Source organism: Nonomuraea recticatena (assembly GCF_039533245.1).
Classification (GTDB): domain Bacteria; phylum Actinomycetota; class Actinomycetes; order Streptosporangiales; family Streptosporangiaceae; genus Nonomuraea; species Nonomuraea roseola.
Genome location: NZ_BAAATE010000010.1, coordinates 55,037 through 111,140 on the forward strand (window position 1 = coordinate 55,037; position 56,104 = coordinate 111,140).

Here is a 56,104-nt window from a genome sequence, read left to right on the forward strand (position 1 = left end):
AGCTGCGCGGCGTGCGCCCGCTCCAGGCCCAGCAGCGAGCCCTTGAGCACGACGAGCGCCGCCTCGGGGCCCGTCGTGCCGTTCTCGCGCAGTAGCGCGCGCAGGGAGACGCCGTTGACGAGCTCCATGACGATCGCGGCGCCCTCTGGCTCCTGGACGTACTCCCACATCCTGGCGATGTGCGGGTCCACCAGGGTGGTCAGGAGCTCCGCCTCGGCCCTGAAGGCGGCCAGCGCCCCTGGCTCCCGCCGTACGCGCTCGGACAGGTACTTGATCGCGACGTCGGCGCCCGTGTCGTCGTGCACGGCGAGGACGACCCTGCCGCTGCCGCCCGAGCCGAGCTGACGCACCTCGGTGTAGCCGGGGACGCTCCATTCCATGGCGCTCTCCCATCAGGAGTGTGGCCCACCTGATGAGACGACTGAACTGGCGTCCTGGTTTGCTGTCAACGGTCCCTAATGTGGGCGGGTGTCGCTGTGTCCCCTACGAGCACGGGATCGGGCACCGGCGCGCCCCACGACGAGACCACCGGCAGGACCCCCGCCCAGACAGGAAGCGCGTAGTCCTCCTCCTCGTCCTCCGGCGCACCCGAGCGCACCTTCACCGACGCCTCCTCCAGCGACAGGGCCAGCACCGCGGTGGCCGCCAGCTCCTTACGGGTGGGCCGCCTGGCGTAGTCCCACTGTCCCGGCGCCAGCTGCTCGGTCAGCGCGCGCAGCCCGTCCATGCGCTCCTGCTCGTCGGTGACCAGTCTGGCCTCGCCGTAGACGATGGCCGAGCGGTAGTTGACGGAGTGGTTGAAGACCGAGCGCGCCAGCACGATGCCGTCGAGATGGGTGACCGTCACGCAGACCTGCTGACCCTGCCCCGCGCGCAGCGACCGGGCGCCGGTGGAGCCGTGAAGGTACAGCGTGTCGCCGATGCGGCCGTAACCTGTCGGCACCACCATGGGGTGACCGTTGACCACCACGCCCAGATGGCAGATGAGCCCGCTGTCGAGCACCTCGTAGAGATCGTTCCTGTCGGTGCCGCCGCGGTGCTTCTCACGGCCGAGCGTCGTGCGGGGTGTGGTGGAGAGCATGCTGTCACGGTATTGAGATAGTGGACCTGTCGTTAATGTCCACTAATAACCGCTTCTTGGGGACCACTTCCTTGCGCACGCTCATCGACCTGCCCATCTCCCTGTCGAGAGACGCGGCGCTGCCGCTCTCGGTCCAGCTGGGCGACTGGCTGCGGGGGGCCATGCGGGCGGGCGCGCTCACCGCGGGGACCCGCCTGCCGTCCTCGCGCGGGCTCGCCGCGCAGCTCGGCGTCAGCCGGACGGTGGTCACGGAGGCCTACCAGCAGCTCTACGCCGAGGGATGGCTGGAGGGCAGGCACGGCTCGGGCACCTTCGTGGCCGACCTGCCGGCCGACGCCGCGCCGCGCGCCCCGCAGGAGCTCCCCCCGCCCGAGACCAGGCAGGTACGGCAGGCGCCGCTGATCGACCTCACCCCAGGGAAGCCGTGGGTGCGGGACTACGACGCGGCGGCATGGAAGCGGGCCTGGCGGAAGGCCGCCGACCTGCTGCCCGTCGGCGATCCCGACCCGTACGGCCTGCCGTCCCTGCGCGAGCTGCTCGCCGAGCACCTGCGCAGGTCCAGGGCGATCGCGGTGGGCCCGGAGAACATCCTGGTCACCAGGGGCACGGGCAACGGCCTCGACCTGGTCGCCCTGGCCCTGCTCGGCCCCGGCGCGAGGGCGGGGGTCGAGGACCCCGGCTACCGCGTCGCCCGCAACGCCTTCGCGGCCAGGGGCGCCACGATCGTGCCGTGCCCCGTGGACGAGGACGGCGTCATCGTGTCGGGGCTCCCCTCCGACCTGCGCGTCCTCTACACCACCCCCGCCCACCAGTACCCGATGGGCGGCCGCCTGCCCATCCCGCGCAGGGAGCGGCTGCTGGCATGGGCGCGGCGCACGGGGGCCATGGTGGTCGAGGACGACTACGACGCCGAGTTCCGCTACGACGTGGCTCCGCTGCCCGCCCTCTACGGCCTCGACCCTTCGCGCGTCGTGCTCCTCGGCACGCTGTCGAAGTCACTGGCCCCCGACGTCGGCGTGGGCTGGCTGGTGGGCGAGCCCGCGCTGCTGAGCAGGATCGCCGAGATCCGTCAGAACCTGTCCGACCGCACCAGCGGCCCTGTCCAGCAGGCGGTCGCGACCCTGCTGGAGCGCGGTGACCTCGACAGGCACCTGCGCAGGATGCGGCTGGAGTACGCCCGCCGCCGCGCGGCCGTGGTCGAGATCCTCGGCCCTGTCTGCCGCCTGCGCGGCGACACCGCAGGGCTGCACGTCCTGGCCGAGCTGCCGCCGTCCGTGGTGGAGGAGATCGTCGTCGCCGCCGCCTCCCGTGGTGTCCTGCTGGACACCACCGTCCGTCACCACCACGCCGAATCCCACGTGCACGGCCTGGTCATCGGGTACGGCTCGGCCTCGCTGCCCGAGGTGCGGCGCGGCTGCCGGATCCTCGCCGAACTCGTCGCCTGCGCCGGCTAGGCGGGGCCCCGCTGGCTCCACTTGATCTCGTACGCCTTGAACGTGAAGGGCTTGCCGTCGACCGTCGCCGTCAGCTCGGCGTCGGTGGTGTTGACCATCACCATCTGGTTCGGCTGGGCCAGCACCCGCACCTTCGGGTCGCTGGTGGTCACCTGCTCCAGCTTCGCGTTGGTGGGGAACCACTTGACGAACCCGCTGAGCAGCCCCGCCATCGGCATCTCGTCGCCGCGCCCCGGCACCCACACGCAGCCGTGGCACTCGCCGGCGGGCTTCTTCTGGGGGTTCCAGTACAGGGCGGTGGTGACGCCGCTCCTGGCGAACTCCATCATCGCCGTGGCCTGCACCGCGGCGACCTTCTCCTCGCTCCACCCGGTGTTCTCGGGCTCGACGTAGTACTCGGCCCACCACACGGGCAGGTCGCCGCTCTTCTGGCGCAGCCACGTCGTGATCGCGGAGAACTTCGCCGTCGCGCCGAACTCGTCGGGCAGCGGCTGCTCCTGCTCCTTGGTCATCGTGGCGCCGTCGACGACGACGAACTCGGCGCCCTTCTTGTGCTTGATCCAGTACTCGATCGCGTCGAGTACCCGCTGGTCGACCACGCCCCACGGCCCGCTGACCTCCGAGGTGCCGATCCTGGGATCGTGGTGGTCGATCGGCACGTAGGGGCCGCCCACCTTGATCTCGGGGTTCACCTTCTTGAGCGCGTCGTAGACCTTGTTGTAGAGCTCGGTGTAGGCCTCGGCGTCCCACCTGTTGGCGGCCTGGTTCCAGAAGCCCTTGAACTCGTTCCACACCATGAAGTGCTTCACGGTCGGATAGCGCTTGGCGACGGTCGCGGCCAGCTTGGCGTAGTCGTCGAAGTGCTCGCGCTTGGGCGCGGTGGTGTGGTTCTTGGACCAGTCGGTACGGCCGGCGGTGCCGCCCTTCATCCAGTCGGGCGCGCAGCACAGCGTGATGACGGGGATCGAGCGGGAGTCCGACATCATCTTCATGCGGCGGTCGAGATCGCGGAAGTCGTACCTACCGGGGCTCGGCTCGGGGTTGCCCGCGCCCCAGCCCATGATGTGCTGGTTCTGCAGCATCGGCTCACGGGCCAGGATGCCGACGGCGGCCTCCCTGACCTCCGGGGTGTCCTGGTCGGCGCTGTACTGCGTGTGGGTGACCCCCCAGCGCGGCCAGTCCTCGGTCGCGGGCGGGGCGCTCAGGCTGGGCGCGGCCTGCGTGGGCGGGATCGTGGCCTGCTCGCCCGCGGAGCTGTTCGTGGTGCCCGCGTAGATCATGATCCCGGCGACGAGAGCCACCGCGACGATCCCGGCTGCCAGAGCGATCGGCCAGGGGGAACGCCTGTGCGCGTGTCGGCCGTTCGTCGGTATCACCGGGATCCTCCTGCACCGTTCCACATGACGAAGCCGGGTCATAGAGCCCGGCGTCTCTCCAAGGTAACCGCCGGGGTTGCAGGACGCTTGAATCTTCCACTAAGGATTAGCTGGGATTCGGCGGCCGCTGTCCTCCTGCCGGCCCGGGCACGCCAGCATAACGGTAGGGGACAGGTGCCCGACCAGGCTGAACGACCAGCAGCGTGCCCGGCTCCTCGGTGTAGAAGGCGGACTCCACGGCGCCCGCGACGTCCTCGGCGGTCAGCAGAGGGAAGCCCGCGCCGACGAACATGTCGCGCTGCGAGGCGACCAGAGGGGTGTCGGTGAAACCGGGGCAGACGGCGCCGATCCTGATGCCGTCGCGGGCCAGCGGAGCCGCCAGCGCCCTGACCAGTCCGACGACGGCGTGCTTGCTCATCGTGTAGATCGGATCGCCGTCGAAGCCGACCAGGCCCGCGAGGGAGGCCGTGACGACGATCGCGCCACCGCCCGCCCTTTTGAGGAGCGGCACGGTGGCGGCGACGCCGAAGACGACGCCGTCGACGTTCACGCCCATGGCGATGCGGTACTGCTCGAGGTCGAAGTCGGCCAGGTCGACGCCGCTGGAGATGCCCGCGTTGAGGTGGACCAGGTCGAGCCTGCCGTACCTCTCCTCGGCCAGCTCGGCCGCGCGCAGCGAGGTGTCGCGCTCGGTGACGTCGCCGGCCAGCCAGACGCCGCCGACCTCCTTGGCCATGCGCTCGACGCCCGCCTCGTCGCGGTCGAGGAGCACGCAGCGCGCCCCGCCCGCCGCCATCCTGCGAGCGACGGCGGCGCCGATGCCGCTGGCCGCTCCGGTGATGAGAACCACGCTGCTCATCGGGTCACTCCTTGTGGGTCGTCCGCTGCCGCGGAGGAGGGTCAGGCGGGGCCGTCGTCGAGCGCGCGGTGCGCGCGGGCGAGCAGGGTGGGCACGGCGGCTCCGATGCGCTCGAACCCGTCACCCACGGTCTTACCCTGCCTGAACCTGGCGTGGATGCCCTCCACGATGACGGCGAGCTTGAAGTTGCCGAAGGCCACGTAGAAGTCGAGGTCGCCGAGGTCCCTGCCGGAGACCTTGGCGTAGTGGGCGGCGAACTCGGCGGCGTTCAGGAAACCCGGGGCGAGCGTGACGTCGCCTGCCACGGGGATCGACGCGCGCTCCTCGTCTCCGGGGTCGTGCCAGTAGGTCAGCGTGAGGCCGAGATCGGCCAGGGGGTCGCCCAGCGTGGACATCTCCCAGTCGACGACCGCGAGGATCTCGGGAGGATCGGGCCTGACGAGCGTGTTGTCGAGCCGGTAGTCACCGTGCACCAGCGTGGCGGCGGAGGCGGAGGCGGAGGGCAGGCGGGCGCGCAACCTGGCGACCAGCGCGTCGTAGGCGGGCTCATGACGGTCGGCCGACCGTTCCCACTGCTGGCACCAGCGCTCCAGCTGGCGCGTCATGTACCCGTCCGGACGGCCGAAGTCGCCCAGCCCGACCGCGCGGTAGTCCACGGCGTGGATCTCGGCCAGCACCTCGGCCAGGCGCTGCGACAGCCGCCGCGTCTCCTCTGGCCCCGGGGTGGACAGTTCCTGCCTGTTGCGGACGGCGGCGCCTTCGACGTACCCCATGAGGTAGAACGGGGCGCCGATCACCTCCTCCTCGGCGCAGAAGGCCACCGGCTCGGGGACCGGCACGGGGGTGCCGTGCAGGGCGGAGATCACGCGCCACTCGCGGCGCATGTCGTGCGCGGTGGGCAGCACGTGGCCGAGCGGAGGGCGGCGAAGGACCACGCTCCGCCCCGCCGTCTCCACCAGATACGTGAGGTTCGATCTGCCACCGGAGATCAGCGACACCGAGACCGGCTCGCCCGCCGAGGGGACGTGCTCGCCCATCCACGCGACCAGCCGCGGCCAGTCAATGCCAGGTACCGTCATGGGACCCCATTAGAACTCGATTCGGTTCTCGCTGCCAAAGATTAGAGTTCCCTAAATTTGCACCGCATCGTGATCCCCCACCTCCATCCATCCTTTAACGTTGCTGTACATCGCCGTTTCCATGCTGACCGGCGACCGGGGAACCGCACACCCCAGTAGGAGCTCATGCGCATCACACTTGTACAACCCCGTGACCTGGGGCAGCCGGAAGTGACCCGGTGGCGGGCGTTGCAGGAGGCGGACGCCGCGTTCGACAATCCCTTCCTCTCGCCCGAGTTCACGATCACGGTAGGCGAGTTGCGCGAGCAGACCCGCGTGGCCGTCGTCGAGGACGGCGGCGAGCTGGTGGGCTTCTTCCCCTTCGAGCGCCATCCCCTCGGCATCGGCAAGCCGGTGGCCGCGGGGCTGACCGACGCCCAGGGTCTGGTCCACGCCAAGGACGCGGAGATCGACCCGCAGGCCCTGATCAGGGCCTGCGGCCTCAGCGTCTTCGAGTTCGACCACCTGGTGGCGGGGCAGCCCCTGCTGGCCGAGCGGCACACCCTCTACCCCTCGCCGATCATCGACCTGAGCGACGGCTGGGCCGCCTACACCGAGTTCCTCAAGGCCAACTCCGGCAAGACGTACAAGAGCACGCTGGCCAAGTCGCGCAAGCTGCAGCGCGACGTGGGCCCGCTGCGCCACGACTACGCCACCACCGACCCCGAGCCGCTGCGCGCGCTGCTGGGATGGAAGACCGACCAGTACCGCCGCACCGGCCGCACCGACAGGTTCGCCATCAGGTGGATCGTCGAGCTGGTCGAGCGCCTGCTGGCCACCCAGACCGAGAGTTTCGCCGGCGTGCTCGACATGGTCCACGTCGACGGCGCCCCGGTGGCGGGCCACTTCGGCCTGCGCACCCGCACCACGCTGGTCGGCTGGTTCCCCGCCTACGACACCGCCTACGCGAAGTTCTCCCCAGGGCTGATCCACCACCTCGCGATGGCCGAGGCCGCCTCGGCCGCCGGCATCCAGATGATCGACATGGGCAGGGGAGACAAGGAGTACAAGGAGAAGCTCAAGACGGGCGAGCTCCAGGTCGCCGAGGGACGGGTGGCCAGGGCCAGCGCGGGCGCGGGCGTCCACTGGATGCTCAGGGTCCCCGTGCGCAAGGCGCGGGGCGCGGTCATGGCCAACCCGTTGCTGCTCAAGACGGCCGACAGGGCGCTGAAGACCTACGGCCGGCTCCGCACGGCGTTGTCGGCGTGAGCCCAGAACGGGCGTTCGCGGCACGCACCGGCTGTCACTGCCTGCTGCTTCCCTCCAACAGGCTCGGGCTCTACCTCGCGCTGCGCCATTTCTGTTCGCCTGGGCAGCGGCTGCTCATGTCGCCCATCTCGGCCGACGAGATCCTCTTCCTGGTGCTCGCGGCGGGCCTGCGCCCGGTCATCGCGCCGGTGTCGCGCCGTACCGGCAACATCGACCCCTCGCTGGTCGATCTCTCCACCGTCGACGCGGTCCTGACCACCAACCTGTACGGCCTGCCCGACGACGTCGAGGCGTTCGCCGGCAAGGTCCTCATCGAGGACGTCGCCCACGCGATGGAGACCACGGTGGCGGGCCGCCCGCTCGGCACGTTCGGCCAGGCGGGGGTCTTCAGCCTGTCCAAGCACCCTGGCGCGGGCTCGGGCGGCGTGCTCGCCCTCCAGGACGCCACCGCCGCCAAGGCGGTGAAGCAGGACCTCGAGCGGCTGCTGCGGCCCGGCGCGTTGCGCGCCGAGCTGCTGAGCGTGGCCACCTCGATGGCACGTCAGGTGGCGCTGCGCCTCGACCTGGTCCGTCCCGCGCTCGCGCTCGCGCGCCTGCTCGGCATGGAGGAGGAACGCGAGGGCTACCGCATCAAGCTCCGCGCCGCCGAGCTGGCCGCCGCCACGGCCCAGGCGCCCTCGCTGCCGCCCTTCGACCCATGGGTCCGCGCCGACCTGCACTCCTACAGGACCGCCAAGGGCCCCCTCGCCCGCTGGTACCAGTCACGGAGGGTGGCCAAGATCGAGGGTGAAAGGCCCAGGCGGCTGCAGGGCGTGCGAAGCCTCGCCGCGCTGCCCAGCGTGGCGGAGGGCGTGCTCGACCAGCTGGACCAGCCGCTGTTCAGGGTGCCGCTGCTGGTGAAGGAGCGCGACCGGGCCATCGCCGCCCTCGAAAGGCGCGGCGTGGCCACCGGCTATCTCTACGACCCGCCCTACGACGACTACGCGCCCTCCTTCACTCAGCCCTCACCCTCGCCCTCCGCGGCCAGGTGGTGGGCGGGGCACGTGCTGCCCGTCGATCCGGTCTACGCCCACAGGGCGCTGCCGGTCCTGAAGGAGCTCACCCCCGCCTGACGGCCTCCGATGCTCAGATGCCCTTGAGGAACCCGCCGTCGACCGCGAACTCCGAGCCCGTCGTGCTCGCCGAGCGCGGCGAGGCCAGCAGGGCGATCACGTCGGCGACCTCCTGCGGCTCGACCAGCCGTCCGGTGGACAGGTTCATCATCTGCGGTGCCACCGTGTCCATCACGCTGTCCCTGTCGGAGCCCGTGGCCCCCGCGAGGATGTCGGCCGCGCCGCCCTCCTCTGTCCACCAGGCCGTCCTGACGGGGCCGGGGCTGACGGTGTTGACCCTGATGCCCTGCGGCGCGTACTCCTCCGACAGCGCCTTGGAGACGTTCAGCAGGGCCGCCTTCGCCGCCTGGTAGTCCACGTTCATCGGGCCGGGCTGGCGGACCATGCCGGTGGTGACGTTGACGATCGACCCGCCGCCGCGCGCCAACAGGTGCGGGATGGCCGCCCGTACGGCCCGCACGACCGCGAACAGGTTGAACTCGAACATCGTCAGCCAGTCGGCGTCCGTCGGGGTGAGGAAGGCGAAGCGGGGCAGCTTCACGCCGGGCGGAGGGCCACCGGCGTTGTTCACGAGGATGTCGAGCCCGCCGTAGACCTCCACGGCGCGCTCCACCGCCGTCGCCGGGCCCTCGGGGTCCATCAGGTCCACGGCGGCGTGCGTGAGCCTCGGCCCCGCCAGCGCGTCGAGCTCAGGGCTGCTCTTGCGCGAGACGGCCACGACGGCGGCGCCCTCCTCCAGCAGGGTGGCGACGGTGGCGAGACCGATCCCCTTCGAGGCGCCGGTGACGACCGCGACGCGGCCGGAAAGCTGCAGGTCCATGGGAGAGCCTTTCAGTGTGTGCTGTGTGCACCTCTGAAACACCGCTCGCCTCAGATCGGTTGCACCTGTTTCGCCGGAAGCCGCCCATGGGTGAGCGCCCTGAGGAACCACTCGACGGGGCCGTAGCGATGGCGGCGCAGCCACCAGTGGCTGAAGGCGGCCTGCGCGGCGAAGACGGCGAGCGCGACCAGCAGCTCGAGCGGCGGGCTCACCTTGTCCACGAGCGCCAGGCCGTACCCCGTGAAGATCAGCGAGCAGATCAGCGACTGGCCGAGGTAGTTGGTCAGCGCCATGCGCCCAGGGGGCGCGAGCATCCGGCCGAGCGGCGTGATCCTGGGCAGCAGGCGCAGGAGGGTGGCGGCGTAGGCGGCGGCCAGCAGCGGCGCCGTGACCAGGTCGACCGCCTGGCCCAGCAGGCGCAGCACGACGCCCGAGCCGCTCCACGCCGAGTAGGAGTGGAGCGCCTGTCCCGCGATGCCCACCGTGAAGCCCGCCCACTGCAGCGTGCGCAGCATCCGCGGGTCGGGCCGCTTCAGCGTCGCCCACTTGCCGAGGGCCAGCCCCACCAGACAGGCCGCCAGGACGGCGGGCACCTGGAACAGCACCCGCAGCACGACGATGACCGACAGTTCGTGCAGGTGCTCACTGACGATCGTGGCGGGCCCGCCGCGCAGCAGGATGTCCGCGCCGAGAGCCTGTGCCAGGCCGCCCGAGGTGGCGCCGGGCACCCGCAGACCCAGCACAGCGGCCCCCGCGGCGGCGACGAAGGCCAGAGCGAGCGCCGCGGTCAGCGCCACGGCCAGCATCAGGGCCGCCTTCGGGGTGATTCCGCGCAGCACCAGCAGCGCGAGCCCGACCACCGCGTAGGTGGTGAGGATGTCGCCGGGGAAGAGGAACACCGCGTGCGCGAGCCCGAGCAGGAACAGCCCCGCCAGCCGTCGCAGGAACATCGGCACGAACGCCGCGCCGCGTCTGGCGGCCGAGTCGAGCTGGAGGGTGAAGCTGTAGCCGAACAGGAAGGAGAACAGCAGGTAGAACTTGTTCTCCATGAACATGGTCACGAACCAGCGCACGCCCCAGTCGAGCCCGCCGTCGAACCCGGGCTCGGGCAGCCCGCTCATGCGGTAGCCCGAGGCGAGGAAGGCGATGTTGACCATCAGGATGCCGAGGAGGGCGAAGCCCCGCAGCGCGTCCACTGCGGCGATCCTGTCCTCGGGGGCGCGGGATGGTGACCACATCAAGAGGACATCATCCCGCACCCTGAGTGTTTCCTGTGACTTTCGCGACCTACTGGAACATGTTCAGACCGATGTAGAGGAAGCGCTCCACGATCACCCCGACCGCGAGCAGGAAGGCGGGCACCGCCACCATCAGCAGGCGCCTGCGGGCCCTGGGCGCCTTGTCCCTGCCGTGCAGGCGGATCACCTCGTAGGCGAAGAGCGTCAGCCAGGTGACGCCGAGCGCGAGTACGCCGACCAGGTCCCACGGTGAGCCAGGATCACCCGGACCGCCGCTGACGTAGCGAGGGTCGGGGATCTCGGAGCCCTTGACGAACTTCTTCCACGTGTAGAGCGCCGCGTCGTCGTTGGAGTAGACCTTCTTGATCTCCTTGGACCTGTCGAGGGCGGCGACGAACCTGTCGTACCAGTCGGCGGGGAAGCCCTCGTTCAGCTGGAGATAGGCGGCCTGGCCCCGCGTGACGGCGAGGAAGGTGTTGCGCTCGCCGGCCTTGAGCGTCGCGACCGCCTCGGTGATGTTGGCGGGATCCTTGTGGACCAGCGCCTGCTGCGTGAAGTCGACCTTCTCGAAGTCCTTCTCGCCCCACGGCAGGATCGGCGTCGTCTCGGGGCCCACCTTGGGCACCAGGTAGAGCACTCTCGCGCTCGGCTTGTCGTGCGCGTAGACGTAGCGCATCGCGGCGACCTCGCCCGTGGTCACCCGCTCGAACTTCTCGTTGCCGTAGCGGGCGACGAGGAAGGCCATCGACAGCGCGAGCGCGACACACGCGGCCAGGACGATCGAGACGATCTTGGTGACCCGCGGGTTGAACCTGACGTTGCGCTGGCGGAAGGGCACCGTCTCCTCGCTGGCGTCCTCACTGTCGGCCGGCAGGTTGGGGAAGAAGGCGTAGGCGGCCAGCAGGCAGGCGCCGGGCAGCATGAACATGTAGACCCGCAGGCCCATCTCGCCGCCGTAGCTCTGCAGGCCCATGGCCAGCACGGGGACGCACAGCAGCACCAGCGCGGCCCTGTCGAAGACGCCGCGCCGCAGCCGCCTGAGCAGCCCCACGGCGGCCAGCAGCAGGACCGTGGCGCAGATGCCGAGACGCGTCTGCAGCACCAGGGCGTGGATCGGGTCGCTGCCCTGGATACGGTCGCCGGTGCCGCGCTGGAGGTTCTCCAGCAGCCTGCCGATGCCGCCGAAGATGGACTCCATGTTGCCCTGCCAGAACCCCACGGTCTGGTAGCTGATCCACGCCAGCACCACCAGCCCGAAGAAGAACGGCAGCGCCCACGTCAGGGAGGTCCGCTTGACCAGCAGGAAGGCGGTCAGGACGCCCAGCATCATGAAGGGCGTGATCTGGTGCGAGGCCGTCGCGGCGAACAGCAGAGCGATCAGCATCAGCAGCATCAGCAGCTTGTCGGCCCTGAAGGTGCCGGTGATGGCCAGCTCGCCCGGCAGCATCGAGTCGAGCCTGGCCAGCAGTTTGCGGACGCGGCCCTTGTCGGGCATCGGCTTCGTGCGCGGATCGACCTTGCCGAACCAGCGCAGCAGGATCGCCACGAACGCCAGGTAGAGGGCGAAGGTGAAGCCCTGAGGGGAGAAGTAGTCCTGGCCGATCCACTGCACGAGGATGAACAGCAGCGCGGCGAACCACCTGGCCCGCGTGGTCGCCACCACCTGGCGCAGGATGAGCACGAACGGCAGCAGGTAGAGCAGGTTCGACAGCAGCGGCGTCCAGTTGAGGATCGTCGTGAAGTCGGTGATGCCCGCCGCCTTGCCCACGAAGGCGAACAGCGCGAAGAAGCCGGGCCACGCCATGCGGGCGTCGAGCATGGGCGCGGTCTCGCCGGTTCTCGAGATGAAGTCGACGAAGCCCGCGTGCACGTAGGCGGTGGGGAAGCGCGGCACGTCGGCCACGATCGCCCCCGCTCCATGAAGGGCGAAGGTGATCGCGGCGATCTGGAACAGCAGCAGGAACTTGCGGTCGGTGCTCTGGGTGACCGTGACGAAGAACGAGACGATCATGATGACGATCGCGAAGAACGCGCTCAGCGGCATCGCGGAGATCAGCCCGAGGCCGCCGATGTCGGCGGGGTCCACCCCGCGCAGCGGGCCGGGGGAGACCCGCAGCGCCAGGACGTACATGAGCAGGCCCTCGAGGACCAGCACGACGGGTAGCCAGCGCGGCGCCCCTCGCACCAGCGACGCCAGGCGCGTCTGCTTCCCCTCGGGCGCGGCCTGCTGCGGCCTCCTGACGGGTACGGCGGGCGCCTCGGGGGCGTGACCGACCTTCACGGAGGCGGAGGGCAGCCGGAGCGCGACAGTGGTGTCAGCGACTCCCGGCGTCTCCTCGGCCTCGTCCTCGTCGCCTGTGGTGCTGCCGGCCTTCGGCGGCGTGGGAAGGCGTACGGCGGTGGTGATCTCCGTGACGTCCTCACCCGCGGCCGAGAAGTCGGGCAGACGCAGCGCGGGGTTGGTGTCCTCGTCGTCCACCTCGTACGACGCGTCGGCTCCGGGCTCCTCGCCGCTCTCGGACTCTTCCTCGGCGGGCTCGGACTCTTTCTCGGCGGGCCCGGTGTGCTCCCGTGCGGCCGAGTCGGAGGCCGGCTCAGCGGTCAGGGGCTGGCTCGGAGGGAAGGCCAGCTCGGTCGTCTCGGCCTCGGCATAGGTCGTCCCGGCAGCCTGCGGCTCGTCCGTCGTGGAGTCCGCCTCGGGCTGGTCCGGTGAGGAATCAGCCTCGGGCTCCTCCAGTGAGGAGGCTGCCTCGTCCGAGGTGGAAGCCGCCTCAGGCTCACGTGTGGAGGAGGTCGATTCGGGCTCAGCCGATGAGGAGGACGCTTCGGCCGGATCGGGGGCCGCTTCGGCGGCCGTCTCGGGCTCGTTCGCAACCGAGGTCTCCGCGGTCGCCTCGGACCCGGCCGGACTCTCGTCCTGCTCGGCCAGATCCTCGTCCGAGCCGACCGAATCCTCGCCCTGCTCGGCAGAGTCCTCGGTCGGGTCGGCTGAATCCTCGGGCGGCTCTTGCGGGCCCGAGCTCTCGGAGGCGCCGGGGCGGGTCTCGTCGGAGGCCGCCGGCTCAGAGCCCGTCGCCTCGGGACCGGTCTCGTCAGAGCCGGTCTCCGCGGCTTCGGTCTCCGCGGCTTCGGCATCTGCGGCTTCGGTCACCGCGGTGCCGGTCTCCGTAGTGCCGGTCTCCGTAGTGCCGGTCTCCGTAGTGCCGGTCTCCGTGGTGCCGGTCTCCTCGGAGTCCGTCTCGTCGGAGTCCGGCCGCTCGGAACCGGGTGCGTCCTGGTCGGTCGCGGCGGAGCCGGACTCTTCCGCGTCGGCGCTGGTGCTGGGGTCGGCCCCGGTGCCCACGGGCAGTGTGATCTTCGGGATCACTCCGGTGGCTTCGGGGTCGAAGTCGGGGTCCACAGGCTCCTCGACCTCCTCCACATCCGAAGCACTGGAAGCCTCGGACGTGCCCGTCGTCTCCGTTGTCATCTCATCGCCCGCCGGTTGCCTCACGTTGACCATCATGCGGCCTCAGGCGACCGCTGGGTGACACGATGCCGCCCGGTTTCGCCACCTTTGAGAACTTTACGGAGACTTCTGAAGATCAAAAGTGCGACCAAAAGTTCGCTGAAGAGCAGGCCGTACCCCACTGAATTCACGCCCACGAAGGGGAAGAGGGCCATGATCGACGCCAGCACCAGCGCGGCCAGCCCGATCTGCACCACGGCCAGCTTCCTCGCCTCACCCAGCGCACGCAGCGAGCTGAGGTAGACCTCGATCAGCACCCTCGGCAGGACGGCCAGCGCCATCAGCCGCAGCAGCGTCGTGCCCTCGGTGGCGAATTCGGAGCCGAAGACGGCCAGGATGAGGGGGGCGGCGAGGCAGGCCACGCCGATGATCGGCGTGATGATCAGCAGGGCCCGTTTCAGCGCCTGCCTGGCGTTGGCGGCCAGCCGCGAGCGGTCGAAGGAGCCCTCGACGGTGAGCGAGATCGCCATGTTCATGGCCAGCAGCTCGATCATGCAGCCCAGCGTGTGGGCCATGGAGAAGCGTCCGAAGGTGGCCTCGCCCACCCTGGCGGCGATCAGCACGGGCACCAGGTAGACGATCGCCAGCATCGACAGCGTGCCGGGGAAGTCGCCGGCCAGGAACCTGCCCATCTCGCGCAGCCCTGGCGGCCTCGCCTCGCCCGCGGTCTCGCGGACATGCTTGGGCACCTGGAGGCCGAAGATCAGGAAGTTGACGGGGATCAGCGCGATCGCCGTCGGGATCACCCAGGAGACGAAGATGCCGCCCTCGGGGAGCGAGCCCGCCAGCGCCACCAGCAGGCCCATCTTGACCAGGCCGAACACCAGGTTGTTCACCGGAACCCAGACGGCCTGGCGCAGGCCGGTGAGCGCGACGTCCTGCAGCGTGAACACCGACCAGACCAGCACCGCGCCCAGGAAGAACAGGCCGTGGCCGAGCCCGCCGAGCACGGAGTAGATCTCGCCCCACATGGGCAGCGTCAGCAGGAAGCCGATCGCGGCGACGCCGCCGGTCGCGGCGGCCATGCCGTACCCGCGCAGGATGACGTCGGCGGTGCGGCGCCCGGCGATCGGGATGTACCTGGCCAGCGCCCCCACGAAGCCGAGCGCGGTCAGGGAGGCGAACAGGCGCATCGCGGTGATGAGCGCCTGACCGCTGCCGAACTCCTCGGGGGTGTAGAAGCGGGTGGCGAGCAGCCAGTAGCCCATGCCGAGGACGGCGGTGATCCCCGTGTTCGCCATGAGCGCGTAGCCGTTGCGGAAGAGGGGGTTGCGCAGGTCTCGCAGGATCTTCTGCAGGACCGATCGATCAGACATTCCCTCGTACCCGCCGCAATCCGTACCTCGTCCTTCTGACGACCGCGTAGCCCTTGGTGAGCGCGCGTTCCCGCAGGTAGATCAGCGGGATCGCGCTGCCCTCGACCGCGCGTCTGAACATGCTCATGGTGGTGTGGCGGCCGATGGTGAGGCGGGGGATGGCCAGCAGGTCGTGGCGGTCGGCCGCGAGGGTGTTGTTCACCGCGCACGCCGCCCAGTAGCCGGCCTTGCGCACCTCGCGGCGCACCCGCGCGCTGGAGTAGCCGTAGGGGTAGGCCATCGTGGCGACAGGGGCGCCGATCCGCTCCTCCAGAAGGCCCTTGTTCTTGCGCAGCTCCTGGCGGAGCTCGGCGTCGGGCAGCTGGTCGAGCTGGGGGTGGCTGTGACTGTGGCCGCCGATCTCGATGCCGGTCTGCGCGATCTCGCGCGCCTGGCCCCAGCTGAGCATGTCGTCCAGCGGCTTGCCCGCGGCGTCCTTGCCCGCGTCGGAGACCCATCCGCTGGTCAGGAAGACCGTGGCGGGGAAGGTGTACTGCTCGAGCAGGGGCAGCGCGTGGGTGTGGAAGTCGGCGTAGCCGTCGTCGAAGGTCACCACGACGGGCTTGTCGGGCAGTGACCTGCCGTTGTTCTTGTGCACGGAGGCGACCAGGTCGGCCACCGTCAGGGGGGTGAAACCGTTGGTGGACAGGTAGTCGATCTGCTCGGCGAAGTCGCTCGTGCGCACCGCGTGCGGCCTGGTGTCCTGGTTGGGCCTGTCGGTGATCGAGTGGTACATGAGAATCGGCACACGGATCATGAACGCACCAGCTTCAGCCGTACGGAACCCACCACGTAACCCCAGGTCGTCCAGGCGAGCCCGACGACGATCGCGAAGGCTCTGCCGAGCCCCGAGACGTCGCCGCGCACCGCCTCGCCGAGCCCGCGCAGCGCGCCGAGCGGCAGCGCCTTCAGCGCGTGGGCCCGCTCGCTCTTCAGCCCGTCCTGGGTGCCCACGCTCTGCGTGACCAGGGCCTTGGACAGGCCCTCGGCGTAGCAGCGGGAGCGGAAGTAGCCGAAGGTGGCGCGCTGGGCGGGCACCTTGTGCCCGATGAGCGCGGCCGGCTCGAACAGCATGACCGCGCCCGGCTTGCGCTGGGAGAGCCTGATGCAGAACTCGGTCTCCTCACAGCCCAGCGGACGGCTCTTGCGCCCTTGGACGCTGCGGCCGATGCCGCTGTGGAAGCCGCCGACCTCGCCCACCGCCGTACGCCTGAAGGCGGCGTTGCCGCCCATGACGTTGCGGATCGGCGAGCGTACGGCGGGCATGCCGCGGTAGCTGCACCCCACGGTCCAGTCGAACTCGTAGGGGAACCACCGGGGCCGTCGCCCCGTCTGCCACAGCGGCTCTGTTCTGCCTCCGACGCCGACCACGGCGGGATCCTGGAAGCCCTCCTCCAAAGCCTCCAGCCATCCGGGGTCGGCCACGGCGTCGTCGTCGAGGTAGGCGACGATGTCGCCCGTCGCCACGTCGGCACCGGTGTTCTTGCCCCCCGACAGCCCCTTGTCATGGGTGTTCTCGACCACGACGACCCGCGGGTAGGCCTGCTTGAGCCTGAGCATCAGGTCCTGGTTGTAGTCGACGACCAGGATGATCTCGTGTGCGGGACGCCGCTGGAGCTCGACGGACTCGACGGCCTGCCTGATGTCCTCCCAGCGGTCCTCGGTGTAGACGCAGATGACGACCGAACTCTTCATGACCGACCTTTTTACGCCACACCCCGGTCGGCCGCGGGGCGGCTGGCCAGCTCGGGAACGGGCTGCGTGGGACGGCGGCGCCGCTCGCGCAGGATTGTCTTGAGCACGCGGATGCCGTCGCGGACGGCGTGCAGGTTGCTCTCACCGTGGATGCGGCAGCGCTCGTGGCTCGGCACCTCGTGCACGCGCAGGCCTGCCTTGGCGGCGCGCACGTTCATCAGCGTCTCCACCTCGAAACCGTCGCAGTCGAGGTCGAGCACGGGCAGGTGGCGGGCCCAGAAGGCGTTGTAGCCGTAGCAGAGGTCGGTGTACTTCGTCCGGTAGAAGACGTTCACCAGCGTCGTGAGGACCTTGTTGCCGAAGTAGCGGCTGAAGGTCAGGTCGTCGCTGCCGCCACCGGAGATGTAGCGCGAGCCCTTGACGAAGTCGGCGCCGGTGACCAGCGCGCCCACGAAGGAGATGATCTCGTGGCCGTCGGTGGAGCCGTCAGCGTCGATCATGACGATGATGTCGCCCGTGCAGGCGGCGAAGCCGGCGGCCAGCGCGTCGCCCTTGCCCTTGCCGGTCTGCGTTACGATCTTCACGTTGGGCCTGAGCTTGCGCGCCACGGCGACGGTGTCGTCGACGGAGTTTCCGTCGACGAGGATGATCTCGTCGATCCACTGGGGGATGGTGGCGAACACGTGCGGCAGGTTCTCCGCCTCGTTCATGGCCGGGACCACCACGCTGACCGTCGGCGAAATGGCCAGATGAGGTGTGAGGGGGGTGAACCGCTCGATCGGCGGCATAGATCGCAGGCCGGAGCCATTGATCTTGTGACCGTTGGTCTTGGTGATCTCGGGACTCATGGTGTGACAAATCCTTCCGGGACCTGGTGCTGCCGAACGGACCCGGGACCATCCGCGATCCTATGGATCATCAGGGATGGCAGAAGTGACGAACGGTGCATGAAGGGTCCAGTGGGGTGAGGGTGCCAATGGATGGTGCTGTGCTGCCGTGATGCCGGGTGATGCTGCTGGTGCGAGGGGTGGAGCGCGTTACCGCGCTCCTGAGGGTTCCTTGACGACGGTGTCGGGCGGCGAATCGGACTGCAGAGTCGTGCGCACTCGCCCGAAGCCCTTCAGCACGCGATCGGCCACCTTATAGAGAGACGGTCGATCCAGGACGATTGTTCGCGCCTTGTTGACAGGAGTCCTGCCGATCCAGTGGACGGCGGCCGCCGCGGACGGTCGGGAGACACGTCCTTCGGCGACGTAGAGGACGCCGCTCTTCAGCCAGTCCTTGTACTCCTTGCCGCCCTTGCCCATGTCGACGGCGTGCAGCCCGGCCTTCGCCGCGTGCTCGGCCATCTGCAGGTGGTGCACGATGCCGGGCGAGTACCGCGCGAACTCGGTGTCGTAGGCCGGGAACCAGCCGACCAGCGTCGTGGCCGTGCGCAGACCGAAGTGGCCCGCTACCGGAACGTCACCGGCGTAGAGCATGGTGAGGACACCCGCGAAGTCGTCAGAGCGCTCGGCATGCATGAGGTCGATGAGCTCGACGATCCACGGCTGGGCGAACCTGTCGACCCTGCCGGTCCTGCGGTACTGGTCGGACTTCCAGTTCAGCAGGGTGCGCAGCACGGCGGGGTCGGGCGAGGCGTACTCGAAGCGCAGCCGGCCCTGTTCCCTGCCGAGCTTGCGCTCCTTGTAGCGCACGGTCTTCAGGTTCTTGGGAGAGTTCGCCTTCACCTGCTCGATCCAGGAGTCGAAACCCGCGGTCAGGTCCATGATCGGAGCGGGCCTGACATCGGTCTCGAACGCCGCGAACGTCGGCTGGCCCGCGACCATGTGGTCGAAGTCGAAGACGCTGAGCTTCGCGGCCCTGAGCAGGGCCTTCGTGTCGATCTTCAGCTCGGGAGCCGAGATCAGGCCATGACACGTGGTGAGAAAGCCGCCCAGCGGCTTGCCGATGCCGAAGCTGTGGCGCTCGTAGGGGAAGAAGCCCGCGATCGAGTCGCCGTCGTGGACGACGGCCACCCGCACGTAGTCGCGCAGGCGGTCCATGGCCACCGCGAACTCGACAGAGAGAAAGGGGTTGTCCAGCGAGGGATCCGCCTTCTGCAACGCCCGCCATCGAGACCGCTCGGAGTCTCCCAGCTCGCCGGGGCGAACAATCGAGATGTTCACCGTGGCCCCGCCCCCTGTTCGCTCTGCATGCTCTTCCCCCGATACAACACGCGCAGTACGTACATGAACCCAGCGAGCACGGCGACTGTCGCAACGCCGGCCCTGGGGGACCATGCGTCGAACAGAAGCATGGCTTGGGCAAGGAGAACGTTAAGAACGAGACTTGCCGCGGCACCTACTGATAGTGCGGCAAGAGGATCACGATCCCGCAACAGTCCGACTACCGCTGCCCCAGGAACGACCAGAAGGAACAGAGAGATCAGAAGCGGGCGCAACGGCGTCTGGATGTCGGCGAGCGCGATCACCGCCCCCGCGATGCATGCTGCCGCGAGCGCCCATGTGAGCGCCCTCCACTTGCTGCCCATCTCCCTGACTCCTGGCTACTCGCTGGCAAAGGCCGGTTGATCGCCGTATTCATGGGATCAACCCCGCCATGGGCCCGTCAATGCCGACGTCTGGCGACCACTCCAGGTTTACCGGGCATGACGAGATTCCCATGTGTTATTCAACACATAGTCAAGAGCATGCCACGGGGAGCGTCCCCAAGCCATCTAGCTTGCCCTATGGCGGAGGGTCAGCGAGGCCTAAAGTCCGGTTTGTCCAATCTTGTCACCAAAATGAGTTCTTAATCATCTTGCGTCTCGTGCGAGGTTGTGCTGCTCGCCACACCGGGCGCCGGCGTCTCGGACGGGTCCTGCGAGGAAGGCGGGTCGTCGGTGGGCTCGGGCTCGTGACCGCCCTGGCCGTCCCAGGACAGGGCGCACGAACCGCCGCCGGCGTTCGAGCTGATCGTCACCGTTCCCGCGCCCGAGGAGCCGGGGTCGTTGACCGTCACCCAGACCGACGCGGACTGGCCGGCCTTGATCGAACCGGCGGAGGGGAAGACGTCGAGGCCGTCGGAGGCCCCCGCGCTCCAGGAGATCGCGGCGTTGCGGGCGGCCAGCCGTACGGTGCCCGCGCCGGCGACGCCACCGGGGCAGGTGACCGAGAGCCGCGCCGAGGGCGCGGCGGGCCGGGTGCGGCTGGCGGTGGGCGTGGGCCTGGTGGCCGAGGGCTGCGAGGCGGGGCTCTGCACGGGCCTGGCCGCAGGCCGCGTCTGCGGCGCCTGCCCCGTACGGCTCGGCGCGCCCGTCGGCTCGGCGCTCTCCTCGATGTCGTTCTGCAGCTCGGGCTCGGCAGAGGGGTCGGTCAGGGGATCGGTCGAGGGGTCGGGCTGAGCCAGAGCGGGCTCGGAGACGCTGGGCGAGGCGGAGGGGGCCATCCGCAGCGCGGCGGGCTCGGACTCTCCGTTCATCACGATCATCGCGCCGGTGGCGGCGAGCACGCAGGCGCCGACGGTGAGGACCGGCGCGAGGCGTCGCGGGCGCCTGCGCGAGCGGCGCTCGACCATCACGGGGAAGCCGGTTCTGTCGAAACTGTCGCCCCGTTCGGTGATCAGCGTGCGGGTCTGGTCGCGCTCGGGGCTGGTGCAGGTCTCGACGACGCGACGGCGCAGCGAGATCGGAGGGAAGGCGACGGGCACCATGTCGAGCAGCCTGCTCGCGGAGACGTGGCGGTGACGGCCCTCGGTGCAGACCTCGCAGCCGCCGATGTGTCCGGAAAGACGCCTGCGCAGGATCGGGGTGAGCGGGCCCTCCCACGAGTCGACCATCGCCGACAGGTCGGGGCAGTGCGCCCGGCCCGTTCTGGCCAGGATCACCGCGGCGGCGGCGTTCTCCACGTGGTCGCGCGCCCTGCCGAACCTGGTGGTCGCCTGGCGTGAGGTGAGCCCGAGCACCGCGCCGACCTCGGAGGGGGTCAGCCCGTGCCGCAGCGACAGTTCGAGCACCTCCCGCTCGCCCTTGCTCAGCTCGCCGAGCGCCTCGTGCACCAGCTCGGCCAGCTCGGGGTCCTCCGGATCATCGAGGACGGGAGGCGGGACACCCGGCGTCTTGGGCGTCTTGGCGATGCTCTGGAACCTGGTCAGCGCGTACAGCCACGCGCGCAGCCTGGAACTCTCCTTGAGCTGGTCGGTACGGCCCTGCGCGGTCACCAGCGCGTCGTGCACGGCGTCGGCCGCGGCGTCGCGGTCGCCGGTCAGCGAGCAGGCGTAGTCGTGCAGCCGTTCGGCGTAGGCGTCGTAGAGCCTGGCGGGGGCGTCGGTGTCGGCATGGCGCAGCGCCTCCACCAGTTGATGATCGTCGGCGCGGTCGACAGTAGGCCATCCGGGCACGGATCTTCCTCCCCGCAGCGAGCTCGTGTTGTCACAGCCCCACGCGGGTAGGACGCCCCCTTACGAAAAGGGGTTGTCCCGGCATAACGACCGGGTATCGCTCAGGCGCCTCAGGTCAGCAGTTGGGCGCGCACAGGCGCCGCTTCATGCCCTGGACGAAGAACTTGCGCACGTCGAGGATGTTCGCCGCGATGTAGGCCTCTCCGCCGCTGGCCTCGGCCATCGCGTCCATCTGCTTCTTGCCCTTGGGCGCGTCGGGTCCGAACGCGATGATCAGGAGGTTGACCGGCCGCTTGGGGTCGTACTCCTTCTTCAGGAACTCCACCATCTGCGCGTTGGTGACCTTGCCCGTCGGGTCGTCGTTGCCCGCGCCGTCGGTGAGGATCAGGATCGTGTTGATCTTGTCGCGCTCGTAGGTGGACTTCATCTCCGCGTAGGCGGCCATCAACGTGTCGTTGAGCCCGGTGTCGCCGGTGGCCTTGGGCTGGACGGTGGCCAGCTGCTGGCCGAGGATCTGCTTGCGCGGGACGCCGTCGACCATCTCGCTCAGCGGGCCGACCGAGATCAGCTCCTTGTAGTCCTTCTGGCCGTCGAGCAGCGTGGAGAAGCTCCAGACGCCGATCTCGCTGTCGGCCTCGAACAGGGCGAGCCCCTCACCCGCGATCTTGGTGATGGCCTGCATGCGGGTCATGCCGGTGCCGGGCACGGGATAGGCCATCGTGCCGGAGACGTCGAGCAGCGCGAGCATCCTGGTGCCGAGGTTCAGCCTCGACCACATCTGGGCCATGCTCGCGACGTTCTTGACGTCGGGGGAGGGCAGCGCCTGGGGCGCCGCCGCCGCGAAGCCCTTGTCCTCGGCCAGGGCGCTGCCGCCCTTGCCGTCGGGCGTGCGGAAACCGTGTTCGCGCAGCGTCCTCTGGGCGGCCTCGGTGCCGAGCTCCTGCTGGAAGGCGGCGGCCGCCCTCTGCTTGACAGGGTCCTTCGAGGTGATCACGACGGGGTAGTCCAGGCTCAGCGTGCCGTCCTCCGGATAGAGGGGCACGACGGGCGAGGCGGACTTCTTGGCGTTGTGCGCCCAGACGCTCTGCTCGGAGGAGACGCCGACGGGGACCTTGCTGCCCGACCTGACGGTCAGGCTGGCCAGCAGGGCGGCGGGGTCGGTGGCGATCTGCTCGGAGAGCTTCTTCAACGCGCCGACCAGCTGCTCGTCACCGAGGCCCGCCTCCTTGGCGGCGCCGGCGGCGGCCACCAGCGCGCCCAGGCCCGCGGAGTTCTTGGCGGGGTCGAGCGCCAGCACGCGGACCTTCTTGCCCGGGCCGTCGGCGTTGGCCACGTTGGCCACGCTGATCAGACCCTGCCAGCTGGGCTGCAGGCTCTTGGCGAGGTTGGCCGCCGCGCTCTTGGCGGCGACCAGGACGATGGGGGAGGTGGCGATCGAGCCCGACGGCCCGGGCAGCCCCGCTCCCGCCTCGCCCGCGCGCAGCCTGCCGACCATGAGGCTGGAGTCGGCGATCCACATGTCGGCGTCGAGCTTGCCGTTCACCAGGCTGTTGGCCGATTTGGCGGCTGACTCCCTGACGATCGTCACCGCGAGGCAGTGGCCGTCCACGGCCTTGCCCGTCTTGTTGAACGAGCCCGCGACCTTGTTCAGCGCGGGCGACAGGTCGGGGGTGGCGACCACGCGCAGCGCGAGCGGATCGCCCGTGCAGCCGCGTTCCCTGTTGAAGATGACGAAGGCGGCGACACCCAGCAGGATGGCAAGGGCGAGCGCGCCGGCCAACGGGACCAGCACCCTGCCGCGGCCGCTGCTGCTGCGTCGGCGGGGGGCGTGATAGCCGTCATCGAGCTCGTCTGTACGGTGTCGCCCCACGTTGCCCTCTTTGGTGTCGATACGTTCGGGTCACCATACCGGGGAGATACTCCGCGGTGCTCAGGAACGATACTGGGTGCGCTTGGTGTGGCAAAACCATCGATTTGGTGCAGTGATTACCCAGAGTGGCTGTCAATGGCAGCAGCCGTGACCGCGCCACGCCCGGGCGCCCTCACGCACGGCGACCCCCGCGAGCGCCAGCGCCACGGCCGGATCGACCCACCACCATCCGAGGGTGTTGAGCCACAGTCCGGCCAGCACGCCGCCCGCCATCGCCGCGCAGATGAGGTTCTGCGCCCCTTCGCCCCGGGTGGCCGCCGAGCCGAGCCGCGCGCCGATGCGCCGCTTGGCCACGCCCAGCAGCGGCATGCTCGCCAGGCTGATGGCCGTGACCGCGATGCCGAGCGCGGTCGGAGCCGCGCGGTGCCCCGCGTCGAGGTCGTGCAGCACGTGCACGACCAGATAGGGGGCCAGCAGCCAGAAGCTCACCGCCACCGCCCGCTGGGCCTTCTCCTCCGCGTGGGAGGACAGCGTGCGCGCGCCGGTGAAGCGCCAGACCACGATCAGGCTGGCCAGCGCCTCGACGAGGGCGGACAGGCCCCAGCCGATCAGCGCGACCGAGTGCGCGGAGAACCCCGCCGCCAGGCCGAGCGTGCTCTCCAGCCCGAGCCATACCAGGGTGATCAGGGACAGCGCGCGAGCTGTGGCGGCGTCCTTGAGCCAGGTGGCCGACGCGGCCGGATGTGCGTGAACCTGCTGGTCAGACACCATGACCCGAACCACACCTCCCGGCCGACGACAGCGATCCGTATCTTAGTAGTCACAGAGAGTTATCTGTCTGTTTCTGTGCAAAGCTCAGCCAAACAAGACCAAGGGGAGGGTCCATGCCGTTCACGCTCAGCCATGTCGCCGCAGTCGTGCCGCTGCGCAGGCTCACCTGGCTGGACCCGTGGGCGCTCGCGATCGGGGCGATGGTGCCCGATCTGCCGATCTTCCTGCCGTTCCTGCCGGACTACGCGCACTGGCACTCGCCGATCGGGGTGGTCACCATTGATCTCTTCTCGGCGCTCGTCCTGCTGGCCGCCTTCCACCTGGTCTTCAGGCTGCCGCTCGTCGCGCTGCTCCCCGAGCACCTGGCGGGAAGGGCCGCCACGCTGACCCCTTCCCCCAGGATCCTGCCCGTGGTGGCGGGCGCGGCCGTGGGCGCGGCCACCCATGTGCTCTGGGACTCCTTCACCCACTCCTACGCCAGCGGCGTGTGGGGCTGGAGTTGGCTGGATCACGAGGTGCTCGGCGTGATCCCGGTCTTCAGGGTGCTGCAGTACACCTCGTCGGTGCTCGGGCTGGCGTTCGTGGCCTGGTGGGCATGGCGCGGGCTGACGAGGATGGCTGACGCGCCGGCGCCCGAGGGCCTGCCGCTCGCCGACGGCGTACGGCGGGCGGTGCTGTGGACGGTGGCCGTCGGCGCGGTGGTGGGCGCGGCGCTCTGGCCGGTGCTCGACCCGCCGGTGCCGGGCGCCGCCGGGATGATCACCAGGGTCGGGGCGGGCACCGTCGTCGGGCTGGTCGCGGTGCTGGTGGTCTATGCCGGGATCTGGCAGTTCAGGCGGCTCGTGGCAGGATTCGAACGTGCCTGAGTACGTGACCGACGCCGATGACCCCCGCCTCGCCGACTTCACCGGGCTGCGCGACGTGGAACTGCGCAAGAGCCTGGAGAGCGAGCGGGGCCTGTTCGTCGCCGAGGGCGAGAAGGTGATCAGAAGGGCCGTGGGCGCCGGGTATCCGGTGCGCGCGGTGCTCACGACCGAGCGCTGGCTGGCCTCGCTGGCCGACGTGCTGGGCGACGCGCCCGTCTACGTGGTCTCGGAGGAGGTCATGCAGGGCGTCGCGGGCTTCCAGGTGCACAGGGGAGCGCTGGCCTCGATGGAACGCCTGCCGGTGCCCCCGGTGGCGAAGATCCTGGAGGGCGGCTCTCGCATCGTGGTCCTGGAAGATCTGGTCGACCACGGAAACGTCGGCGCGATCTTCCGGTGCGCCGCCGCTCTCGGAGTCGACGGGATCATCCTGTCGCCGCGTTGCGCCGACCCTCTCTACAGGCGGTCGGTCAAGGTGTCGATGGGTGCGGTCTTCGCGATCCCCTGTGCCCGCATGGACAACTGGTACGACGGGCTGGAGGAGATCAGGGCGGCGGGCTTCCAGACGCTGGCGCTGACTCCCGATCAGAGCGTCACCCCGCTGGACACCGTCGAGATGAGTGACCGGGTGGCGCTGCTGCTCGGGTCCGAAGGGGACGGCCTGTCCTCACGCTGGCTGCGGGAGGCCGACGAGCAGGTGTGCATCCCGATGAGCTCCACCGCGATGGAGGCAGGCGTGGACTCCCTCAACGTGGTGGCCGCCGCCGCGATCGCCTGCCACGGGCTCATGCGCGGCGCAGCGGATCCTGTTTCGAAATCTATATCTCAAAACTAGTTTTTGAGAACGCGGTAGACGGTGGCTCTGGAGACGTTGAACCGCTCCGCGATCTCGTCGACCGCGTGGCCCTCGCCGTACAGCCGCCTGACCGTGGCCGACTGCTCGTCGCTCAGTGCGGGCGGTCGCCCGCCCTCCCTGCCCCGGCTCCTGCCCCTCGTCCCCCCTGCCGGCGATCCCGTACGGCCGGCGGCCTCCTCGAGGCCGCCGCCGCTCGGCAAGCCCCCGCCGCGGTCGTCGAGCAGGGCGTGGGCGCCGCCGAGGATGAGCTCGCGGAGCACGGCCACCGGCGCGTCGGGGAAGAGGACGACGGGATCGCCCAGCGAGGCGACGGTCTGGGCCGCGCGGACCCGCTGCTCGAGCCGCCGGTCAGGGCCGCAGACCAGGTCGTTGGCCAGGGCGATGGCGGCCTTGAACCGTTCGCCCACCGGCGCCTGCGCCAGCAGCGTCATGTCGCGCACCAGCAGGAGGAGCGCCTCCCTGTGGCGCAGGCAGACGTCCACGTACCCCTCGATCGCCGACCAGCGCACCCGCTCGGGGTCGTCGTGGCTCTCCGCCCGCTCCAGCGCGCCCTCCAACTCCTCGAGCAGCGGCTCGGTGAGCCTGTGCAGGAGGTCGTCCTTGGCGGAGAAGTGGTAGTAGAGCGCCGCCTTCGTGATGCCCACCTGCTCGGCGATGGCGTTCATCGACGTGGCCCGGTAGCCGCGGGTGGCGAACAGCGCCCCCGCGGCCGCCAGAATCCGCTGAGGAGTCGCTTCCTCGTCGCGCATGACACTCCTGAGGGTTTTACCGTGAGTCAGCTCCAATGCTAGATTACTGACCGACGGTCAGTAATCGTTCGTGAAGGAGTGGCGACCATGGCGGAGCGGCGCAAGATCTCGTTCGAGTCCGGTGGCACCCGGTGCGTGGGCTACCTCCATCTGCCGGAGAAGACCGCATCCTGCTGTGGGGCAACTCGCTCGGCGGAGGACACGTCATCTCCGTGGCGGCCGACGATCCGGGCGTCACCGCCGTGGTCGCGCAAATCCCCTTCAACGGATTCGCGGCGCACCGGGTCAGCTCGCCGTCACCGCCACCGCCGAGGCGGAGCAGCACATCAAGACGCTCAGCGGCGCCGGAGGGCTCTGGCGCAACAGCGTCGCGCCCCGCTCCCTCCTGACCCTGGCGCGCTACCGGCCAGGCGACGCCGCCGCCAGGCTCCGCATGCCGCTGCTCGTCTGCATCGCGGCCGACGACACGGAGACGCCGGCGGAGACGACCGCCAGCCTGGCCGAGCGGGCGCCACGCGGCCAGCTGAAGGTCTATCCGGGCACCCACTTCACCTTCTACAACGATCCTGAGCTGCGCGAGCGCGTGCTCGACGACCAGATCGCCTTCTTCCGCCGCCACCTCCCGCCTGCCTGATCAGCTCACCGCCCTTGACGGAAGAACCGGGCACGTCGGGTGACGTCATGTCCGCAGCGACCGTGACGGTGGCGGCCAACCCGGCCACGAAGACGCTCCAGAGGGAGGGCTGCCACCCGAGGCGGCCTCACGGTGTGGTCGTGGCGATCTGCTCCTCGGCGAAGTCGAGCAGTCGGGTCGCGGTGGTGAAGCGGCGGGCGTCCTGGTCGCCGAGCAGGACGCCGACGACCCGACGCCCGTTCCTCTCCGCCGCGAACGCCAGGCAGAAGCCCGCCTTGGTGGTGAAGCCGGTCTTCACCCCGAGCACGCCGTCCGCCTTGCCGAGCAGCTTGTTGGTGTTGGTCCAGGTGTGCGCTCGGTGGACCGCGCTCTTGGCCACCCGGTACGTCCGCTTGGAGACCACGGTGCCGAACGTCTCGTCCTTGAGAGCGATCCCCACGAGCCTGGCCTGGTCGGCGGCGGTCGAGTAGCCGCCGTTGCGGGGCGAGGGCAGGCCGTCGGCGTTGGTGTAGAGGGTGTCGCGCAGGCCGAGCGAGCGCGCGGCGGCGTTCATCTTGGCGACGAAGGCGCTCTTGCCGGGGCCGTACGTGCGGGCCAGCGCGTTGGCCGCGTCGGCGCCCGAGGGAAGCATCAGCCCGTAGAGCAGGTCACGGGTGGTGACCTGCTCGCCCGCGCGCAGCGCCGCGCTGGTGGCGCCGTTGTCGGCGGCGTGCCGCACATCGGCCTTGGTGACGGTGACGACGTCGCCGAGGTCGCCGTCGCGCAGGACCACGTAGGCGGTCATGACCTTGACCAGGCTGGCCACCGGGACCCTGCGGGTCTCCCTCTTGCCGAAGTGGACCGTCCCCTCCGAGTCGACGACGTACGCCGAGCGCGCGCCGACGTCCGGTGTCGTGTCCCTTTCGGCCTGGACCGACGGCGAGAACCCCACGACGAGGGCGAACGCCGCGATACCGGTAAGTAGCCGAATACCCCCTATACGCATGCCAGACATCGTGACAGGTGATCAACCGTTGATATGCGGAACTTGACCCTATGGCGGGGAAAACGTCCTCTTGGGTCGGGTAAATGATCACTACGACCGTCATATCGGGGGAGATCGCCATGGCAGGCAAGTTCGTCATCACCAAGGACAGGCGCGGAGAGTTCCGCTTCAAGCTGGTCGCGAGCAACGGTCAGACCATCGCGATCAGCGAGGGTTACACCACCAAGGCGGCGTGCGTGAACGGGATCGACTCGGTGCGCAAGAACGCGCCGGGGGCGGCGGTGGAGGACGACACGCTCGCGGCCGTCTGAGCCGGGTAGCCGATCGGCCGGGCCCTCGTCAGGTGACGAGGGCCTTCTCGCTCTTCCTGCGCCTGCGCCACACCACGAAGGCGGCGACGCCGCTGATCAGGATCACCGCGGCGACGGCGGCGGCGAGCGGCGAGTGCGCCGCCAGCTCGAGCCAGCCCCAGAGCACCGAGTAGAGCGCGAACGAGGTCACCGGCACCCAGGTCAGGCAGCCGAGCGCGCTGGCCACGACGTACCAGGGGTAGGAGATGCGCAGCGCTCCCGCCACCCACGGCAGCGTGTGCCGCAGGACGGGCACCCAGAAGCAGGCGTAGACGGCCAGCGCGCCCCACTTCTCCACGACCCGTTCGACGGAGCGGATGCGCTCGCGCGGGAGCTTCCTGCCGACCCTCGACTCGTAGAGGGTGTCGCCGAGCTTGTGGCCGATCCAGTAGTAGGCCTGGAAGGCGCCGAAGAGGGCGACCGCTCCGACCGCCACGATCACCCAGTACGGCAGGCCGAACAGCGAGGCGCGCGTCGGGTCGGGGATGACGATCGCAAGATGCCGCATAGCGGACATCACCCCCCAACCAGAACATTAGGTCAGCCTTACCTTATTTGATGGGCCTCTCTCGCGCCACCGTGCCCCACGCTACCGCCGAGCTCGGCCGGTGGTGTGTGCGGGAGGACGATCCGGGTAGTGGGGCGGACATCTCGGCGATATCGCCCTGAACTGCAAGTAGGCATCAAGTGGACCTCAACCCCTTCCTTCTACAAATGGGGTGAACGAAGAGGGGTACAGATCATGACGAGAAGCGCAGCGGTCATCGGAACCGGTTCGGCCACGGCCGCCAAGCTGCTGGTGGGGGCCCTCGCCTTCACCACCGCCTATGTGGGCGTCTCGGCTTACAGCACCGCCAACTCCGCCCCCTCGGCCGCGGCTGAGGAGCAGGCGGCCGAGAAGCAGGCTGCCACGCAGACCGTCGCCCTGTCGGCGGCCGCCGTCCCGCTCACCGAGCAGACCGAGCCCGAGGCCGGCGCGATCGCCGTGAGCGCGCTGCCGGGCAGGGGCACCTGCGAGCAGACGTTCATGGCCCGTACCGTCGTGCTCAACCCGGAGGCGAGCAGCACCCTGCTCTACAGCTGGCGCCTGGTCAGGTGGAGCTCGGTCAGCAGGTCGTGGAAGACCTACCAGACCGAGTACGCCGGCTTCATGGGAGCGCGCAGGAACGTCAAGTGGGAGCTGAGCGTGCGCGACAACCCCGGGTGGTACCGCATCGAGCTGACCGTCGGCGGAGCCAAGGAGTCGATCAAGTCTGATCGACTCCTGGTGAGTTGCTGACCGCCCGCTGCGCCGCCTCGACCCAGCGCTGCACCCCCACCCGCCGCGCCACTTCGAGCGCCTTGTGGTAGTGGTCGCGGGCGGCCGCGGGCTGGTCGAGCCTGATCGCCAGGTCGCCGAGGGTCAGCGCCACCGGCCACAGCGCGACCACGCCGGTGCCCGCGCCCGCGATGCGGTCGGTGAAGGGCTTGAGCTTGTCGTAGCAGTCGACCATCCGCTCGCGGTCGTCGAGCAGCATGCCCGCCAGCGCCCGCCACGTCATCGCCAGCTCGTAGAGGAAGTCGGGCCGCACCGGCGGCCTGGTGGCGGCCACCGCCTTGGCGTCCTTGAGATGCCCCGCGGAGGCCAACGCCAGGGCGTAGGCGTCGAGGGTCCACTTCGCGCCGCGCTGGTGCGCCTCGGCCAGCACGTCGACCATCTGCGCCGCCCTGCCGTCGACCAGGTGCAGGCAGAACGTCGTGATGAGCGGCAGGTCCTGGCGGCCCTCCAGCATGCCGGCCCTCGCGGTCATCCTGGCCGCGTCGCGGTAGGTGCGCCCGGCTCCCGCGTAGTCGCCGGCGATCATCAGCCGCTGCCCGTCGTACCAGGCGCAGACCGCGGCGGGGGCCGACAGGTCGTACTGCTTGGCCAGTCGTTCGGCCGCCCTCGCGTGCTCGTCGGAGACGGCGAACTCGCCGCGCGCCGCCGCGCACTCCAGCAGCACCAGGTGGGCCAGCGCCTGCACCGCCATCTGCCCCGAGCGCTGGGCCACCTCGAGCAGCTCGCGTCCGATGCTCTCGCGGGTGTCGACGGCGGGGATGTCGTAGGACTGGCGCAGCCTGCCGCTCAGCGCCACCGCCAGCAGCGTGGGGTCGCCGCTCTGCCTGGCCAGCTCCAGCGCCTCCAGCGAGGCCTGCCGTCCGCGCTCGGGCGAGGAGGAGCCCTCGAGCTCGAGCGCCAGCGTGGTGAGCAGGCTCGCGCGCAGCGTCTGCTCGCCCTCGGGCAGCTCGATCAGCGCCCGCTCGGCCACGTCGACGATCTCCCACGCGGTGTGGGTGAAGTCACGGGCGATGCCCTTGTGCGGTACGGCCAGCGCCGCCGCCACCCTCGCGGTCAGCACCGGGTTGTTCAGCGGGAGCGCCAGATCCATCGCCTCGCGCCGCTTCAACCTGGCCGCCGTCATGTCGCCGCACAGCGCCAGCGCCTTGATCTGGGCCAGCATCAGCTTGAGTCGCTCGGCGCTGTCGCCGCCCGTGCGGTCGAAGGCGGCCAGGGCCTGCGCCCACAGCGCCGCCGCCTCGCGGTGGGCGAATCTGCGCTCGGCCTGCTCGGCGGCGAGCCCCGCGTAGTGGACGGCCTTCTCCGCGGCGTCGGCGGCGAAGAAGTGGTGCGCGAGCGCGGCCACCTCGGCGGGCCGCCGCTGCTCGATGACCGCCGCCACCGCCGCGTGCAGCCTCGTACGGCGCAGCCTGGAGGCGTCGGAGTAGATCGTGTCGCGCACGAGGTCGTGGTCGAAGCGGAGCATGCCGGGCCCCGGCTCGGTCACCAGCCCAGCCAGCAGCGCCGCCTCGACGGCGTCGACCACCTCGTCGGTGCTGTCGACGCGTCCGTGACGCGGGTCGCCCGCCTCGCCCTCCCACCTCGAGCTCCTGCGCTCGATGCTGCCCGCCACCTCGACCAGCACGTCGACGTCGACGTCACGGCCGATCACGGCGGCCTGCAGGAGGATCTGCTGGGCCCGCTCGGGCAGGCGGGAGATGCGCCTGCGCAGCACGTCGCGCACCCCCGACGGCACCTGCGAGGCCACCTCGGCCGCGGTGGCGCGGTCGCCGCCGACCGCCTCGGCGTCGAGCAGCCGCACGGTCTCGCGGACGAAGAACGGGTTGCCCCTGGTGCGCTCCACGATCGACTCGACCGCGTCCTCGTCCACCTCGCGCATGCAGGTGGCCCGCACCAGCTCGGCGACCGCCTTCGGGTCGAGGCCCGACAGGCCCACCCGCACGGGGCCGAGCCTGGCCAGCGCGGCGAGCACGTCGGACTGCTTGTCGTCGAGCTCGCTGTCGCGGCAGGTCACCACCAGCAGCACCCTGCTGGTGGCCAGCAGGCTCGGCAGCGCCCTCAGCAGGGCGAGGGTCTGGTCGTCGGCCCAGTGGAGGTCTTCGAGCGTGAGCAGCACGGGGGACCTGCGGGCCACCCCCGCGATGTAGCCGCCGACCGCCCTGTGCAGGCGGAAGCCGCCGGAGACCTCGTCGTCGTCGGGGTCGGGATCGGCGTCGTCGAGCAGCGGGGCGAGCAGCTGGCCGTACTCACCCGCTCCTGTGACGCCCACCAGCGTGCGCAGGATCTCCACCCACGCCCAGCCCGGCGGGGTGGCGCTGGAGTCGGGACAGGCGCCAGAGGAGGCGATCCAGCCGTCGCCTGTCAGCCTGCTCTCCAGCTGGCGCAGCAGCGTGGTCTTGCCGGCGCCGGCGTCGCCGGTGACGATCGCCACCTCGAACCGCGCGGTCCTGGCGGCGGCCGTGGTGAGCCTGGCCAGCTCGGCGTCGCGGCCGACGAAGGGCTCGGGCTCGAGCGGCGGAGGCTCCACCGGGGTGGTCGCCCTCGGCGGCCAGGTGTCGGCGACGGTCTGCTGCGGCCTGGACTGGCGCGGCGCGGCGGCCAGTTCGAGCTCTGGCGACTGGGCCAGGATGTCGGACTCCAGCTTGCGTAGCGCGGGGCCGGGGTCGATGCCGAGCTCGTCGGCCAGGATGCCTCTGGCCCTGCGCAGCGCGGCGAGCGCGTCGCCCTGCCGTCCGCACCGGTAGAGGCCGAGGGCGAGCAGCCGCCAGCCCTCCTCGCGCAGCGGATGCTCGGTGGTCAGCGCCTCGAGGTCGGGGACGGTCTCGGCGGGCATCCCCAGGCGCAGGCCGGTGTCGGCGTGGCGCTCGCGCGCCACCAGCCGCAGCTCGGTGAGCCTGTTGACCTCCGCCTCGGCCCACGGCTGGTCGGCGAAGTCGGAGTACGGCGTGCCGCGCCACAGACCGAGCGCCTTGCCCAGCCTGGCGCGCGCCGACTGCGGGTCGTCGCCTTCGAGATGTTCGCCTGCCGCCCGCACCAACTGCTCGAAGCGGAGCGCGTCGACCTGGTCGGGCGCCACGCGCAGCGCGTAGCCGGAGGCGACGGTCACCAGCAGCCTGTTGGGGCCGCCGCGCGGCCTGCCGGGCTCGAGGACCCTGCGCAGACGGGAGATGTAGACCTGCAGACCCGACTGCGCGCCCTTGGCCGCGTCGTCGTCCCACAGGTCGTAGAGCAGGGTGTCGACGGGAACGACCTGCCCTCGGGCAACGAGAAGCCGGGCGAGGACGGCCCGCTGCCGCAACCCGCCGAGGTCGAGTTCGTCGTCGCTGTCGCTTTCGTACGCCTCGACTGGCCCCAGAACCCGGAACGCCACCATGTCAGCCGCCACGCTATGCGTGCTTCCGAATCACGCACAAGGTCTTTGTTGGGTTCGCGATGGTCACGGCTGGGTTTCCAAGCTCTTACGTCGGGTCCTACGGTTCTTGCTCAGCAGCGCCCACCCGCCGAGAGCCAGGCCCCCGAAAGGGATCTCCACAGTGTAGGTCCAGAAGCCGAACAGCAGGGCCGTGGCCGTGGCGGCGGCGGTGTCGACGCCGAACGCGCTCGTCAGCAGCAGCACCACGCCGCCCTCCATCAGCCCTGCCCCGCTCGGCGTGACCACGACAGCGGTGAGCACCCTCGACAGGGCGAAGACGGCGATCGACTGGGCCAGGCCCGGATAGGCGCCGGTGGCCTGCATGCAGCAGTACATGATCAGCCACTGCAGCCCGAGGAAACCGATCATTCCCGCCGACAGCCCCGCCCACCTGGCCCTGACGATCTCGGCGGTGTCCTCGCGGAGCCTGTCCAGCGCCTCCGAGACGGAGAACTTCAGCCGGACCAGCCTGGCCAGCGCGTCGAGGCCGCGGCCGAGCAGCGCGGCGGCGCGGTCCCAGTAGAGGGCGGCCGCGACGACGGCGACCAGCACCAGGATCGACAGCGCGCCCGCCCAGCCAGCGCTCGCCACGGTGCGGTTGGGCACCTGGCCCGCCATCAGCAGCGCGATGATGCCCACGGCGGGCAGGACGAACCTGAACAGCGTGTTCCACACACCGCTGACCAGCGTCATCACCACGATGGGACGGTTGGCGAAGCCCCAGCTCCTGGCCATCGCGAACGTCAGCGCCACCCCCGCAGCGCCGCCGAAGGGCAGCAGGTTGCTGACCGCGCTGCCCGCCGCGTTGAGCGTGAGCCCCTGCAGGTTGTTCAGGCCAGGCAGCGAGTTGGTCAGCACGAAGGTGTAGGCGAGCAGGCTGGCCAGCCACACCGCGGTCATCAGCGCGATCATCCCCGGGCTCATGGCCGAGAACTCCGCGCCGATCTCCGCCCACGAGACCTTCTTGCCGGTGAGGGCCTGGACGATCTGCGGCAGGTAGACGACCAGCGTCACCGCCAGCGCGAGCGAGAGGACCGACAGGGTGATCTGGAGCCATTTGTTCTTCATCGCCACCAGCCTGCCCCGGCCGGAGCGTGTGGCGCCTCGTTCTGAGGGAGGAAAGCGTTCGTCATCACGGCGCCTCGTCGAAGGGATGTCGGAGGCGGGTGCCCGGCGGCAGGTCGCGCCGGACGTACCACTCGGTGCCGAAGACCAGGCGGTAGAGCGGGCCGGGGATCTTCAGCAGGACGGCCAGCGTCCTGTCGCCCTCGCCGCCGCTGGCCTGGGAGACATGGGCGGACATGCTGGCGCGCTTCTGCCATGCGTACTTCCTGACGTTCACCCTGTGGGTGATCTGGTCGCCCGCGGTGTAGGCGCTCTCGAACGTCCTGAGGTCGAACTCGGGCGGGAACCTGTAGAACCTGCCCGCGATCCGCAACGCCCTGATCAGCGGGTCCCTGTTGACCGTCGCCTCCAGCACGATCGGGGTGCCCGCGATCTGCGCGGCCCGCCTGCCCACCCTGTGCACCTGCACGTGGTCGGGGTGGCCGTAGCCGCCCGCGGGGTCGTAGATCGTCAGCAGGTCGGCCCGCTCCTCGTCGAGCACGGCGGCCAGCGCCTTGGCCGCCTCCTCCGAGTCGGCGTCGATGAAGGCGTTGTCGGGCCGCTCCTCGGCCACCCCTCCCGAAGGGCTCAGCCCGGAGTCGCCGTAGTCGAGGCACACCACGCGCGCGCAGCCGAGCGCCGCCGCCGACTTGTACAGCTCTCTCATCCTGGCTTCGCCGAGCGCCTCGCCCTTCTCCATCTCGGCCAGGCCGCGCTCGCCCGCGGTGGCCACGACCAGCACCACCCTGTGGCCCTCGGCCGCGAGCATCGCCATCGTGCCCGCCGTCAGCAGGGCCTCGTCGTCTGGGTGGGCGTGGAAGAACACAGCGGTACGTGGCACAGGGTCAGATTACTAACGGCGAGCACGGACCTCGGACCGCCGATCACGCAGGCGGGCCGTGAGTAGTCTGGGACGGGTGCGGATCCTTCACGTCAGCGACTGTTACCTTCCGCGGCTCGGGGGCATCGAGGTGCAGGTCGCCGACCTCGTCAGGATGCAGCGGGAGGCAGGCCACACCGTCGAGGTGGCCACGGCGACAGGGGGCGAGGAGTTGCCCCAGGTCCACAGGATGGTCGCCAGGATGCCTTTCGACCTGCCCGTCCACCCCCGGGGTGTGGGAAAACTCACCAGGCTCATGACCTCGAGCAGGCCCGACGTCGTGCACGTCCACGCGGGAGCGGTCTCGCCGTTCGCGTGGATGGGGGTGCGCGCGGCCGTACGGGCGGGGCTGCCCGTGGTGGTGACCGTGCACAGCATGTGGGATCCGGTCACCAGGGCGCTCTACACCGCTCTGCGCCTGGGCTTCGAGTGGCACAGGTGGGGCCTGGTCGCCACGGCCGTCAGCACCGCGGCCGCCGTCCCCATCCGCGCCGTCGCGGGGCGGGGCACCCCTGTGCACGTCGTCTCCAACGGGCTCGACATCTCGGGCTGGTGTCCCTCTCCGAACGAGCCGCCCGCCATGTCGGCCTCGTCACCGGGTGACGAGGTGCACCTGGTCGCCGTCGGCCGGCTGGCCCCGCGCAAGCAGCCCGTCAGGCTGCTGCGCCTGCTCCACGCGGTGCGCTCGCGCGTCCCCTCCTCCGTGCCGCTGCGCGCCACGATCATCGGGGACGGCCCGGCGCGCGGCTCGATGGAGCGCTTCCTCACCGCCAACGGCATGACCTCGTGGGTCTCGCTTCCCGGCCGCCGCACCCGCGAGGAGATCGCGAAGGTCCTCTCCTCGGGTGACGTCTTCATCGCCCCCGCGCCCCGCGAGTCCTTCGGCATCGCCGCCCTCGAGGCCAGGGCCGCGGGCCTGCCCGTCGTCGCCCGCAGCCAGAGCGGCGTCGCCGACTTCGTCAAGCACGGCGAGGAGGGCCTGCTCGGCCGCTCCTTCGACGACCTGGTCGCGGCGGTCGTCCGCCTGGCGACCGACGCGTCGCTGCGCGGGGCCGTCACCGCGCACAACCGCGCCACCCCTCCGGCCGCGGGGTCGTGGCCGCTGGTGCTCGAAGGCTTCGACCGCTGTTACGCCGAGGCGCGTGACCTGGCCGCACGCCGGTGGACGGCCGCGCGCTGAGGCGAGGGATCCATCACAGGGGGTCGGGCGAGGCCGGGTCCGTGCGGCGCAGGACGACGTAGCCGTTGCGCTCGAAGACCTGGACGTAGCCGGAGCCCAGCAGCAGCGCGACACGCTCGGCCTGGGCGGCCGGCGAGCCGAAGGGATACTCCCACCTGGCCACGTCGGCCACGACCCATGGCGCTTGGCGCGGCGTGCCGTCCAGCAGCAGGACGGTGGCGCGGGAGGTGAGCGCGGGGCCGAGGGAGTTGGTGACCTCCACGACCGCTCCCGAGGGGATCTTCGAGACGGCCGCGGCGGCCGCCCTCGTGCGCTCGGGGTCGGCGCGGTAGAAGCCCGGATGGGTGAGCTGGTCCAGGGCGAAGCGGGGCAGCAGGGTGAGGGCGACGGCGCACACGGCGACCGCCCACGCCGTCTTCACCGAGGGGGAGTCGGGCCGTTTGACCCAGCGCAGGAGGCGGGCCAGGCCGTCCACGCCCGCGCAGAAGAGGATGACGACGGTGAAGGCGCTGTACTGGAAGTCGGACTGCCACCACGGCGAGCGGTCGGACAGCATGCGCTCCAGCACGTGCGGCAGCGCGATGAGCGAGACGGGGGAGAGCAGGCACAGCAGCAGCGTGGGCCAGACCAGCAGGAAGAGCGTGTCCACCTTGGCCTCCTCGCTGAACGGCAGGAAGAGCGTGCCGAGCGGGTCGCCGAGCATGTGGAGCAGGGCGCTCGTCGCGTCGGGACCGAGGTGCCCGTAGGCCCAGAAGTCCCCCGCGTCACCACCCGCCAGCGGGATGAGGAAGCCGCGGGTCAGGACCGTCCATGCCAGGCCGAGGGCGACGCACAACAGGCCCTGCAGCCTGTCGCCGAGCAACGCCACGCACAGTCCCGCCCCGATCGCCATCAGGCCCATGTCCTCCTTGACGAGCAGGAGGGCGAGCAGGGCGAAGAGCGCGGGCAAGGGACGGCCCGCGTGATACCGCTCGATCATGACGGCGGTGAGCAGCGGGACGAACATCACCTCGTGCACGTCGAACGCGGCCGCCTGGGCGATCGGCCATGACAGCGCGTAGGCGACGGCCACGAGGTAGGCCGGGGCCGTACCGAGGACGCGGTGGGTGAACTTCCACAGGAAGGGGATGGCGGCCGCGAACAGGACGGCCTGGGCGACGATCAGTGTCGCGGGGCCGTCATGGATCCAGTAGAGCGGCGCGAGCAGCGCGTAGATCGGCGAGAAGTGGTCGGCCAGCTGCGGGTAGTCCATGCCGCGGCCGTGGAAGACGCCGACGGAGGGAATGTACGGCGGGCCGAAGCGGGCATACCCCCGAACCGCCTGATCCACGATGACCAGGTCGAACGTGGTGGCGCGGAAGGTGACCAGCTTGACCAGGCCGAGCAGGGCGTAGGCGAACGCGGCGGCCAGGGAGAGCAGGTAGATCCAGAGACGGGTCATCGGGCGCACGGGCGACAAGAGTAGACATCGGCAGGACATCCTGCCCACGGTCGCCGCGCCGCGCTGCCCCCCGCAGGCGGTGCGGCGACCGGGAAGTCAATCAGGAGCAGGCGCTCTGGATCTTGGTCGAGAAGCTCTGCACCTTCGTCATGGCGTCCGCGCTCGTGGCGTCGCTCTTGAGCGACTCGAACAGACCCGCCGCCTCGTTGAGGGCCTCGGCGAGCTCGCCGTCGTACTTGCCGGCGAGCGTCTTGAGCTTGTCGGAGGCCTCCTGGGCGGACTTCGCCATGGCCTTCTGCATCTCATCGGGGTTGGTGCCGATGTTGGTCATGCCCTTGGAGTACTCGGTCATGATCTTGGTGGCCTCGTTGTTGGCCTCGACGCAGTTGGCGGCGTTGCCGACCCCGCCGCAGGCGGTGAGGCCGGTGAGGGTCAGCGTGGCCGCGGAGATCGTGATGGCCCGCTTGAGGAAACGCATTCTGGTGCCCTTCGTTGGATGTCTAGCAGAAGGGACATTATGGAGCCCTACTTGATGTTCACTTACATCCCGCTTACATCATCGCCCCCACGTCGGGTAGGGGCCGGGTATGACTGTGGGTCAGGGACATCAGCCCGGCTTGAAGCGGGTCATCGGCCGCAAGGTGCTGCTGCTCTTCGTCCTGGGTGACATCCTCGGCGCGGGGATCTACGCGCTGGTCGGCAAGGTGGCGGGCCACGTCGGCGGGGCCCTGTGGCTGCCGTTCCTCGTCGCGTTCGTGCTGGCCGCCCTCACCGCCACCGCCTACGCGGAGCTGGTCGGCAAGTACCCCCAGGCGGCGGGCGCCGCCCTCTACGCCAACAAGGCCTTCCGCATCCCGTTCGTGACCTTCATCGTGGCCTTCGCGGTCATGATGAGCGGCATCACCTCCGCCAGCGCCGCCGCGAGGGCGTTCGGCGGCAGGTACCTGGCCGAGTTCGTCACGCTGCCGGTGATCGTGGGCGCGTTCCTCTTCCTCGGCCTGGTCACGCTGGTGAACTTCGCCGGCATCTCCGAGTCGGTGAAGGTCAACGTCGTCCTGACGATCATCGAGGCGTTCGGCCTGCTGGTGATCATCGCGATCGGGGTCTACGCGCTGCTCACCGGTGACGGCGATCCCGGGAGGGCGCTGGAGTTCCATCCGGCCCACGGGGCGTTCCTCGGCGTGCTGGGCGGCACCGCGCTCGCCTTCTACGCGCTGCTCGGCTTCGAGGACTCAGTCAACCTCGCCGAGGAGGCGAGAGATCCGCAGAAGGACTACCCCCGCGCGCTGTTCGGCGGTCTCGTGGCGGCGGCGCTGATCTACATGGCGGTCGCCTTCACCGCCACCATGCTGGTCGACACCAGGACCCTCGTCGCCTCGACGGGGCCGCTGCTCGAGGTGGTCAAGGTGGCGGGGTTCGCCTTCCCTCCCAAGCTGTTCGCCCTGATCGCCCTGCTCGCCGTCGGCAACACGGCGCTGATCAACATGCTGATGGCCTCAAGGCTGGTCTACGGCATGGCGCGCCAGCGCATCATCCCGTCCTTCTTCGGCGCGGTCCATCCCACCAGGGCCACGCCCTGGGTGGCGATCGTCTTCACGGTGGGCATCGCCGCGGTGCTGGTCGCCACCGGCGACGTCGGGCCGCTGGCCGACACGACCGTGCTCCTGCTGCTGCTGGTGTTCGCGCTGGTCAACGTCTGCGTGCTGCTGCTGCGCAAGGACCGCGTCGAGCACACGCACTTCGTCGCGCCGACCTGGATGCCCGCGCTGGGCGCGGTGGTCTGCCTGTTCCTGGCGCTGCCCGTCACGGGCAGGTCGGGCGACGTCTACCTGCGGGCCGCGGTCCTGGTCGGCATCGGCATGGTGCTCTGGTTCGTCAACAGGTTCTTCGTGGGCAGGATCGACGAGATCGACGTCACCAAGATCAACCCGCCCGACTGAGCCGGCGCCGGGCGGGCATCACGTCTCGCTGCTCCACCACTGGGCCACCGAGCGCCTCGGGTAGCGGATCCTCAGCTCGCCGTACTTGATGTGTCCGGTGACGCGCACGTGCAGCAGACCAGGCCGAGGGCGGGCGGGGACGGACACCTTGACCTCGCCGCCCCATCCCGCCTGGTAGCCGTCCACGTTGGCGGTCGCGCCCTCCGGCAGGATGACCTTCGCGGAGCCGTACTTCAGGTCGAAGTCGAGGTCCACGACGGGATGGGCGACGCTCGCCTGCGAGAGGTCGAGGGCGGCGTTGCCGTACTTGGAGACGATTTTCAGCCGTTGGGGCACCAGCCAGTCGCCCGAGCGGCTCACGTCACCCGTCTTCGACTCCAGCACCACCTCCTCGGCCGGGTGAGCGGGCACGACGACGGGGACGATGGCGCCGGCGCCAGGCAGGTCGGACAGCAGCTCGGTGAGGTCGCCGTAGGTCTTGGACCCGAAGACGAGCTCAAGGCGTTCGTCCAGCTCCACCGGGGTGATACGGCCTTCGGCGAAGGCCTTCTGGAGCTGTTGCGCGGCCCGTTCGCGGTCGGCGTCGGACACGCGCATGCGGTGATCGGTCATGGGGGGCTCAAAGGTCATGGGGACTCAGAAAGGGAGGGGCCTGCCGGAGGGAGTGCGCAGGTCGAGGGGGAGGGGACGGCGGGGCAGCCGCGGACGGGGGACCAGCTGGAGCTTCTTCACCTAGTGGAATCCTTCCAGTGGGACGTACCTATGTAATACCCGATGATCAGGCGTAACTCACGCGGTGGAGGTAACCTGACTTTTATGGCGTTCGTGCATCCGGCGCTCTTCTACGAGAACGAGGCGGAGTATCTGTCGGGCACCGTGCCCTTCATCCGCGACGGACTCGAGGCTGGGGAGCCGGTGGCCGTGTCGGTTCCTGCGCCCAATCTCGAATTGATCAAGCACGAGCTGGGTGAGGCCGCCGAGCTCGTGAAGATGCTGGACATGACCGTCGTCGGCCGCAATCCCGGCAGGATCATCCCCGGCGTGCTGCGCGACTTCGCCGACCGCTTCCCCGACCGGCACGTGCGCATCATCGGCGAGCCGATCTGGGCCGGGCGCAGCGAGACGGAGTACCCGGCCTGCGCCCAGCACGAGGCGCTGATCAACCTGGCCTTCGCCGGGCGCAGGGTCACGATCCTGTGTCCCTACGACACCAAACGCCTCGAGCCCCTCGTGCTCGACGACGCGGCGCTCACCCACCCGGTCATCCAGGACGCCACGGGGGAGCGCCGCAGCCCTGTCTACTCCCCCTCGCGGGTCATCGACGGCTACAACCGGCCGCTTCCTGAGCCGAAGGACGCGGCCGTGCTCCGCTTCGACCACCGCAACCTGGCCCAGGTGCGCCATCTGGCCAACGAGTGGGCGATGACCGCGGGTCTCAGCGGCACCCGCCTCGACGACGTCCAGCTGGCGGTCTCCGAACTCGGCGCCAACAGTCTCGACCACGGAGGGGGCTCGGGCACCCTGCGGCTCTGGCGCGAGGAGGGGCGCCTGGTCTGCGAGGTCAGCGACGCCGGGCACATCACCGACCCGCTCGTGGGCCGCTCACCCGTCGACCCCCGTACGGCGGGCTCGCGCGGCCTGCTGATCGTCAACCTGCTCAGCGACCTGGTGCGCATCCACACCGGCGAGGGCTCGACCGTGGTGCGCGCCTACTTCGACACGCCTGGCTGAGCCGGTCACACCTGCGCGTGAGGCGGTCGCGATGCGGGCACGGGCGAGCCGCGGTGCCGCTGAGCGTGCCGGCCCCTTCGGGGGCGATCCCGCTGGGCGCGCGGTGGTGGTGGCCGGCCGGTGGTGGCCTCGACGCTGATCAGGCGGGAAGTGTCGCCCGCACGATGAAGCCGCCGCCCGGACGGGGACGGGCGTCGAGCCGGCCGTCGAACAGCGCCACCCGCTCGCGCATCCCGATCAGCCCGTGGCCGAGGCCGTGGCGCTCGGGTGTGGCGTGGCCAGGAGTGGGGCCCTCGTCGGCGATCTCCAGGGACAGCTCCCTGTGCCGGTGCGTGACCGTGACCGTCACCCTGGTCGGGCCCGCGTGCTTGAGCGCGTTGGTCAGCGCCTCCTGGATGATCCGGTAGGCCGACAGCTCCAGGCCCGCCGACAGCGGCACGGGCTCGCCCCGCACGTCGAGCTTCACGTCGAGGCCGGCCACGCGCACCTGCTCGACCAGCTCCTCCAGCCGGGCCAGGCCGGGCTGCGGCGCCTTGGCCGCCGCCTCGGGGCCCGACCTCAGCACGCCGAGCATCCTGCGCAGCTCGTGGACGGCTGCGCGGCCCGCCTCCTCGACGACCGTGAGCGCCTCGCGCTCGCGCGCCTGCTCTTCCTCCAGACGGCGGCGGACCGCTCCCGACTGCATGACCATCACACTGACGCTGTGGGCGACGATGTCGTGCAGCTCGCGGGCGATCCTGTTGCGCTCCTCGTTGACCGCCTCCCTGGCCAGCAGGGCCCCGCGCTCCTGCGCCTGGGCGGCCACCACCCTGTAGCGCTGGACGGCGAGGCCCGCCCCGCCCGCGACGGTGGCCATCACCAGGGCGATCGCGATGTCGCCAGGACCCACCGGGCCGGTGTCGGTGAAGACGATGAGGCCGATGAAGCCGAGCGCGAGCGCCAGGCCCGCGAGGGTACGGCGGTCGCGCAGCGGCACCTCGGCCATCAGCGTGAACAGCAGGAGCAGCTCCACGTAGAGCTGCCAGGCGCCGAGCGTCTCCTTCGACAGCGGGATCGCCGGGCCGCCGACCAGGGTGTAGACGGCCAGCGTGGTGAACGGTGCGCGCCGCCTGAACGCGACCAGGACCGCGCTGGCCAGCGCGAGCCCGGCCCACAGCCAGGGGTCGGCGCGCTCGGGCTCGCCGGTGCGTCCGCCGATCTCCTCTGCCAGCGAGAACAGGGCCACGATCGCGGCGATCGCCCAGTCGAGCCTCATGGTTTTCGACTGTAGAGCGTCGTCGCCCGGCGAAGAATCACCCGCTAGATGGACATCACTTCTCCACCGATGACATGTCGGGATAGCGGGCGCCCTGCACCGAGTCGGCCACCGTCGAGAGCGCGGCGAGCTGGTCGGCGGTGAGCGTGATGGAGGCGGCGGCGGCGTTCTCCTCCAGGTACTTCAGCCGCTTGGTGCCGGGAATCGGGATGATGTCCTCGCCCTGCGCCAGGAGCCAGGCCAGCGAGAGCTGGGCGGGCGTGCAGCCGACCTCGGTGGCGACGGCCTTGACCTGCTCGACCAGCTTCGCGTTGTGCTCGCCCGCCTCGCCCGAGGTCCTCGGCAGGTGCTTGCGGAAGTCGTCGTCGGGCAGCTGGTCGGCCGGCGGCAGCGCGCCGCTGAGCAGGCCGCGGCTGATGGGGGAGTAGGCGACCAGCTTCACGCCGAGCTCGCGGGCGGCGGGCAGGATCTCCTGCTCGATGCCCCTGGTGAACAGGGAGTACTCGCTCTGCAGGGCGTGGATCGGGTGCGTGGCGTGCGCCCTGCGCAGGGTGTCGGCGGTCACCTCCGACAGGCCGAGGTGGCGGACCTTGCCCTGCTCGACCAGCTCGGCCATGGCGCCGACCGACTCCTCGACCGGCACGTCGGGGTTGCGGCGGTGCATGTAGTAGAGATCGATGTGGTCGACGCCGAGGCGCTGGAGCGAGGCGTCGCAGGCCTGGCGGATGTAGGCGGGGCTGTTGTCGATGCTGCGGGCGCCACCGTCCCGCCTGATGCCGAACTTGGTGCCGAGGAACACCTCGTCGCGGCGGCCCTTGATGGCGCGGCCGACCAGCTGCTCGTTGTGCCCGGTGCCGTACATGTCGGCTGTGTCGAGAAAAGTCACGTCAAGGTCGAGTGCGCGGTGGATGACGGCGATCGACTCGTTCTCGTCGGCCGCGCCGTAGAACTCGGACATGCCCATGCAGCCGAGCCCGATCCTGGAGGTCATGACGTCTCCTTGCAAAGGTTGATCCTGTAGTCCAGGACCCCGAGGTCCTGGGAGAGCTCGGCGATCCTGGCGGTCACGCGCACGCGGTGGGCCTCGAGCATCCGCCGGCGCTCACCCGCGGTGTGCGGGCCCCTGCCTGGGCAGGCCGGCGTAGCGGCACCTGTCCGCGATCGGCATGCCGGTCCCGACCTGCGCGCGGCCTCCTGGATCGTCATGCCCACAGCCTCGCCCTTAGAGCGCGCTCGAAGTCAAATCATGACCGCTGACTGGAGGAACCCTGAGGGGGCCTGCCCTACCAGGGTCGTTCTTCGCGCAGGTCATCAGGGTGAGGCCGGGGATCTTCCTACCAAGGTCGTAGGGGTAGGTTCAGGGGCCGCGTGGGGCCGATCTCCGATACTGCGAAACGCCGTATCACGCGAGCTTGGAACCATGAAGGGTTTGCTCATCGGAGGATTCACGACGCTCGGCACCGGCACGGGCGCCATGCTCACGCTACAGACGCAGGCGGGGCTCGACCCGCTGCACACCTTGATCAGTGAGTACGCCTTCCATCCGATCGGGTGGCTGCTTCCCGCCTCGCTCTCCCTCTTCGCGGTGGGCGCGGTATTCATCGCCGAAGGACTGCGCCGATCGGGCGCGGGGCTCATGGCGGTGTCACTGGTGGCGGTCTGGGGGGTGTGCATGCTGCTGCTCGGCCTCTTCCCGACCGACAGGCCGGGTCTCGACCTGTCGATGTCGGGCGCGATCCACCGCTACGCCGGATTCGTCGCCTTCCTCGTGATGCCCGTCGCAGGGCTGCTGCTGGTCAGGGCGAAGGCGAACTACGCACGGGCCATGAAGGCGCTCAGCGGCATCGCGCTCGGTGCGCTGGTCCTGGTCGTGATCCCCTACGTGGTGCGGATGGCCGGAGTCCCGCTCGACAACGCCGACATCCCCGCCGGTCTCACCCAGCGGCTGGTGGTGGTCTCCGAGGTCGGCCTGCTCCTGCTGCTCGCCCTCCACCTCGTACGGCTCCCGCACGCCGCGGGCCACCGTACGCCCAGGGTGGTCTCCGTCCAGCACGCCGCCGCCGTGGCACCCGTCCCCGCGAGGACGTCACGGTCGCTGGCCGCCTAGGCGGGCTCATCGCTCCCAGGGCGGTGTCTCATCCAGCTTCGCGTAGTACTTGGCGAGGTGGGCCTTGACCCGGTCCACCTCGCCTTTCGGGATCTTCACCCCTCCTCTGGCGCCCTGCAGCACCCCGCCCGCGGCCATGATCGCCCGGGGGACGGCCTTGAGCGTGCCGCCGATCACGTCGGCGATCGGCAGCTTGTAGGCACCGAACTCGTCGGCCTCGTCACCGTCGTACCAGAGGTGCGCCTTGCGGTAGTCGGCGTTGGGACTGTCTTCGGCCTTCGCCCACGCGCGGACGCGTTTGTCGGCCTCGGCCGCGTCCCACTCCCTGTCGCGGTCGGCGAGAGGCAGGTCCTGGAACTGTGTCACGGTCATGCTCCTTGCCCTACCCGTCGGCCGATCCCGAAACGACCAAGGGCGTGAAACGCGCGGGGCGGGATAGAGGTGAAGGCGAGGCCGACTTGAGGGAGACCGAAATGACGATTTTGGTGGCGTACGACGGTTCTGACGACTCCAAGGCGGCGATCACCTACGCCGGTCACCTGCTCAGGGGACAGCAGGCGGTGGTGCTGAGCGTGTGGGAGCGGCTGGCGCTGGCCTCGATCAGGGGCTCGGCGGGATTGATCGCGCCTGTCGACACCACCGCGGAGGACGAGGCGATAGAGGCGGCGACGAAGGAGCTGGCCGAGCAGGGGGCGCGACTGGCACGGGAGGCGGGGCTCGAGGCCACGGCGCGCTGGGAGCCCGACTCCATGGCCGTCTGGTCGACGATCGTGGACGTGGCGGGGGAGATCGACGCCTCCCTGATCGTGACCGGCACCCGAGGGCTGGGCGGGGTGCGGTCGCTGCTGCTGGGGAGCACCTCCGACAGGGTGCTGCACCACGCCGGACGCCCGGTTCTGATCGTGCCGTCCAAGGAGGACGCGCAAGCGGGGGCCGGCACGGCGACAGCGTGAGCGTGCACCTCGCCTACCCGGCCTGAGTTCCCGCCGTCCCTGTAGGGCACAGTGACACCTGCGGGTGTGGCGCCCGCGTACGGGAGGGGTGCGATGGTGCCGAAGCTGGCGCGGCGGCTGGGCACGGCCGACGCCGTCGTCGTGGGGCTGAGCGCGATGATCGGCGCGGGCGTGTTCGCCGCCTTCGCGCCCGCCGCCTCCGCGGCGGGCCGGTGGCTGCCCGCCGCGCTCGCCCTGGCCGCGGTCGTCGCCTTCTGCAACGCGACCTCCTCCGCCAGGCTGGCCGCTCTCTACCCCGACTCCGGCGGCACCTACGTGTACGGCAGGCGGCGGCTCGGCCCGTTCTGGGGCTACCTGGCGGGGTGGGGCTTCGTGGTCGGCAAGACGGCCTCCTGCGCGGCGATGGCCCTCACCTTCGGCGCCTACGTCGCGCCCGATCTGGCCAGGCCGCTCGCGGTGGGCGCGGTGGTGGCGCTGACCGTGCTCAACCTCTTCGGCGTGCAGCGGTCGGCGCTGGCGGCCAGGCTGATCGTGGCGTTCGTTCTCGCGGTGCTGGCGGCGGTGGTGGCCGCGGGGCTGCTCGGCGGACCCGCGCTTTCGGCGCCCTCCGCACCCCTTCTCGCGCAGGCCGTCACCCCATGGGACGTGCTGCAGGGGGCGGGCCTGCTGTTCTTCGCCTTCGCCGGCTACGCCCGCATCGCCACGCTCGGCGAGGAGGTGCGCGACCCGCGCCGCACGATCCCGCTGGCGATCCTCCTCGCGCTCGGCGTCACGTTCGTCGTCTACGTCCTGGTCGCGCTGGCCACGCTGCGGGTGCTCGGCCCCGCGCGGCTCGGCCTGTCGCAGGCGCCGCTGGTGGACACCGTGACCTGGGCGGGAGCGGCATGGCTGGCTCCTGTCGTGAAGGCTGGAGCGGCGGTGGCTGCGCTCGGCGCGCTGCTCGCGCTGATCCTCGGGGTGTCGAGGACGACGTTCGCGATGGCCAGGGAGCGCGACCTGCCGAGCCTCCTCGACGCGGTGCATCCGGTCAGGCAGGTGCCGCACAGGGCGGAGCTGGCGGTGGGGGTGGCCGTCGTCGCGCTGGTGCTGGTGGCCGACCTCAGGGGAGCGATCGGGTTCTCGTCGTTCGGCGTGCTGGTCTACTACGCGGTCGCCAACGCCTGCGCCTTCACGTTGACCTCGCAGGAGGGCGCGCCGCCGAGGGCCGTCCCCGTGGTGGGGCTGCTCCTCTGCGCCGTGCTGGCCTTCACGCTGCCCATGGAGTCGGTGGTCGCGGGGATGGCCGTGTTCGCGCTCGGGGCGGGCGTGTGGGCGCTGAGAAGGCGCCGCAGGGGCTCTCCGGCGGCCTGACGACGGGCTGCGCCCCGGAGGTGGGGGCTCCGGGGCGCAGCGGGTGAGGCGGAGACGGTCACAGGGCGGGGTGGGCGTTCTCGACCAGCATGCGGAACTGCGCAGGGAACCAGCCGCCCGCGTGGGGGGCGTTGTCGAGCGCGCCGGTCGGGGCGTTGTTCCGGGAGCCGGTGAACTCCGGGTCGCACATGGGATCGTGCTGCTTGCCCTCCTCGTTCGGCCCGCCGGGGGTGGGCTCGCTGATGCCGTCGGACTCACCGGGCGGCTTGACCCAGACGTAGGCGTCGATGCCCGCGGCGGGAGCGGCGGTCGGACGGGCGCCGATGCCGGCTCCGGACTGGTTGCACCAGTTGCCGCGGTGCAGGCGGCGGTCGACGCGCGAGCCGTTGACGTAGGTGTTCAGGTCGGTGGAGGTGCTGGCCGCCGTGGGACGGCCCGCGCCGCCCCAGCCGTTGCGCGAGGTGTCGACGAGCATGCCCAGGTCCGTGGAGAAGCCCTTGGCGATGAACGCGGAGCGCAGGGCGGTGGCGTAGTCCACCTCGTCGAAGTAGGGGTTCCACTCGTAGTACTTGGCCGACTTGATCGGCTGGCCGCCGACGCTGAGGTCGGGGTTGGGCAGGTAGGGCTCCTCGGTCGGGGTGTAGTTGGCGGTGTTGGTGATGAAGCCGTCGACGCTGTCGAACTTGGCGGTGGTGCGGTTGACGACGCTCGTCATCAGGTCGACGGTCGGGCCGAAGTTGCTGCTCCAGCCGAGCCAGCCCGAGTGCGCGATGTCGACGTAGGTGTAGACGTTCCTGATCGCGTGGAGCTGGTCGAGGGCGTAGATCACGCCCTGCTCGTAGGCGCCGGTGCTCTTGGCCTCGGCGCACTTGGGGTAGCTGAGGTTGGTGATCAGGTTCGGCAGGGAGTCGGGCTCGATGATCGTGACGATGCGCAGCGAGGCGTACTTCGAGTCCCTGAGAATCGCCGCGATGGGATCGATGTAGAGCGTCTTGTACTTGTTCAGACCGTCATTGGCGATCGACAGCTCACCGTTGGAGGCCAGCGCCGAACAGTCGCGGTTGGGCAGGTCGTAGATCACGATCTGGATGGCGACGGGCGTGCTGCCGCTCTGCTGGGCCAGGGCGGCGTCGAGGTGGCCGCGCAGGCCGCGGCCCGCGGTGATGGCGCCGATGCGGTCCATCCACACGGCGGTGGAGTAGCCGGCGACCTTGCGCATCGCGGTGCCGAGCGCGCCGCCCGTGGCGTCGGCCAGGTCGGTGACCTGCTCGGCGTAGTCGGGGTTGATGTAGCCCTTCGCGCCGTCGTAGGGGTTGGCGACGTGCTCGCCCGTCGGCGGGGCGCCGTCGTTGTCCACCTCGGTCGCGCTCACCTTGCCCGCGGTGTGACCTGGAGCGGTCAGGCCGAACTCGGCGCTGCCGTTGGTCTGGTCGGCGTCCTCGGCCGCCCTGATGGTGAGCGGCTGGGCGGTGTCCCAGTTCGAGGGGGTGAAGGTCAGCGTGGCGGGGGTGGCGCTCAGGTCGGCGTCGCCCGTGCGGGCCGCGGTGACGGTGACGTCGGCCGAGGGCGCGCTGGTGAGCTTGACGCTGACGGGGCTCTGGCCGCCCTCCTGGACGCTGACCGTGCCGGGGCTGACGGAGATGGCGGGGGTGCCGGAGGCGGTGACCGAGATCGCCGTGGCGGCCGAGGTCTTGGTGGCCCCCGCGGTGTCCGTGGCCCTTGCGGTCAGCTGGTAGGCGCCGGCGGCGACGTTCGACCAGGTGGCGGTGTAGGGCGCGGTGGTGTCCTCGCCGAGCTTGGTCGTGCCGTTGAAGAACTCGACCTTGGCGACCGCCCCTGTGGCCTCGGCCTCCAGCGCGACGGTGGCGGGTGCGGTGAACGTGGCGCCGGCCGCCGGCTTGGTCAGGCTCACGGCCAGCGGCTGGGAGACGCCGCCCGTGCAGGCCGTGCCGTTCAGGGTGAAGGCGGTGGGCTTGGCGTTGGCGCCGGTGTGGTCGGCGTTGAACCCGATGCTGACCGACTGCCCCGACGCCAGCGCCTTGTTCCAGTCGAGGGCGGCGGCGGTGACGTTCGCGCCCGACTGCTGCCATGTGGCGCTCCAGCCGTTGGTGATCTTCTGGTTGCCCGGGAAGGCGAAGCCGAGCTGCCATCCGTTCACGGGGTCGCCCAGGTTGGTGATCTTGACGCTGGCGGTGAAGCCTGTGGACCAGTCGGTGGTCGAGTACTCGACCGCGCAGGACACGGCCGCGTGGGACGGCAGGGCGGGCAGGAAGGCCGCCAACCCGACCGCGGCCGCCAGAGCGATGCGTTTCATGGGGTCTCCAAGGGAGTGGGAGCGCTCCCAAGAGACTCGGGAACGAGCCGAGCGCCTGTCAACACGGGCTCACTCCGGTGCAGCACGGCGGTGAAAGTTTCAGATCGCGGCTATGCTGAGCGACATGACGACGCGGCGAATGACGGCCCCCTAGGGGCTCGCCGACGTCTTCTTCCGAGGCCCTGCTCATCCGGGGCCTCTTCGCATGTCCGGGGCCCCTGTGGAGGTTCCGATGTACATCACGACCACCATCCCCTACGTCAACGCCCGTCCCCATCTGGGGTTCGCGCTGGAGATCGTCCAGGCCGACGTGCTGGCCAGGCACTACCGCAGGCGCGAGCCCGTGCGCTTCCAGACCGGCACCGACGACAACTCGCTGAAGAACGTGCTGGCCGCGCAGGCGGCGGGCGTGCCGGTGCAGGAGTTCGTCGACCGCAACGCCAGAGCCTTCGAGGAGCTGCGCGAACCCCTGGCGCTCTCCTTCGACTCCTTCGTCCGCACCAGCCGCGACCCCGCGCACCGGCAGGGCGTCGAGCGGCTGTGGCGGGCCACCGCGCACGACGTCTACCAGCGCCACTACTCCGGCCTGTACTGCGTCGGCTGCGAGCAGTTCGCCACCGAGGACAGCTGTCCCGAACACGGCGGCCCGCTGCAGGTGGTCGAGGAGAAGAACTGGTTCTTCCGCCTGTCCCGCTACCAGGACCGGCTCAGAGAGCTCATCGCTGACGGCCGCCTGCGCGTGGAGCCCGCCGTCAGGAGGAACGAGATCCTGGCCTTCATCGAGGCGGGGCTCGAGGACATCAGCATCTCCCGCTCGCAGGAGCGGGCGAGAGGCTGGGGCATCCCCGTGCCAGGCGACCCCTCGCAGGTCGTCTACGTCTGGTGGGACGCCCTGGCCAACTACGTCACCGCCCTGGACGACTACGAGCGCTGGTGGGCGCGAGGACGGAAGATCCACCTGGTCGGCAAGGGCGTCATCCGCTTCCACGCCGTCTACTGGCCGGCGATGCTGCTGTCGGCCGGTGAGCCGCTGCCCACGGAGATCTACGTCCACGACTACCTGACCGTCGAGGGCCGCAAGATCTCCAAGTCCTCGGGCTCCGCGGTCGACCCCGTCGAACTGGCCGCCCGCTACGGGAGCGACGCCGTGCGGTGGTGGCTGCTGCGCGAGGTGCCGCGCGTCGGCGACGCCGACTTCACCGAGGGACGGCTGGCGGCCAGACACGACGAGGACCTGGCCAACGGCCTCGGCAACCTGGTCAAGCGGGTTGTCACCATGGTCCACAGGTTCCGCGGGGGCCACGTGCCCGACGTGCCCGCCGAACCGCTCGTGCCCGACGTCGAGGAGCGGGTCCACGCGGCGCTGGAGGCCTTCGACTTCCGCGCGGCCGCGTCGGCGGTGTGGTCGATCGTGGAGGAGGCCAACAGGTACATCGAGAGGGAGCGGCCGTGGCGGCAGGCCGATCCTGACGTGGCGCTGGCGACGCTGGTGCAGGCGTGCAGGACGCTCGCCGTACAGCTGGAGGTCTTCCTGCCCGAAGCGGCGGCGAGGGTGACGGCGCAGGTGGAGGGGGCGCGCCTGCCCGAGCCCTCGCCATTGTTCCCGAGGATCGTTTGACGTAGGTTGGCGCGAACAGACCAGCCGGTATGGGAGGTTGCTCATGCCCACCGTTCCCACCGTCCGCGGGCAGGTCGAGGTCGGCGACCTCGGCCAGACCCTGATGCACGAGCACATCTTCGCGCTGTCGACCGAGCACAGGGACAACTACGGCGACGGGGACTGGTGGGACGAGGAGTTCAGGGTCGCCGACGCCATCGGCAAGCTCAAGGCGGTGGCCGCGAAGGGTGTGCGGACGATCGTCGACCCGACCGTCTGGGGGCTCGGGCGATACATCCCGCGCATCCAGCGCATCGCCGACGAGGTGCCCGAGCTCAACATCATCGTCGCCACCGGCCTGTACTTCTACGACCAGCCGCCCCACCCCTACAAGCACCGCGGGCCGGGGCTGCTCATGGACATGCCCGACCCCATGATCGACGACATGGTCCGCGACCTCACCCGGGGCATCTCCGACACGGGGGTCAAGGCTGCCTTCATCAAGTGCGTGGTGGACGAGCGGGGGCTGACCGAGGGCGTCGAGCGGATGTGCAGAGCCGCCGCCCAGGCCCACGTGCGGACCGGCGCGCCGATCACCGTCCACACCGACGCGCCGTCGCAGTCGGGACTGCCGGCGCTCGACCTGTTCGCCAAGGAGGGCGTCGACCTGCGCAAGGTCGTCGTCGGTCACGCGGGCGACAGCAACGACCTCGACTACCTGCGCAGGCTCGCCGACACCGGCGCGATCCTCGGGATGGACAGGTTCGGGCTCGACATGTACAACCCGACCGAGCAGCGCGTCGCCACGATCGCCGCGCTGTGCGAGCTGGGCTACGCCGACAGGATGGTGCTGAGCCACGACACCGCCTGCTTCATGGACTATTTCGGCGGAGAGTGGGACGAAGGTGTCCCTCTGGTGGCTCCGAACTGGCGTTATGACCACATTCACGATGACGTTCTGCCTGCGCTGCGCGCCTCCGGTGTAACAGATGCGCATCTGGAACAGCTCCTGGTTACCAACCCCGCCCGCTACTTCTCGTAAAGTAGCGGGATCTGACAGTGCTACACGGGTAGGTGGAGCTGGGTGACTGCGGAGCAGGCCTTGTCGATCAGCCTCGGACTGCAAGGTCCCTGCGTCATCGCGAGGCTCACGGGAGAGTTCGACTTCGGATCGGCCGCCGAGGTACGTGATCGGGTCACCAAGGCGCTCGACCTCAGTCTGCCCCCGATGATCATTATCGACATGCAGGCGGTGAGCGTCTGCGACTCCTCGGGCCTGTCCGTGCTGGTCTACCTGCACAAGGCGGTGACCGCCTCGGGCGGACGGATGCTGGTGTCCGGTCTGAACGGGCGGTGCAAGCACCTGTTCGCCATCACCGCACTCGACAAGTTCTTCGAGATCAGGCCCACTGCCGAACTGGCCATCGCCGAACTCAGCGAATCGGGGCATTCTCCGCCGTTTGTCGGGTAGTCGGGCGGCATGGCGGACCTGTTGGGTGACTACCTCAAGGAGATCGGCAGGGTCCCGCTGCTCACCGCCGAGGAGGAGGTCGAGCTCTCCAGGCGGGTCGAAGCGGGCCTGTACGCGCGGCATCTGCTCGCCCATGGCGACGACCGGCACGTGCTGCGCGTCGTCGCCATGGAGGGTGAGCAGGCCAAGGACCGGCTGATCCGCGCCAACCTGCGCCTGGTCGTCGCCGCGGCCAAGCGCTACGCGCACAGGGGGCTTCCCCTGCTCGACGTGATCCAGGAGGGCAACCTCGGGCTGATCCGGGCGGTGGAGAAGTTCGACTACCGGCGCGGGTACAAGTTCTCCACCTACGGCATGTGGTGGATCAAGCAGGCGATCGAGCGCGGCATCAACGACAAGAGCAGGACCGTCAGGCTGCCCGTGCACGTGGCGGAGGAGGTCTCGCGGCTGTCCAGGATCGCCAGGAGGCTCGCCTCGGACCTGGGCAGGGAGCCGTCGGAGGAGGAACTGGCCGGATCGGCCGGCCGTACGGTGGAGCAGGTCGCCGGGTTGCGCAGGCTGGCGAAGGAGACGATCAGCCTCGACACCCCCGTCGGGGAGAACGGCGAGGCGAGCGTCGGCGACCTGATCGCCGACGAGGACCTGCTGCAGGTGCAGGAGCTGATGGAGCTGCGGGCGCTGTCGGCGGAGCTGCGCGAGCTGGTGCGGTCGCTGCCGCAGCGCGAGGCGTTCATCATCAGATGCAGGTACGGCCTGGTCGACGGCAAGGTCATGACTTATCAGGAAATCGCCGACATTCTGGGGCTGACCAGGGAGCGCATCAGGCAGCTGGAGAAGCAGGCGCTGCGACGGCTCAGGGAGGGCGGGCCGCTCCTGGCCTGGGCGTCCTAGCCACGTTTGACAGGCGGGCCGGTATAGCGGTTAATCGTCGCGTCTGTTCGTCCGGGAATCTGGGGGTTTGATGTTAAGAAGTATCGCTGTCCTGACCGCGGCCGCGTCGGTGGTGTTCGTCGCACCCGGCGTGGCCTCTGCGTCTTCGGGGGCGGTCACCAGGACGGTCACCGCTCCGGCCGCGGCGCGGGTTGCGGTGTCCGCTGCGCCGGTGTCGTCGTCGGCGGCACTGGCCGGATCGGCGTCGTCGGCCTCTTCGGCGTCGTCGGCTCGCCCGAAGCTGCTGCGCGGTAAGCCGTACTTCGGGCGTTGCAGGAGCACGTGCAGGGTCAACGTGCGCATCAAGAACGTCTCCCGGCAGACCGTCTACAGCGTCAGGCTCACCGCCAAGCTGAAGGTCAACGGCAGGAGCGTCGGCAGCTGCAGCGACTGGGTCGGCACGATGCGGGCCGGCAAGGTGCGGGTCGCCTCGTGCACCGTCAGGACGGGCAAGCTCGCGGGAATGTGGCGCGACCGCTACGACTACGGACGCTGGTACGTCAGGGCGCACACCTCCGTGCGCTACCTCTACTACCGCTGATCCCACCGGGCGGGAAACGCCGAAAGCCCACGGACGGCTCCTGCGGGAGCCGTCACGCGGGCTGGTACCACGAGCCTTCGATCAGGCAGTGATCATGAGGGCGAGGCCGATGAGGACCACGATCGGGACCACCCACACGACAGCCTCGGCCGCGAACTCCTTGTACATGGTGTGCTCTCCCTCAATGGGCCGCAGATAAGGTCACTGCGCAGCATAGCGGCCGCGGTCAGTCCTGTGGCCCCTGGTGGCGCAGCTCGGCCAGCCTGAGCCGCTTGGCGAGGCTGAAGCGCAACTCGTCGGCCATCGCCTGCGGCAGGTCGCGGGAGTCGGCCTCGACGCGCTGGAGCACCTCGGGACGATCACCCAGATGGCGTGTCCATGCCCGCAGGACCTGCGGTATCGCGCTGACGGCCGCGTCGCTGAGTATGGCCTCCCTCGGCAGCCACGAGGTGAGGAACTGCGTGACTCTGGCCGGACTCCACCACGAAGGACGATCGCCGACGAACTCCACAAGTGTGGCGAACGCCTCATCCGCGCCGGGCAGGTCGGGCAGACCGGCGAAGCTCGTCACGGTGTCGTCGGGGGCGTGCCGGAGAGGGTGCTCGACGGACCTGGCTCTGGCCAGCACGATCGCGCGGGCCGCCGGCAGCGTGTCGGCGACGGGGGCGCCCATGACGGCGTCGGTGAGGTCGAAGGCGTCGAGGATGCGCCCTGCCACCAGTGCGGGGTCGGCGGGACGGACGTCTAGGTCGTCGAGGAACTTGGGCTCCTCGATCACGGCGTCGACCGCGAACCCGCCGTGGGCCTGGTCGATGGCCACGACGGCCAGGTGGGGCTCCTTGCCGTTGGGGTAGACGAAGGAGAGGATCGCCAGGGCCTGCTCGCCATGGAGGTCGGCCATGCCGTACCAGGCCCCCTCCACCCGAGCCCGCCCCATCAACCCCATCCACGCCTCCCCACCGGCACCCTGGGCGTCGACGCGACCTCCGCTTCCCGTCGTTTCCCCGGTCTCGGGACGGCCCTCGGGCTTCTCCGCAGGACGTTCGGTGGTGTCGGCCTCGCCCTGGGGTTCGGGGGCCGAGGGAGACAGGGCGGCGAGTGCGGTCAGCAGGAGGCGCGCCTCGCGGGTGCGGTCCTTGGTCGCGCGGCGAACGAGCGGCTCGGCCGTCCCCTCTGGTCCTGAGGCGGCGGCCAGCCTGCTCGCCCAGAGCTCGGCCCGCAACGGTGATCGCCACCTGAGCAGGTCACGTGCCTGGCGTACGGCTTCGCGGTAGAGGTCGCTGGTGTTGTCCTTGGCACCCACCCCATGACCGTACCCAGTAGACGGGCCGTCAGCGGCCCCCGTCCGCTCGCCGCTGAACACACCCTCGGCCAGGCCCACCGCTCAGCGGGCTCATGGAGGTCCGGCCAGGGCTAACGCGAGCAGGGCCTGGAAGGTGGGCGCCGCCATACGGGATCGGCGGCGCCCATCAGTCGTCAGTGGTCGTCGCCCGCCAGGCCGGCCTTGCGCAGAGCCTCCGCCAGCGCGCCCGTCGGGGCGGGGCGGCCCTGGCGGCGCTGTCCGCCGCCCTGGCGGCCGCCGTCACCCCTGCCGCCACCGTTCCCACGTCCGCCGTCGGACCTGCCGCCGTCAGCCCTGCCACCGTCAGAGCGACCACCGTCAGAGCGGCCGCCCTCACCGCGTCCGCCGCCGGAGCGGGTGTCTCTCCGACGGCCGTCGCCGGAGCGCCCGCCGGCCGTACGCCCGTCGCCCGAACGGCCGCCGGTCTGTCCATCCCCGGAGCGGCCACCGCCCGAACGTCCGTCGCCGGGACGGCCGCCGTCCGCACGATTCTCGCCCGGACCTCGAGCCCCGCGCTCACCGGCACCGGCGCCTCTGCCCTGGCGGGGACGGCCGTCGCCGCCCTGCGTGGCCTCGTCCTCAAGCCGCAGCGTCAGCGAGATGCGCTTGCGGGGGATGTCGACCTCGAGGACCTTCACCTTGACGATGTCGCCTGGCTTCACCACGTCGCGCGGGTCCTTGACGAACGTGCGCGACATGGCCGACACGTGCACCAGCCCGTCCTGGTGGACGCCGACGTCCACGAACGCCCCGAAAGCCGCGACGTTCGTCACCACGCCCTCGAGGATCATGCCCGAGGCCAGGTCGGAGAGCTTCTCCACGCCCTCCTTGAACGTCGCCGTCTTGAAGGCGGGACGCGGGTCGCGTCCGGGCTTCTCCAGCTCGCCCAGGATGTCGGTCACCGTCGGCAGGCCGAAGGTGTCGTCGACGAAGTCGGCGGGCCTGAGCGAGCGCA

At 70.2% G+C, this 56,104-nt stretch carries 53 protein-coding genes (2 of these 53 cut by a window edge); 19 read left to right on the forward strand and 34 right to left on the reverse strand.

All coding sequences use genetic code 11. The features are described 5' to 3' along the window. Positions 1-380 carry the 5' end (the start) of a serine/threonine-protein kinase gene (locus ABFX50_RS20810; protein ID WP_346148704.1) on the reverse strand. It extends 1,960 nt beyond the left edge of the window, so only the first 380 of its 2,340 coding nucleotides appear in the window; its start codon is at positions 378-380; the stop codon falls past the left edge of the window. A 65-nt stretch (positions 381-445) separates the two neighbouring features. Then, positions 446-1,081, reverse strand: coding sequence for a pyridoxamine 5'-phosphate oxidase family protein (locus ABFX50_RS20815; protein ID WP_346148706.1), 636 nt, complete (start codon positions 1,079-1,081; stop codon positions 446-448). 56 nt (positions 1,082-1,137) lie between these two features. Here ABFX50_RS20815 and pdxR point away from each other — a divergent pair, with 56 nt between their 5' ends. Continuing rightward, positions 1,138-2,535, forward strand: coding sequence for a MocR-like pyridoxine biosynthesis transcription factor PdxR (gene pdxR / locus ABFX50_RS20820; protein ID WP_428834698.1), 1,398 nt, complete (start codon positions 1,138-1,140; stop codon positions 2,533-2,535). On the opposite strand, the gene ABFX50_RS20825 is transcribed toward pdxR, so the two are convergent. The 3 genes from ABFX50_RS20825 to ABFX50_RS20835 form a co-directional block, all read right to left on the reverse strand. Further along, entirely contained in the window at positions 2,532-3,836 is a 1,305-nt protein-coding gene (locus ABFX50_RS20825) for a GH39 family glycosyl hydrolase (protein ID WP_346148708.1), read from the reverse strand. The genes pdxR and ABFX50_RS20825 overlap by 4 nt on opposite strands. A gap of 181 nt (positions 3,837-4,017) precedes the next feature. Next, the gene (locus ABFX50_RS20830) at positions 4,018-4,770 is read right to left on the reverse strand and encodes an SDR family oxidoreductase (RefSeq protein ID WP_346148710.1); all 753 of its coding nucleotides are present in this window, start codon (positions 4,768-4,770) and stop codon (positions 4,018-4,020) included. Positions 4,771-4,811: 41 nt separating this feature from the next. Further along, positions 4,812-5,849 carry a phosphotransferase family protein gene (locus ABFX50_RS20835; protein ID WP_346148712.1) on the reverse strand — a complete coding sequence of 346 codons (1,038 nt, stop codon included), beginning with the start codon at positions 5,847-5,849 and terminating at the stop codon, positions 4,812-4,814. A 165-nt stretch (positions 5,850-6,014) separates the two neighbouring features. Between ABFX50_RS20835 and ABFX50_RS20840 the strand changes: the two genes are divergently transcribed. After that, a complete protein-coding gene (locus ABFX50_RS20840) occupies positions 6,015-7,097 on the forward strand; it encodes a GNAT family N-acetyltransferase (RefSeq protein ID WP_183656866.1) in 1,083 nt (360 codons plus the stop codon). Next, entirely contained in the window at positions 7,094-8,209 is a 1,116-nt protein-coding gene (locus ABFX50_RS20845; RefSeq protein ID WP_346148715.1) for a DegT/DnrJ/EryC1/StrS family aminotransferase, read from the forward strand. Before ABFX50_RS20840 ends, ABFX50_RS20845 begins: the two co-directional genes overlap by 4 nt. Before the next feature lie 13 nt (positions 8,210-8,222). Here ABFX50_RS20845 and ABFX50_RS20850 read toward each other — a convergent pair whose 3' ends face one another. The 12 genes from ABFX50_RS20850 to ABFX50_RS20905 all read right to left on the reverse strand — a co-directional run bounded on the left by ABFX50_RS20850 (position 8,223) and on the right by ABFX50_RS20905 (position 23,846). Beyond that, positions 8,223-9,029, reverse strand: coding sequence for an SDR family NAD(P)-dependent oxidoreductase (locus tag ABFX50_RS20850; RefSeq protein ID WP_346148717.1), 807 nt, complete (start codon positions 9,027-9,029; stop codon positions 8,223-8,225). 50 nt (positions 9,030-9,079) lie between these two features. Continuing rightward, positions 9,080-10,267, reverse strand: coding sequence for a DUF418 domain-containing protein (locus ABFX50_RS20855; RefSeq protein WP_346149027.1), 1,188 nt, complete (start codon positions 10,265-10,267; stop codon positions 9,080-9,082). Positions 10,268-10,316: 49 nt separating this feature from the next. After that, entirely contained in the window at positions 10,317-13,736 is a 3,420-nt protein-coding gene (locus tag ABFX50_RS20860) for a hypothetical protein (protein ID WP_346148719.1), read from the reverse strand. A gap of 32 nt (positions 13,737-13,768) precedes the next feature. After that, positions 13,769-15,091, reverse strand: coding sequence for a lipopolysaccharide biosynthesis protein (locus tag ABFX50_RS20865; RefSeq protein WP_346148721.1), 1,323 nt, complete (start codon positions 15,089-15,091; stop codon positions 13,769-13,771). Next, the gene (locus ABFX50_RS20870; RefSeq protein WP_346148723.1) at positions 15,084-15,887 is read right to left on the reverse strand and encodes a polysaccharide deacetylase family protein; all 804 of its coding nucleotides are present in this window, start codon (positions 15,885-15,887) and stop codon (positions 15,084-15,086) included. The genes ABFX50_RS20865 and ABFX50_RS20870 overlap by 8 nt, the downstream gene beginning before the upstream one ends. Further along, on the reverse strand, positions 15,884-16,825 hold the full coding sequence (locus ABFX50_RS20875) for a glycosyltransferase family 2 protein (RefSeq protein WP_183656883.1): 942 nt from the start codon (positions 16,823-16,825) through the stop codon (positions 15,884-15,886). The genes ABFX50_RS20870 and ABFX50_RS20875 overlap by 4 nt, the downstream gene beginning before the upstream one ends. An 11-nt stretch (positions 16,826-16,836) precedes the next feature. Then, positions 16,837-17,673, reverse strand: a complete 837-nt coding sequence (locus ABFX50_RS20880; RefSeq protein WP_346148726.1) for a glycosyltransferase family 2 protein — start codon at positions 17,671-17,673, stop codon at positions 16,837-16,839. Between the two features lie 189 nt (positions 17,674-17,862). Beyond that, positions 17,863-18,993: a GNAT family N-acetyltransferase gene (locus tag ABFX50_RS20885; protein ID WP_346148728.1), complete on the reverse strand. Its 1,131-nt coding sequence runs from the start codon at positions 18,991-18,993 to the stop codon at positions 17,863-17,865. Further along, positions 18,990-19,358, reverse strand: a complete 369-nt coding sequence (locus ABFX50_RS20890) for a hypothetical protein (protein WP_183656887.1) — start codon at positions 19,356-19,358, stop codon at positions 18,990-18,992. Before ABFX50_RS20890 ends, ABFX50_RS20885 begins: the two co-directional genes overlap by 4 nt. A gap of 260 nt (positions 19,359-19,618) precedes the next feature. After that, a complete protein-coding gene (locus tag ABFX50_RS20895) occupies positions 19,619-21,205 on the reverse strand; it encodes an RNA polymerase sigma factor (RefSeq protein ID WP_346148731.1) in 1,587 nt (528 codons plus the stop codon). Positions 21,206-21,320: 115 nt separating this feature from the next. After that, entirely contained in the window at positions 21,321-23,075 is a 1,755-nt protein-coding gene (locus ABFX50_RS20900; protein WP_346148733.1) for a substrate-binding domain-containing protein, read from the reverse strand. A gap of 132 nt (positions 23,076-23,207) precedes the next feature. Beyond that, positions 23,208-23,846: a cation diffusion facilitator family transporter gene (locus ABFX50_RS20905; protein ID WP_346148735.1), complete on the reverse strand. Its 639-nt coding sequence runs from the start codon at positions 23,844-23,846 to the stop codon at positions 23,208-23,210. 113 nt (positions 23,847-23,959) lie between these two features. Here ABFX50_RS20905 and ABFX50_RS20910 point away from each other — a divergent pair, with 113 nt between their 5' ends. Further along, positions 23,960-24,712 carry a DUF4184 family protein gene (locus ABFX50_RS20910; RefSeq protein ID WP_346148737.1) on the forward strand — a complete coding sequence of 251 codons (753 nt, stop codon included), beginning with the start codon at positions 23,960-23,962 and terminating at the stop codon, positions 24,710-24,712. After that, a complete protein-coding gene (locus ABFX50_RS20915) occupies positions 24,705-25,544 on the forward strand; it encodes a TrmH family RNA methyltransferase (protein ID WP_346148739.1) in 840 nt (279 codons plus the stop codon). Before ABFX50_RS20910 ends, ABFX50_RS20915 begins: the two co-directional genes overlap by 8 nt. Here the strand turns inward: ABFX50_RS20915 and ABFX50_RS20920 are convergent. Further along, positions 25,541-26,314, reverse strand: a complete 774-nt coding sequence (locus ABFX50_RS20920) for a TetR family transcriptional regulator (RefSeq protein ID WP_346148741.1) — start codon at positions 26,312-26,314, stop codon at positions 25,541-25,543. The genes ABFX50_RS20915 and ABFX50_RS20920 overlap by 4 nt on opposite strands. A gap of 175 nt (positions 26,315-26,489) precedes the next feature. Here ABFX50_RS20920 and ABFX50_RS20925 point away from each other — a divergent pair, with 175 nt between their 5' ends. Beyond that, a complete protein-coding gene (locus tag ABFX50_RS20925; protein WP_346148743.1) occupies positions 26,490-26,948 on the forward strand; it encodes an alpha/beta hydrolase in 459 nt (152 codons plus the stop codon). Between the two features lie 127 nt (positions 26,949-27,075). Here ABFX50_RS20925 and ABFX50_RS20930 read toward each other — a convergent pair whose 3' ends face one another. After that, on the reverse strand, positions 27,076-27,933 hold the full coding sequence (locus tag ABFX50_RS20930) for a D-alanyl-D-alanine carboxypeptidase family protein (protein WP_346148745.1): 858 nt from the start codon (positions 27,931-27,933) through the stop codon (positions 27,076-27,078). Positions 27,934-28,052: 119 nt separating this feature from the next. Here ABFX50_RS20930 and ABFX50_RS20935 point away from each other — a divergent pair, with 119 nt between their 5' ends. Beyond that, positions 28,053-28,244, forward strand: a complete 192-nt coding sequence (locus ABFX50_RS20935; RefSeq protein WP_183656907.1) for a YegP family protein — start codon at positions 28,053-28,055, stop codon at positions 28,242-28,244. Positions 28,245-28,272: 28 nt separating this feature from the next. On the opposite strand, the gene ABFX50_RS20940 is transcribed toward ABFX50_RS20935, so the two are convergent. Beyond that, on the reverse strand, positions 28,273-28,791 hold the full coding sequence (locus ABFX50_RS20940) for a DedA family protein (RefSeq protein ID WP_346148748.1): 519 nt from the start codon (positions 28,789-28,791) through the stop codon (positions 28,273-28,275). A gap of 234 nt (positions 28,792-29,025) precedes the next feature. On the opposite strand from ABFX50_RS20940, the gene ABFX50_RS20945 reads away from it, so the two are divergent. Next, positions 29,026-29,562, forward strand: coding sequence for a hypothetical protein (locus ABFX50_RS20945; RefSeq protein ID WP_346148750.1), 537 nt, complete (start codon positions 29,026-29,028; stop codon positions 29,560-29,562). On the opposite strand, the gene ABFX50_RS20950 is transcribed toward ABFX50_RS20945, so the two are convergent. The 3 genes from ABFX50_RS20950 to ABFX50_RS20960 all read right to left on the reverse strand — a co-directional run bounded on the left by ABFX50_RS20950 (position 29,531) and on the right by ABFX50_RS20960 (position 34,958). Continuing rightward, a complete protein-coding gene (locus ABFX50_RS20950) occupies positions 29,531-32,974 on the reverse strand; it encodes an ATP-binding protein (RefSeq protein ID WP_346148752.1) in 3,444 nt (1,147 codons plus the stop codon). The genes ABFX50_RS20945 and ABFX50_RS20950 overlap by 32 nt on opposite strands. 63 nt (positions 32,975-33,037) lie before the next feature. Beyond that, positions 33,038-34,081, reverse strand: a complete 1,044-nt coding sequence (locus ABFX50_RS20955; protein WP_346148754.1) for a lysylphosphatidylglycerol synthase domain-containing protein — start codon at positions 34,079-34,081, stop codon at positions 33,038-33,040. A 64-nt stretch (positions 34,082-34,145) separates the two neighbouring features. Then, positions 34,146-34,958, reverse strand: a complete 813-nt coding sequence (locus ABFX50_RS20960) for a PIG-L deacetylase family protein (protein WP_312895850.1) — start codon at positions 34,956-34,958, stop codon at positions 34,146-34,148. 76 nt (positions 34,959-35,034) lie between these two features. On the opposite strand from ABFX50_RS20960, the gene ABFX50_RS20965 reads away from it, so the two are divergent. Further along, positions 35,035-36,177 carry a glycosyltransferase family 4 protein gene (locus ABFX50_RS20965; RefSeq protein ID WP_183656921.1) on the forward strand — a complete coding sequence of 381 codons (1,143 nt, stop codon included), beginning with the start codon at positions 35,035-35,037 and terminating at the stop codon, positions 36,175-36,177. Positions 36,178-36,190: 13 nt separating this feature from the next. Here ABFX50_RS20965 and ABFX50_RS20970 read toward each other — a convergent pair whose 3' ends face one another. Together ABFX50_RS20970 and ABFX50_RS20975 are read right to left on the reverse strand one after the other, a co-directional pair. Continuing rightward, positions 36,191-37,618, reverse strand: coding sequence for a DUF2079 domain-containing protein (locus ABFX50_RS20970; RefSeq protein WP_346148757.1), 1,428 nt, complete (start codon positions 37,616-37,618; stop codon positions 36,191-36,193). 100 nt (positions 37,619-37,718) lie between these two features. Beyond that, a complete protein-coding gene (locus tag ABFX50_RS20975; protein WP_346148759.1) occupies positions 37,719-38,096 on the reverse strand; it encodes a hypothetical protein in 378 nt (125 codons plus the stop codon). Between the two features lie 139 nt (positions 38,097-38,235). On the opposite strand from ABFX50_RS20975, the gene ABFX50_RS20980 reads away from it, so the two are divergent. Continuing rightward, positions 38,236-39,558 (forward strand): APC family permease, encoded by a 1,323-nt coding sequence (locus ABFX50_RS20980; protein ID WP_346148761.1) that lies wholly within the window; start codon positions 38,236-38,238, stop codon positions 39,556-39,558. 18 nt (positions 39,559-39,576) lie between these two features. Here the strand turns inward: ABFX50_RS20980 and ABFX50_RS20985 are convergent, their stop codons facing one another. Continuing rightward, positions 39,577-40,170, reverse strand: a complete 594-nt coding sequence (locus ABFX50_RS20985; RefSeq protein WP_346148763.1) for a DUF1707 SHOCT-like domain-containing protein — start codon at positions 40,168-40,170, stop codon at positions 39,577-39,579. A gap of 204 nt (positions 40,171-40,374) precedes the next feature. Here ABFX50_RS20985 and ABFX50_RS20990 point away from each other — a divergent pair, with 204 nt between their 5' ends. Continuing rightward, entirely contained in the window at positions 40,375-41,289 is a 915-nt protein-coding gene (locus ABFX50_RS20990) for an anti-sigma factor RsbA family regulatory protein (RefSeq protein WP_346148765.1), read from the forward strand. Between the two features lie 139 nt (positions 41,290-41,428). On the opposite strand, the gene ABFX50_RS20995 is transcribed toward ABFX50_RS20990, so the two are convergent. From ABFX50_RS20995 to ABFX50_RS21005, 3 genes are read right to left on the reverse strand one after another with little or no spacing between them, the layout of a single operon-like run. Beyond that, positions 41,429-42,544, reverse strand: a complete 1,116-nt coding sequence (locus ABFX50_RS20995; protein ID WP_346148767.1) for a sensor histidine kinase — start codon at positions 42,542-42,544, stop codon at positions 41,429-41,431. Between the two features lie 55 nt (positions 42,545-42,599). Next, positions 42,600-43,535 carry an aldo/keto reductase gene (locus ABFX50_RS21000; protein WP_346148769.1) on the reverse strand — a complete coding sequence of 312 codons (936 nt, stop codon included), beginning with the start codon at positions 43,533-43,535 and terminating at the stop codon, positions 42,600-42,602. Further along, on the reverse strand, positions 43,532-43,750 hold the full coding sequence (locus tag ABFX50_RS21005) for a MerR family transcriptional regulator (RefSeq protein ID WP_346148771.1): 219 nt from the start codon (positions 43,748-43,750) through the stop codon (positions 43,532-43,534). Before ABFX50_RS21005 ends, ABFX50_RS21000 begins: the two co-directional genes overlap by 4 nt. A 214-nt stretch (positions 43,751-43,964) precedes the next feature. On the opposite strand from ABFX50_RS21005, the gene ABFX50_RS21010 reads away from it, so the two are divergent. Continuing rightward, a complete protein-coding gene (locus ABFX50_RS21010) occupies positions 43,965-44,651 on the forward strand; it encodes a DUF998 domain-containing protein (RefSeq protein WP_346148773.1) in 687 nt (228 codons plus the stop codon). Positions 44,652-44,657: 6 nt separating this feature from the next. On the opposite strand, the gene ABFX50_RS21015 is transcribed toward ABFX50_RS21010, so the two are convergent. Next, positions 44,658-45,023 carry a hypothetical protein gene (locus tag ABFX50_RS21015; protein WP_346130006.1) on the reverse strand — a complete coding sequence of 122 codons (366 nt, stop codon included), beginning with the start codon at positions 45,021-45,023 and terminating at the stop codon, positions 44,658-44,660. 101 nt (positions 45,024-45,124) lie between these two features. Here ABFX50_RS21015 and ABFX50_RS21020 point away from each other — a divergent pair, with 101 nt between their 5' ends. Beyond that, entirely contained in the window at positions 45,125-45,604 is a 480-nt protein-coding gene (locus tag ABFX50_RS21020; RefSeq protein ID WP_346148776.1) for a universal stress protein, read from the forward strand. Positions 45,605-45,697: 93 nt separating this feature from the next. Next, positions 45,698-46,954 (forward strand): APC family permease, encoded by a 1,257-nt coding sequence (locus ABFX50_RS21025; RefSeq protein ID WP_346148778.1) that lies wholly within the window; start codon positions 45,698-45,700, stop codon positions 46,952-46,954. A 58-nt stretch (positions 46,955-47,012) separates the two neighbouring features. On the opposite strand, the gene ABFX50_RS21030 is transcribed toward ABFX50_RS21025, so the two are convergent. Continuing rightward, a complete protein-coding gene (locus tag ABFX50_RS21030) occupies positions 47,013-49,268 on the reverse strand; it encodes a glycoside hydrolase family 6 protein (protein ID WP_346148780.1) in 2,256 nt (751 codons plus the stop codon). 232 nt (positions 49,269-49,500) lie between these two features. On the opposite strand from ABFX50_RS21030, the gene ABFX50_RS21035 reads away from it, so the two are divergent. From ABFX50_RS21035 to ABFX50_RS21050, 4 genes are read left to right on the forward strand one after another with little or no spacing between them, the layout of a single operon-like run. Next, positions 49,501-50,886: a methionine--tRNA ligase gene (locus ABFX50_RS21035; protein ID WP_346148782.1), complete on the forward strand. Its 1,386-nt coding sequence runs from the start codon at positions 49,501-49,503 to the stop codon at positions 50,884-50,886. 43 nt (positions 50,887-50,929) lie between these two features. Then, on the forward strand, positions 50,930-51,907 hold the full coding sequence (locus tag ABFX50_RS21040) for a phosphotriesterase family protein (protein ID WP_346148784.1): 978 nt from the start codon (positions 50,930-50,932) through the stop codon (positions 51,905-51,907). A 42-nt stretch (positions 51,908-51,949) separates the two neighbouring features. Then, positions 51,950-52,336: an STAS domain-containing protein gene (locus ABFX50_RS21045; RefSeq protein ID WP_346148786.1), complete on the forward strand. Its 387-nt coding sequence runs from the start codon at positions 51,950-51,952 to the stop codon at positions 52,334-52,336. Positions 52,337-52,345: 9 nt separating this feature from the next. After that, a complete protein-coding gene (locus ABFX50_RS21050; protein ID WP_346148788.1) occupies positions 52,346-53,227 on the forward strand; it encodes a sigma-70 family RNA polymerase sigma factor in 882 nt (293 codons plus the stop codon). 30 nt (positions 53,228-53,257) lie between these two features. Here the strand turns inward: ABFX50_RS21050 and ABFX50_RS21055 are convergent, their stop codons facing one another. After that, positions 53,258-53,569 carry a hypothetical protein gene (locus ABFX50_RS21055; RefSeq protein WP_346148790.1) on the reverse strand — a complete coding sequence of 104 codons (312 nt, stop codon included), beginning with the start codon at positions 53,567-53,569 and terminating at the stop codon, positions 53,258-53,260. On the opposite strand from ABFX50_RS21055, the gene ABFX50_RS21060 reads away from it, so the two are divergent. After that, positions 53,562-53,807 (forward strand): hypothetical protein, encoded by a 246-nt coding sequence (locus tag ABFX50_RS21060; RefSeq protein ID WP_183656973.1) that lies wholly within the window; start codon positions 53,562-53,564, stop codon positions 53,805-53,807. The two genes, ABFX50_RS21055 and ABFX50_RS21060, sit on opposite strands and share 8 nt — an antisense overlap. 226 nt (positions 53,808-54,033) lie before the next feature. Here the strand turns inward: ABFX50_RS21060 and ABFX50_RS21065 are convergent, their stop codons facing one another. Both ABFX50_RS21065 and ABFX50_RS21070 read right to left on the reverse strand, forming a co-directional pair. After that, positions 54,034-55,110 carry a hypothetical protein gene (locus ABFX50_RS21065; RefSeq protein ID WP_346148793.1) on the reverse strand — a complete coding sequence of 359 codons (1,077 nt, stop codon included), beginning with the start codon at positions 55,108-55,110 and terminating at the stop codon, positions 54,034-54,036. A 173-nt stretch (positions 55,111-55,283) separates the two neighbouring features. Further along, positions 55,284-56,104, reverse strand: partial view of a Tex family protein gene (locus ABFX50_RS21070; protein ID WP_346148795.1) — the end only. 1,756 nt of this gene lie beyond the right edge of the window; the window shows 821 of its 2,577 coding nt (coding positions 1,757-2,577); its start codon lies off the right edge, out of view; its stop codon occupies positions 55,284-55,286.

Coding starts and splice junctions, on each gene's coding strand:
- ABFX50_RS20815 (WP_346148706.1), bottom strand. CDS start 1,081: ATGCTCTCCACCACACCCCGCACGACGCTCGGCCGTGAGAAGCACCGC.
- ABFX50_RS20830 (WP_346148710.1), bottom strand. CDS start 4,770: ATGAGCAGCGTGGTTCTCATCACCGGAGCGGCCAGCGGCATCGGCGCC.
- ABFX50_RS20835 (WP_346148712.1), bottom strand. CDS start 5,849: ATGACGGTACCTGGCATTGACTGGCCGCGGCTGGTCGCGTGGATGGGC.
- ABFX50_RS20840 (WP_183656866.1), top strand. CDS start 6,015: ATGCGCATCACACTTGTACAACCCCGTGACCTGGGGCAGCCGGAAGTG.
- ABFX50_RS20850 (WP_346148717.1), bottom strand. CDS start 9,029: ATGGACCTGCAGCTTTCCGGCCGCGTCGCGGTCGTCACCGGCGCCTCG.
- ABFX50_RS20855 (WP_346149027.1), bottom strand. CDS start 10,267: ATGTGGTCACCATCCCGCGCCCCCGAGGACAGGATCGCCGCAGTGGAC.
- ABFX50_RS20860 (WP_346148719.1), bottom strand. CDS start 13,736: ATGACAACGGAGACGACGGGCACGTCCGAGGCTTCCAGTGCTTCGGAT.
- ABFX50_RS20865 (WP_346148721.1), bottom strand. CDS start 15,091: ATGTCTGATCGATCGGTCCTGCAGAAGATCCTGCGAGACCTGCGCAAC.
- ABFX50_RS20870 (WP_346148723.1), bottom strand. CDS start 15,887: ATGATCCGTGTGCCGATTCTCATGTACCACTCGATCACCGACAGGCCC.
- ABFX50_RS20875 (WP_183656883.1), bottom strand. CDS start 16,825: ATGAAGAGTTCGGTCGTCATCTGCGTCTACACCGAGGACCGCTGGGAG.
- ABFX50_RS20880 (WP_346148726.1), bottom strand. CDS start 17,673: ATGAGTCCCGAGATCACCAAGACCAACGGTCACAAGATCAATGGCTCC.
- ABFX50_RS20890 (WP_183656887.1), bottom strand. CDS start 19,358: ATGGGCAGCAAGTGGAGGGCGCTCACATGGGCGCTCGCGGCAGCATGC.
- ABFX50_RS20905 (WP_346148735.1), bottom strand. CDS start 23,846: ATGGTGTCTGACCAGCAGGTTCACGCACATCCGGCCGCGTCGGCCACC.
- ABFX50_RS20910 (WP_346148737.1), top strand. CDS start 23,960: ATGCCGTTCACGCTCAGCCATGTCGCCGCAGTCGTGCCGCTGCGCAGG.
- ABFX50_RS20920 (WP_346148741.1), bottom strand. CDS start 26,314: ATGCGCGACGAGGAAGCGACTCCTCAGCGGATTCTGGCGGCCGCGGGG.
- ABFX50_RS20930 (WP_346148745.1), bottom strand. CDS start 27,933: ATGCGTATAGGGGGTATTCGGCTACTTACCGGTATCGCGGCGTTCGCC.
- ABFX50_RS20935 (WP_183656907.1), top strand. CDS start 28,053: ATGGCAGGCAAGTTCGTCATCACCAAGGACAGGCGCGGAGAGTTCCGC.
- ABFX50_RS20940 (WP_346148748.1), bottom strand. CDS start 28,791: ATGCGGCATCTTGCGATCGTCATCCCCGACCCGACGCGCGCCTCGCTG.
- ABFX50_RS20945 (WP_346148750.1), top strand. CDS start 29,026: ATGACGAGAAGCGCAGCGGTCATCGGAACCGGTTCGGCCACGGCCGCC.
- ABFX50_RS20950 (WP_346148752.1), bottom strand. CDS start 32,974: ATGGTGGCGTTCCGGGTTCTGGGGCCAGTCGAGGCGTACGAAAGCGAC.
- ABFX50_RS20955 (WP_346148754.1), bottom strand. CDS start 34,081: ATGAAGAACAAATGGCTCCAGATCACCCTGTCGGTCCTCTCGCTCGCG.
- ABFX50_RS20970 (WP_346148757.1), bottom strand. CDS start 37,618: ATGACCCGTCTCTGGATCTACCTGCTCTCCCTGGCCGCCGCGTTCGCC.
- ABFX50_RS20975 (WP_346148759.1), bottom strand. CDS start 38,096: ATGCGTTTCCTCAAGCGGGCCATCACGATCTCCGCGGCCACGCTGACC.
- ABFX50_RS20985 (WP_346148763.1), bottom strand. CDS start 40,170: ATGACCGATCACCGCATGCGCGTGTCCGACGCCGACCGCGAACGGGCC.
- ABFX50_RS20990 (WP_346148765.1), top strand. CDS start 40,375: ATGGCGTTCGTGCATCCGGCGCTCTTCTACGAGAACGAGGCGGAGTAT.
- ABFX50_RS20995 (WP_346148767.1), bottom strand. CDS start 42,544: ATGAGGCTCGACTGGGCGATCGCCGCGATCGTGGCCCTGTTCTCGCTG.
- ABFX50_RS21000 (WP_346148769.1), bottom strand. CDS start 43,535: ATGACCTCCAGGATCGGGCTCGGCTGCATGGGCATGTCCGAGTTCTAC.
- ABFX50_RS21005 (WP_346148771.1), bottom strand. CDS start 43,750: ATGACGATCCAGGAGGCCGCGCGCAGGTCGGGACCGGCATGCCGATCG.
- ABFX50_RS21010 (WP_346148773.1), top strand. CDS start 43,965: ATGAAGGGTTTGCTCATCGGAGGATTCACGACGCTCGGCACCGGCACG.
- ABFX50_RS21015 (WP_346130006.1), bottom strand. CDS start 45,023: ATGACCGTGACACAGTTCCAGGACCTGCCTCTCGCCGACCGCGACAGG.
- ABFX50_RS21020 (WP_346148776.1), top strand. CDS start 45,125: ATGACGATTTTGGTGGCGTACGACGGTTCTGACGACTCCAAGGCGGCG.
- ABFX50_RS21025 (WP_346148778.1), top strand. CDS start 45,698: ATGGTGCCGAAGCTGGCGCGGCGGCTGGGCACGGCCGACGCCGTCGTC.
- ABFX50_RS21030 (WP_346148780.1), bottom strand. CDS start 49,268: ATGAAACGCATCGCTCTGGCGGCCGCGGTCGGGTTGGCGGCCTTCCTG.
- ABFX50_RS21035 (WP_346148782.1), top strand. CDS start 49,501: ATGTACATCACGACCACCATCCCCTACGTCAACGCCCGTCCCCATCTG.
- ABFX50_RS21040 (WP_346148784.1), top strand. CDS start 50,930: ATGCCCACCGTTCCCACCGTCCGCGGGCAGGTCGAGGTCGGCGACCTC.
- ABFX50_RS21050 (WP_346148788.1), top strand. CDS start 52,346: ATGGCGGACCTGTTGGGTGACTACCTCAAGGAGATCGGCAGGGTCCCG.
- ABFX50_RS21055 (WP_346148790.1), bottom strand. CDS start 53,569: ATGCGCACGTTGACCCTGCACGTGCTCCTGCAACGCCCGAAGTACGGC.